This window comes from Stenotrophomonas sp. SMYL11, from assembly GCF_036320005.1.
In the GTDB taxonomy this organism is placed as follows: domain Bacteria; phylum Pseudomonadota; class Gammaproteobacteria; order Xanthomonadales; family Xanthomonadaceae; genus Stenotrophomonas; species Stenotrophomonas maltophilia_A.
In genome coordinates this window covers 127733-184207 of record NZ_JAWIRS010000003.1, presented here as the reverse complement: position 1 = coordinate 184207, position 56475 = coordinate 127733, and the positions used below count along the sequence as shown (strand labels likewise).

The 56475-nt window shown below is 67.4% G+C and carries 52 protein-coding genes, 1 tRNA gene and 1 pseudogene (1 of these 54 running past the window's edge); 29 read left to right on the top strand and 25 right to left on the bottom strand.

Annotation, left to right across the window (positions count from 1 at the left end):
- Together V3B46_RS07735 and V3B46_RS07730 are read right to left on the bottom strand one after the other, a co-directional pair.
- A protein-coding gene (locus V3B46_RS07735) for a YdcF family protein (RefSeq protein ID WP_329891709.1) crosses the window boundary here: on the bottom strand, positions 1-173 show its 5' end (the start). It extends 472 nt beyond the left edge of the window; only the first 173 of its 645 coding nucleotides appear in the window; the start codon lies at positions 171-173; its stop codon lies beyond the left edge, outside the window.
- Positions 158-1120, bottom strand: coding sequence for a pyridoxal-phosphate dependent enzyme (locus V3B46_RS07730; protein WP_329891582.1), 963 nt, complete (start codon positions 1118-1120; stop codon positions 158-160). Before V3B46_RS07730 ends, V3B46_RS07735 begins: the two co-directional genes overlap by 16 nt.
- A 159-nt stretch (positions 1121-1279) precedes the next feature.
- Between V3B46_RS07730 and V3B46_RS07725 the strand changes: the two genes are divergently transcribed.
- From V3B46_RS07725 to V3B46_RS07685, 9 genes are all read left to right on the top strand, one after another.
- Positions 1280-1765: a hypothetical protein gene (locus V3B46_RS07725; RefSeq protein ID WP_329891581.1), complete on the top strand. Its 486-nt coding sequence runs from the start codon at positions 1280-1282 to the stop codon at positions 1763-1765.
- 550 nt (positions 1766-2315) lie between these two features.
- The gene (mnmG, locus tag V3B46_RS07720) at positions 2316-4205 is read left to right on the top strand and encodes a tRNA uridine-5-carboxymethylaminomethyl(34) synthesis enzyme MnmG (RefSeq protein WP_329891580.1); all 1890 of its coding nucleotides are present in this window, start codon (positions 2316-2318) and stop codon (positions 4203-4205) included.
- A 167-nt stretch (positions 4206-4372) separates the two neighbouring features.
- Positions 4373-4903, top strand: a complete 531-nt coding sequence (locus V3B46_RS07715; RefSeq protein WP_329891579.1) for a gamma carbonic anhydrase family protein — start codon at positions 4373-4375, stop codon at positions 4901-4903.
- A gap of 123 nt (positions 4904-5026) precedes the next feature.
- Positions 5027-5716, top strand: a complete 690-nt coding sequence (locus V3B46_RS07710; RefSeq protein WP_049400866.1) for an RDD family protein — start codon at positions 5027-5029, stop codon at positions 5714-5716.
- The gene (locus V3B46_RS07705) at positions 5713-6705 is read left to right on the top strand and encodes a stage II sporulation protein M (RefSeq protein WP_329891578.1); all 993 of its coding nucleotides are present in this window, start codon (positions 5713-5715) and stop codon (positions 6703-6705) included. The genes V3B46_RS07710 and V3B46_RS07705 overlap by 4 nt, the downstream gene beginning before the upstream one ends.
- Positions 6695-8311: a DUF4129 domain-containing protein gene (locus tag V3B46_RS07700; protein ID WP_329891577.1), complete on the top strand. Its 1617-nt coding sequence runs from the start codon at positions 6695-6697 to the stop codon at positions 8309-8311. Before V3B46_RS07705 ends, V3B46_RS07700 begins: the two co-directional genes overlap by 11 nt.
- Positions 8308-9492: a DUF4350 domain-containing protein gene (locus V3B46_RS07695; protein ID WP_329891576.1), complete on the top strand. Its 1185-nt coding sequence runs from the start codon at positions 8308-8310 to the stop codon at positions 9490-9492. Before V3B46_RS07700 ends, V3B46_RS07695 begins: the two co-directional genes overlap by 4 nt.
- Positions 9489-10475 (top strand): AAA family ATPase, encoded by a 987-nt coding sequence (locus tag V3B46_RS07690; protein ID WP_329891575.1) that lies wholly within the window; start codon positions 9489-9491, stop codon positions 10473-10475. Before V3B46_RS07695 ends, V3B46_RS07690 begins: the two co-directional genes overlap by 4 nt.
- Positions 10472-11770, top strand: a complete 1299-nt coding sequence (locus tag V3B46_RS07685) for a DUF58 domain-containing protein (RefSeq protein WP_329891574.1) — start codon at positions 10472-10474, stop codon at positions 11768-11770. The genes V3B46_RS07690 and V3B46_RS07685 overlap by 4 nt, the downstream gene beginning before the upstream one ends.
- 473 nt (positions 11771-12243) lie before the next feature.
- Here V3B46_RS07685 and V3B46_RS07680 read toward each other — a convergent pair whose 3' ends face one another.
- Complete coding sequence (locus V3B46_RS07680; protein WP_329891573.1) at positions 12244-13422, bottom strand: glutathionylspermidine synthase family protein; 1179 nt, start codon at positions 13420-13422, stop codon at positions 12244-12246.
- Between the two features lie 7 nt (positions 13423-13429).
- Positions 13430-14002, bottom strand: coding sequence for a DUF1190 domain-containing protein (locus V3B46_RS07675; protein WP_329891572.1), 573 nt, complete (start codon positions 14000-14002; stop codon positions 13430-13432).
- A 311-nt stretch (positions 14003-14313) separates the two neighbouring features.
- On the opposite strand from V3B46_RS07675, the gene ilvD reads away from it, so the two are divergent.
- Positions 14314-16152, top strand: coding sequence for a dihydroxy-acid dehydratase (ilvD, locus tag V3B46_RS07670; protein ID WP_329891571.1), 1839 nt, complete (start codon positions 14314-14316; stop codon positions 16150-16152).
- A 138-nt stretch (positions 16153-16290) separates the two neighbouring features.
- On the top strand, positions 16291-16908 hold the full coding sequence (locus tag V3B46_RS07665) for a hypothetical protein (RefSeq protein ID WP_329891570.1): 618 nt from the start codon (positions 16291-16293) through the stop codon (positions 16906-16908).
- A gap of 83 nt (positions 16909-16991) precedes the next feature.
- On the opposite strand, the gene dinG is transcribed toward V3B46_RS07665, so the two are convergent.
- The 3 genes from dinG to aroE all read right to left on the bottom strand — a co-directional run bounded on the left by dinG (position 16992) and on the right by aroE (position 20465).
- A complete protein-coding gene (gene dinG / locus V3B46_RS07660; RefSeq protein WP_014038872.1) occupies positions 16992-19094 on the bottom strand; it encodes an ATP-dependent DNA helicase DinG in 2103 nt (700 codons plus the stop codon).
- 168 nt (positions 19095-19262) lie between these two features.
- Positions 19263-19616 carry a hypothetical protein gene (locus V3B46_RS07655; protein WP_329891569.1) on the bottom strand — a complete coding sequence of 118 codons (354 nt, stop codon included), beginning with the start codon at positions 19614-19616 and terminating at the stop codon, positions 19263-19265.
- A gap of 3 nt (positions 19617-19619) precedes the next feature.
- On the bottom strand, positions 19620-20465 hold the full coding sequence (aroE, locus tag V3B46_RS07650; protein WP_154264748.1) for a shikimate dehydrogenase: 846 nt from the start codon (positions 20463-20465) through the stop codon (positions 19620-19622).
- Positions 20466-20513: 48 nt separating this feature from the next.
- On the opposite strand from aroE, the gene V3B46_RS07645 reads away from it, so the two are divergent.
- Positions 20514-21386 (top strand): TolB family protein, encoded by an 873-nt coding sequence (locus V3B46_RS07645; RefSeq protein WP_329891568.1) that lies wholly within the window; start codon positions 20514-20516, stop codon positions 21384-21386.
- 122 nt (positions 21387-21508) lie between these two features.
- Here V3B46_RS07645 and V3B46_RS07640 read toward each other — a convergent pair whose 3' ends face one another.
- The 4 genes from V3B46_RS07640 to V3B46_RS07625 all read right to left on the bottom strand — a co-directional run bounded on the left by V3B46_RS07640 (position 21509) and on the right by V3B46_RS07625 (position 24108).
- The gene (locus tag V3B46_RS07640) at positions 21509-21778 is read right to left on the bottom strand and encodes an SHOCT domain-containing protein (protein WP_154264750.1); all 270 of its coding nucleotides are present in this window, start codon (positions 21776-21778) and stop codon (positions 21509-21511) included.
- A gap of 32 nt (positions 21779-21810) precedes the next feature.
- A complete protein-coding gene (gene hemB / locus V3B46_RS07635) occupies positions 21811-22800 on the bottom strand; it encodes a porphobilinogen synthase (protein WP_329891567.1) in 990 nt (329 codons plus the stop codon).
- Between the two features lie 19 nt (positions 22801-22819).
- A complete protein-coding gene (locus tag V3B46_RS07630) occupies positions 22820-23737 on the bottom strand; it encodes a bestrophin family protein (RefSeq protein WP_010482217.1) in 918 nt (305 codons plus the stop codon).
- Between the two features lie 122 nt (positions 23738-23859).
- The gene (locus tag V3B46_RS07625; RefSeq protein ID WP_006475755.1) at positions 23860-24108 is read right to left on the bottom strand and encodes a hypothetical protein; all 249 of its coding nucleotides are present in this window, start codon (positions 24106-24108) and stop codon (positions 23860-23862) included.
- Positions 24109-24294: 186 nt separating this feature from the next.
- On the opposite strand from V3B46_RS07625, the gene V3B46_RS07620 reads away from it, so the two are divergent.
- On the top strand, positions 24295-24759 hold the full coding sequence (locus V3B46_RS07620; protein ID WP_014038879.1) for a hypothetical protein: 465 nt from the start codon (positions 24295-24297) through the stop codon (positions 24757-24759).
- 339 nt (positions 24760-25098) lie between these two features.
- Here the strand turns inward: V3B46_RS07620 and V3B46_RS07615 are convergent, their stop codons facing one another.
- The 5 genes from V3B46_RS07615 to V3B46_RS07595 all read right to left on the bottom strand — a co-directional run bounded on the left by V3B46_RS07615 (position 25099) and on the right by V3B46_RS07595 (position 32339).
- On the bottom strand, positions 25099-26898 hold the full coding sequence (locus V3B46_RS07615; RefSeq protein WP_329891566.1) for a DUF885 domain-containing protein: 1800 nt from the start codon (positions 26896-26898) through the stop codon (positions 25099-25101).
- Positions 26899-27185: 287 nt separating this feature from the next.
- A complete protein-coding gene (locus tag V3B46_RS07610) occupies positions 27186-28268 on the bottom strand; it encodes a zinc-dependent metalloprotease family protein (protein ID WP_329891565.1) in 1083 nt (360 codons plus the stop codon).
- Positions 28269-28728: 460 nt separating this feature from the next.
- Positions 28729-29244: a cytochrome c oxidase assembly factor Coa1 family protein gene (locus tag V3B46_RS07605; RefSeq protein ID WP_329891564.1), complete on the bottom strand. Its 516-nt coding sequence runs from the start codon at positions 29242-29244 to the stop codon at positions 28729-28731.
- 25 nt (positions 29245-29269) lie between these two features.
- Entirely contained in the window at positions 29270-31495 is a 2226-nt protein-coding gene (locus V3B46_RS07600; RefSeq protein WP_329891563.1) for a S9 family peptidase, read from the bottom strand.
- Between the two features lie 154 nt (positions 31496-31649).
- Positions 31650-32339 carry a glutathione binding-like protein gene (locus tag V3B46_RS07595; RefSeq protein ID WP_329891562.1) on the bottom strand — a complete coding sequence of 230 codons (690 nt, stop codon included), beginning with the start codon at positions 32337-32339 and terminating at the stop codon, positions 31650-31652.
- Between the two features lie 112 nt (positions 32340-32451).
- Between V3B46_RS07595 and V3B46_RS07590 the strand changes: the two genes are divergently transcribed.
- Positions 32452-33060, top strand: a complete 609-nt coding sequence (locus tag V3B46_RS07590) for a TIGR00645 family protein (RefSeq protein WP_071228550.1) — start codon at positions 32452-32454, stop codon at positions 33058-33060.
- 201 nt (positions 33061-33261) lie between these two features.
- Positions 33262-34260, top strand: coding sequence for an energy transducer TonB (locus tag V3B46_RS07585; RefSeq protein ID WP_329891561.1), 999 nt, complete (start codon positions 33262-33264; stop codon positions 34258-34260).
- 84 nt (positions 34261-34344) lie between these two features.
- On the opposite strand, the gene V3B46_RS07580 is transcribed toward V3B46_RS07585, so the two are convergent.
- Entirely contained in the window at positions 34345-34599 is a 255-nt protein-coding gene (locus V3B46_RS07580; RefSeq protein WP_329891560.1) for a hypothetical protein, read from the bottom strand.
- A gap of 77 nt (positions 34600-34676) precedes the next feature.
- Between V3B46_RS07580 and V3B46_RS07575 the strand changes: the two genes are divergently transcribed.
- Positions 34677-35462 (top strand): helix-turn-helix domain-containing protein, encoded by a 786-nt coding sequence (locus V3B46_RS07575; RefSeq protein WP_329891559.1) that lies wholly within the window; start codon positions 34677-34679, stop codon positions 35460-35462.
- Positions 35463-35529: 67 nt separating this feature from the next.
- Positions 35530-35958: a DUF7832 domain-containing protein gene (locus V3B46_RS07570; protein WP_154264762.1), complete on the top strand. Its 429-nt coding sequence runs from the start codon at positions 35530-35532 to the stop codon at positions 35956-35958.
- 72 nt (positions 35959-36030) lie between these two features.
- Here the strand turns inward: V3B46_RS07570 and V3B46_RS07565 are convergent, their stop codons facing one another.
- Genes V3B46_RS07565 through V3B46_RS07555 form a run of 3 tightly spaced genes read right to left on the bottom strand, consistent with a single transcriptional unit; the run spans position 36031 to position 39481 of the window.
- The gene (locus tag V3B46_RS07565; RefSeq protein WP_329891558.1) at positions 36031-37215 is read right to left on the bottom strand and encodes an ABC transporter permease; all 1185 of its coding nucleotides are present in this window, start codon (positions 37213-37215) and stop codon (positions 36031-36033) included.
- Positions 37212-37958 carry an ABC transporter ATP-binding protein gene (locus V3B46_RS07560; RefSeq protein ID WP_012512433.1) on the bottom strand — a complete coding sequence of 249 codons (747 nt, stop codon included), beginning with the start codon at positions 37956-37958 and terminating at the stop codon, positions 37212-37214. The genes V3B46_RS07565 and V3B46_RS07560 overlap by 4 nt, the downstream gene beginning before the upstream one ends.
- A complete protein-coding gene (locus V3B46_RS07555) occupies positions 37955-39481 on the bottom strand; it encodes an alpha/beta hydrolase (protein WP_329891557.1) in 1527 nt (508 codons plus the stop codon). Before V3B46_RS07555 ends, V3B46_RS07560 begins: the two co-directional genes overlap by 4 nt.
- Positions 39482-39681: 200 nt before the next feature.
- On the opposite strand from V3B46_RS07555, the pseudogene V3B46_RS07550 reads away from it, so the two are divergent.
- The 3 genes and pseudogenes from V3B46_RS07550 to V3B46_RS07540 all read left to right on the top strand — a co-directional run.
- A pseudogene (locus tag V3B46_RS07550) lies at positions 39682-39801 on the top strand (DUF1203 domain-containing protein); the annotation flags it as partial.
- A gap of 233 nt (positions 39802-40034) precedes the next feature.
- On the top strand, positions 40035-41207 hold the full coding sequence (locus tag V3B46_RS07545) for a lytic polysaccharide monooxygenase (protein WP_154264766.1): 1173 nt from the start codon (positions 40035-40037) through the stop codon (positions 41205-41207).
- A 194-nt stretch (positions 41208-41401) separates the two neighbouring features.
- Positions 41402-42562: a lytic polysaccharide monooxygenase gene (locus V3B46_RS07540; RefSeq protein ID WP_154264767.1), complete on the top strand. Its 1161-nt coding sequence runs from the start codon at positions 41402-41404 to the stop codon at positions 42560-42562.
- A gap of 74 nt (positions 42563-42636) precedes the next feature.
- Here V3B46_RS07540 and V3B46_RS07535 read toward each other — a convergent pair whose 3' ends face one another.
- Positions 42637-43386: a ferredoxin--NADP reductase gene (locus tag V3B46_RS07535; protein WP_080356485.1), complete on the bottom strand. Its 750-nt coding sequence runs from the start codon at positions 43384-43386 to the stop codon at positions 42637-42639.
- A gap of 84 nt (positions 43387-43470) precedes the next feature.
- On the opposite strand from V3B46_RS07535, the gene V3B46_RS07530 reads away from it, so the two are divergent.
- From V3B46_RS07530 to V3B46_RS07510, 5 genes are all read left to right on the top strand, one after another.
- Positions 43471-44439 (top strand): ABC transporter ATP-binding protein, encoded by a 969-nt coding sequence (locus tag V3B46_RS07530; protein ID WP_164171314.1) that lies wholly within the window; start codon positions 43471-43473, stop codon positions 44437-44439.
- A complete protein-coding gene (locus V3B46_RS07525) occupies positions 44436-45227 on the top strand; it encodes an ABC transporter permease (RefSeq protein WP_010482250.1) in 792 nt (263 codons plus the stop codon). The genes V3B46_RS07530 and V3B46_RS07525 overlap by 4 nt, the downstream gene beginning before the upstream one ends.
- Positions 45228-45567: 340 nt before the next feature.
- On the top strand, positions 45568-46335 hold the full coding sequence (locus V3B46_RS07520; protein WP_329891556.1) for a hypothetical protein: 768 nt from the start codon (positions 45568-45570) through the stop codon (positions 46333-46335).
- 296 nt (positions 46336-46631) lie between these two features.
- Positions 46632-47570, top strand: a complete 939-nt coding sequence (gene panE / locus V3B46_RS07515; RefSeq protein ID WP_329891555.1) for a 2-dehydropantoate 2-reductase — start codon at positions 46632-46634, stop codon at positions 47568-47570.
- 5 nt (positions 47571-47575) lie between these two features.
- Positions 47576-48457 (top strand): Rossmann-fold NAD(P)-binding domain-containing protein, encoded by an 882-nt coding sequence (locus V3B46_RS07510; RefSeq protein ID WP_329891708.1) that lies wholly within the window; start codon positions 47576-47578, stop codon positions 48455-48457.
- 100 nt (positions 48458-48557) lie between these two features.
- Here the strand turns inward: V3B46_RS07510 and V3B46_RS07505 are convergent, their stop codons facing one another.
- A complete protein-coding gene (locus V3B46_RS07505) occupies positions 48558-49355 on the bottom strand; it encodes a TatD family hydrolase (protein WP_329891554.1) in 798 nt (265 codons plus the stop codon).
- 67 nt (positions 49356-49422) lie between these two features.
- Here V3B46_RS07505 and hrpB point away from each other — a divergent pair, with 67 nt between their 5' ends.
- Together hrpB and V3B46_RS07495 are read left to right on the top strand one after the other, a co-directional pair.
- Positions 49423-51927: an ATP-dependent helicase HrpB gene (hrpB, locus tag V3B46_RS07500; protein WP_329891553.1), complete on the top strand. Its 2505-nt coding sequence runs from the start codon at positions 49423-49425 to the stop codon at positions 51925-51927.
- A 135-nt stretch (positions 51928-52062) separates the two neighbouring features.
- Complete coding sequence (locus V3B46_RS07495; RefSeq protein WP_329891552.1) at positions 52063-52452, top strand: hypothetical protein; 390 nt, start codon at positions 52063-52065, stop codon at positions 52450-52452.
- 94 nt (positions 52453-52546) lie between these two features.
- Here V3B46_RS07495 and V3B46_RS07490 read toward each other — a convergent pair whose 3' ends face one another.
- The 3 genes from V3B46_RS07490 to V3B46_RS07480 form a co-directional block, all read right to left on the bottom strand.
- A complete protein-coding gene (locus V3B46_RS07490; protein ID WP_329891707.1) occupies positions 52547-53086 on the bottom strand; it encodes a pseudouridine synthase in 540 nt (179 codons plus the stop codon).
- Positions 53087-53204: 118 nt separating this feature from the next.
- The gene (locus V3B46_RS07485; RefSeq protein WP_329891551.1) at positions 53205-53465 is read right to left on the bottom strand and encodes a hypothetical protein; all 261 of its coding nucleotides are present in this window, start codon (positions 53463-53465) and stop codon (positions 53205-53207) included.
- A 137-nt stretch (positions 53466-53602) separates the two neighbouring features.
- Positions 53603-54460, bottom strand: coding sequence for a class I SAM-dependent methyltransferase (locus V3B46_RS07480; protein ID WP_329891550.1), 858 nt, complete (start codon positions 54458-54460; stop codon positions 53603-53605).
- A gap of 169 nt (positions 54461-54629) precedes the next feature.
- Here V3B46_RS07480 and V3B46_RS07475 point away from each other — a divergent pair, with 169 nt between their 5' ends.
- Together V3B46_RS07475 and V3B46_RS07470 are read left to right on the top strand one after the other, a co-directional pair.
- The gene (locus V3B46_RS07475) at positions 54630-55586 is read left to right on the top strand and encodes an aldo/keto reductase (RefSeq protein WP_012481579.1); all 957 of its coding nucleotides are present in this window, start codon (positions 54630-54632) and stop codon (positions 55584-55586) included.
- 642 nt (positions 55587-56228) lie between these two features.
- Positions 56229-56302, top strand: a tRNA-Arg gene (locus V3B46_RS07470).
- The last annotated feature ends 173 nt before the right edge of the window (positions 56303-56475 follow it).

Sequence of the window (56475 nt, the reverse complement as noted above, 5' to 3'; positions counted from 1 at the left end):
GCACCCAGCACGATGATGGCGTCGGCCTTGGCGGCCTGGTCACGCTCGCCGACCCAGACGATCCAGGCAGTCACGCCCAGCAGCCAGATCACCAGCAGGACAAACAGCCGCCACAGCCAGCCCAGCAGGCCGGTGCGAGGCCGGTTGCGCTCGCGGCTCAAGGCGCCCCCCAGCGAAGCGCTGGCAGGTCGACATTGCCACCGGACAGGACCAGGCCCACGCGCAGGCCGGCAAAACGCTGCGGCTGTGCCAGCACCGCGGCCAGCACGGTAGCCGAGGACGGCTCGACCACCTGCTTGAGGACCTCCCACAGCAGTCGCATCGCGGCCATCGTCGCCGCGTCATCGACCACGATCACCTCGGCACCAGCCGCACGCAGCAGTTCGAAATTGGGCGCGCCGATCAGCGTACGCAGCCCATCGCAGATCGTGTCCGGGGTGAACGCCCCCTGGCGCTCGCCTGCGGCCAGTGATCGCGCGGTGTCGTCGGCACCGGCCGGCTCGGCCAGCACCAGGCGCGTCTGCGGGCTGGCATGCTGCAGCGCCAGGGCAGTACCGCTGGCGAGGCCGCCGCCGCCCACCGGTACCACCAGCACGTCGAACGGGCCATCGCTGTGCAGCAGTTCCAGGGCGGCGGTGCCCTGCCCGGCCATCACCGCTGGATTCGTATAGGGATGCACCAGGGTCGCGCCGGTGTCGGCCTGCACCTTGGCGCAGGTGGCCTCACGGTCGGCAATGGTCGGCGGGCAGTGCCAGAGCGTGGCGCCATGGCGCGCAATATTGGCCAGCTTGGCCGCCACCGCACCTTCCGGCACCACCACGTGACAGGGAATGCCACGGGTACGTGCGGCCAGTGCCAGGGCGGCGCCGTGATTGCCGGAGGAGTGGGTGACCACACCGGCACTGGCGCGATCGGCCTCCAGCGACCACACCGCGTTGCAGGCACCACGGAACTTGAATGCGCCACCGCGCTGCAGGTGCTCGGCCTTGAACGCCAGCCGCGCGCCGGCCAGCGCATCGAGCGTGCGCGAGCGCAGCACCGGCGTCACGCTGGCGTGCGGGGCGATCCTCGCGGCAGCAAGCAGGACGTCATCGGCGCGGGGCAACAGTGAATCGCTCATGACGCAAGATTAACGTATGGCTTCGCGCTGGCGACCGGGACACAGGTCATGCCAGCATCCAGCCCTACGCCTCCATTCATCCTGGCCGGCGGAATTAAGGGCCGATTCAACGCTGGCGCCCGAAGCTGACTGCACACCCGTCCTCTGGGGGGACCCACCATGAAAACGCGCCTGATGCTTGCCGGTGGCCTGTTGCTGGCCCTGACCGGCTGCACCACCTACGACTATGTCGGCGGCGGCCGCAGCGGCAGCTACTACCACGGTGCGCCGTCGGTGGAATACCGCTACCCGGCCGGCTACCCCTACAACTACGGCCCCTACTACGGTAGCTATGGCGGCTACTACGGAGGCTACGGCAACCCGTATTACTCGCGCCCGATCTACCGCCCGCCGCACAACCACCGCCCGCCGCCGCGTCCGGGCAATGGCGGCGAGCACCGTCCGCCGCCGACGTCGCGACCGTCGTACAACGGGGGTTCGCCGTGGCGGAACATGGACTCCATGCGCCGCCCGCCGCAATCGAACGCCCAGCCATCGGCACCCCCGCCGCAGGCCCGTCCGGCACCGGCACCGAGTGCGCCGAGGATGAACGGTTCCCCCTGGCGCAACATGGATCGTGCGACGCAGCGCACAGTTGAGCGCTGAACCGTCTTGCATTTCACACGGTCTAAGCCGCAATCTACGCGGACAGTGACGGCCCGCGTCACAAAGTGACAAAAACGACACGGGCCGCCGCAAAAAGCTCTACGTCGATATCCGACAGGAACATCTGGATCCCCCCTGTTCCGGCCCTGTCGGATGTCGGCACCTCTGAAGACAGACGGCCCCGCAATGCGGGGCCGTTTGTTTTGGTGGGTCGCCAACCGGCGAGGGCCCCAGCGTCATTAGATCCACGCCATGCGTGGATGGCGCCTTCCCGGCAACCGCAAAAAAAACAGGGCCGGACAGTCCCCCGACTGCCGGCCCTCTGCTCCCCCACCGTGCGCCTGTACCGGCCCCTGTTCCAATTCCGGTCACGGGCGCCTACGGCGCCAGCCACGGTGGGTGCTATTGGGTTATCTGCAAAAATCCTGCCAACTTTAGGGCTGATTTCGGCACCGGCCGGCCGGCGCCGACGTCCCGGCCCCGAATGGCGCTAAAATCGCCACCCCGGCGCCGCCCCCCGGGCACGCCCGCCCCCAGCTGAACAGCCTCCATGAATCCGTCCTTCCATCGTTACGACGTCATCGTCATCGGCGGTGGCCACGCTGGCACCGAAGCCGCGCTGGCCGCGGCCCGCACCGGCGTGCGCACCCTGCTGCTGACCCACAACATCGAAACGGTGGGCGCGATGAGCTGCAACCCGGCCATCGGTGGCATCGGCAAGGGCCACCTGGTGAAGGAGATCGACGCCCTCGGCGGTGCCATGGCGCATGCTGCCGACCGCGCCGGCATCCAGTGGCGCACCCTCAACGCGTCCAAGGGCCCGGCCGTGCGCGCCACCCGCTGCCAGGCCGACCGCAACCTGTACCGCATGGCGATCCGCGCCATTGTTGAAGGCCAGGACAACCTGACCGTGTTCCAGGCGGCCGTCGATGACCTGGTGATCGAAGGCGACGCCGTGCGCGGGGTGATCACCCAGACCGGCCTGCGCTTCGATGCCGAGGCCGTGGTGCTGACCGCCGGCACCTTCCTGGCCGGCAAGATCCATGTCGGCCCGACCCAGTACGCGGCCGGCCGCATGGGCGACCCGCCGGCCACCATGCTGGCCGCGCGCCTGCGCGAGCGTCCATTCCAGGTGGACCGCCTGAAGACCGGCACGCCGCCGCGCATCGATGGCCGCTCGCTGGACTACAGCGTGATGGACGAGCAGCCCGGCGATTCGCCGCGGCCGGTGATGTCCTTCCTCGGCTCGGTGGACGAGCATCCGCAGCAGGTCAGCTGCTGGATCACCCACACCACCGAACAGACCCACCAGATCATCCGCGATGCGCTGCACCGCTCGCCGCTGTACAGCGGCCAGATCGAAGGCATCGGCCCGCGCTACTGCCCCTCCATCGAGGACAAGGTGGTGCGCTTTGCGGAAAAGGCCAGCCACCAGATCTTCGTCGAACCCGAAGGTCTGGGCATCGTCGAGATCTACCCCAACGGCATCTCCACCTCGCTTCCGTTCGACGTGCAGCTGGAGATGGTGCGCAGCATCCGCGGCTTCGAGAACGCGCACATTACCCGCCCCGGCTACGCGATCGAGTACGACTTCTTCGATCCGCGCGGGTTGAAGGCCTCGCTGGAAACCAAGCTGGTCAATGGCCTGTTCTTCGCCGGCCAGATCAACGGCACCACCGGTTATGAAGAAGCCGCCGCGCAGGGCCTGCTGGCCGGCCTCAACGCCGCACGCCAGGTGCGTGGGCTGGACGGCTGGTGCCCGCGTCGCGACGAAGCCTATCTGGGCGTGCTGGTGGATGACCTGATCACCCACGGCACCAACGAGCCATACCGCATGTTCACCAGCCGCGCCGAGTACCGCCTGCAGCTGCGCGAGGACAATGCCGACCAGCGCCTGACCCCGGCCGGCCGCGAGATGGGCCTGGTGGATGACCGCCGCTGGAACGCATTCGAGACCAAGCAGGCCGCCGTCGCCGCCGAGCGCGCACGCCTGGCTGCGCTGTGGGCAACCCCGGCCAATGCACTGGGCCGCGAAGTGAACGAGACGTTGGGCGTGGCGGTCAGTCGCGAGACCAACGTGCTGGACCTGATCAAGCGCCCCGAGCTGGATTACGCCAAGCTGATGCAGGTGCCCTCGCTGGGCCCGGCGGTGGCCGATGGCAAGGTCGCCGAGCAGGTGGAGATCGGCGTGAAATACGCCGGCTACCTGGACCGCCAGCGCGAGGAGATCGAGCGCCAGCAGCGGCATGAAGCCACGCCGATCGCTGAAGCCTTCGATTACGCGACGGTGCGCGGGCTGTCGGCCGAAGCGCTGCAGAAGCTGGAGCGCGTACGCCCGCAGACCATCGGCCAGGCACAGCGCATTCCGGGCATGACCCCGGCAGCGATCTCGCTGCTGCTGGTGCACCTGGAGCGCGCACGCCGGGGACGCGTGGCGTAACGCACCGCTTCGCTCGCCGGGCATGGCCCGGCGCTACCAGCTCTGGTAGGTGTCGACCTTGGTCGACACGGATGCATGAAGCATCCCAGCAGTTGCAGGTGTCGGCGGGGTCGCCATTGGCCGAGCGCGTATCATCGTCGTGAACGCCCTGATTTCCGGAGACATCGATGAACCCGCTGCGCCCCTTCCGCGACAAGATGCCCGTCCTCGGCCAGCGCGTGTACGTCGATCCGGCCTGCACCATCATCGGCGACGTGGAGCTGGCCGAGGACGTGTCGGTGTGGCCGGGCACGGTCATCCGCGGTGACGTCAACCATGTGCGCATCGGTGCACGCACCAACGTGCAGGACGGCACCATCATCCACGTCAGCCACCACAGCCCGTACAACAAGGCCGGCTACCCGACCCTGATCGGCGAAGGCGTGACCGTCGGCCACGGCTGCATCATCCATGCCTGCACGATCGGCGATTACAGCCTGATCGGCATGGGCGCCTGCATCCTCGACGGTGCCCGCGTGGAGCGCCATGGCTTCGTCGGCGCCGGTGCGGTGATCGGCCCCGGCAAGGTGGTGGGCGAAGGCGAGCTGTGGGTCGGCAACCCTGCACGACCGGCACGCACGCTCAGTGACAAGGAGATCGAGGCGCTGCATTACTCGGCCGACCACTACGTGCGGCTGAAGGACGAATACCGGAGCTGAGCCCCCGACGCTGCCATGCGGCTCTGCTAAAGTCTTGGCCCGACCAGGACCTGTCGAGACCCCCATGCCTGTGGCTGCCCGCCGGAGAGGACTCCGGCGCCCACAACGAAGGCCATCGCACTGATGGCCGCACCGATGCTCGATACCTACCGCGAGGTGGTGACGCCGGAGGGTGTGCCGCTGCAGTTGCCTGCCGCCGGCCCGGTACCGCGGGCGATGGCCTGGCTGGTCGATCTCGGCGTGCGCATCGCGGCTCTGGTGCTGGTGTCCATTCCGCTGGCGCTGCTGGACAAGTTCGGTTCCGGCCTCTACCTGGTGCTGATGTTCCTGGTCTACTGGGCCTACCCGATCGTCTGCGAAGCGTTGTGGGGGCGCACGCTGGGCAAGCGTGCGCTGGGGCTGCGCGTGCTGTCCCGCGATGGCGCGCCGGTAGGCTGGATGGCGGCGATCACCCGCAACCTGCTGCGCACGGTGGACATGCTGCCGTTCGGCTATGCGCTGGGCCTGATCAGCAGCCTGTTCGATCCGCATGGCCGTCGCCTTGGCGACCTGGTGGCGGGCACCGTGGTGGTGCATGCACCCGCGCTGTACCTGCCACCGCCGCCGACCATCGACAGCGTACTGGCCCCGCCGCAGCCGCTGCGACCAGAAGAACAGGCTGCGCTGATGGCCTTCGCCGAGCGCGCGCCACGGTTGTCGGCGGCACGCCAGCAGGAGCTGGCCGGTATTGCCGAGCCACTGACCGGCACCCATGGCCAGGTCGGCGTGCTGCGCCTGTATGCGATGGCCAACTGGCTGCTGGGGCGGCGATGAAGCAGGAACAGTTCGTCGCCCGCTACCAGCAGGAATGGCAGGATCTGGAGCAGTGGCTGCTGCTGCGTGCTGGTGCCTCACGCCGCACGCGCCGCAAGGCCAGTGGCCTGGCACTGGACGACACCACCTTCCCGCAGCGCTACCGGCGGCTGTGCCAGCAACTGGCGCTGGCCCGCGAGCGCGGCTACAGCCCGCAGCTGGTGCAGCGCCTGCAGCAGCTCATGCAGCAGGGCCACAGCGTGCTGTACCGCACGCCGCCGACGCGCTGGCGGGGTGCCCTGGAGTTCCTGGTGGCCGATTTCCCGCTGCTGGTGCGCAGCCAGGCGCGCAGCATGTGGGTGGCGCTGGCGATGTTCGCGCTGCCGGCGGTGGCCTGCTTCGTGCTGGTGCAGGTCTATCCGGACCTGATCCACATGCTGATGGACAACCGCCAGATCGCCGAGATGGAGCGCATGTACGATCCCGCCGCCGAGCGCCTGGGGCGTGACAGCGGCACCGACTGGATGATGTTCGGCCACTACATCATGAACAACATCAGCATCGCCCTGCGCACCTTCGCCAGCGGGCTGCTGGCTGGGCTGGGCACGCTGCTGGTGCTGTTGTTCAACGGCGTGATCATCGGTTCGGTGGCCGGTCACCTGCAGCACATCGGCCATAGCGACCCGTTCTGGCGCTTCGTGGTCGGCCACGGTGCCTTCGAGCTGACCGCGATCGTGATCGCCGGCGGTGCCGGCCTGCAGCTGGGCATGAAGCTGCTGGCACCGGGCCGGCGCAGCCGCCTGGATGCACTCGTCGAAGGCGGCCGCATCGGCGCACGGCTGTGCCTCGGTGTCGCCTTCATGCTGCTGGTGGCCGCCTTCATCGAAGCCTTCTGGTCCTCGCTTGCCGAAGTACCGGCGTGGGGCAAGTTCAGCGTGGCCGGTGTGTTGTGGGCCGGCGTGCTGCTGTGGCTGTGGCGCGGCGGACGTGGGGGCGGCCATGCGCATTGACCGCCTGGATGTGGCGCTGCGCGCCCGCAGTGGCTGGGAAGCGATGGAGCTGGGCACCGCCCTGTCCCGCCGTCACGCGCGTGCGCTGTGGGGCAGCTGGCTGCTGGCCAGTGCACCGCTGTTCGTGATCTTCAACGCGCTCGGCTGGTGGCTGGATGCCTTCGGCTGGGCCTGGCTGGCGATGTGGTGGTGCAAGCCGCTGTTCGAACGCGCGCCGCTGTATGTGCTGTCGCGCGGCATTTTCGGTGAGCCGGTCGGCACGCTGGCCGCGCTGCGCGCGCAGCGAAGCTGGGGCAACAGCGGCTTCTGGGGCTACCTGGGCTGGCGCCGCTTCAGCGTACTGCGCAGCCTGTGCCTGCCGGTGAACCTGCTGGAAGGCAACACACCGGGCCAGCGCGGCCCACGCCGTCGTGCGGTGGCAGCCGGCGCAGCGGGCGCGGCACTGGTACTGACTGTGACCTGCCTGGCGTTCGAAGCCGTGTTGGTATCCGGCGCGATCGGTGCGGTGTTCATGTTCATGCCACTGGAGCTGATGTCCGAATCGTGGCGTGCGGCGTGGGACATGATTGGCAAGGACACGCCGGCATGGGCACGACTGGGCTTCAACCTGGCGTGCTGGCTGGCCTCGGTGCTGATCGGTCCGTTCTATGTCGGTGCGGGCTTTGGCCTGTACCTGAACCGTCGAACGCAGATGGAAGCCTGGGACGTCGAAATCGCCCTGCGCCGCCTGCGCGAGCGGATGCTGCCGGCAGCATCGACGCTGGCGCTGCTGCTGTGGCTGGCACTGCCGCTGGTGTCCGCACCGGTGCATGCGCAGGACGCGCAGACGGCCGCGGAGCAGGCAGACGATGCCGAAGAGGACGAAGACAGTGCGGAAGAACCGGCCACCGCGGCCAACGACCCCGCCAATACGCCGGCAATGATCTTCGGTACGGCGCCGGTGGACACCGCCGGTTTCCGTCAGGCAGTCAACCGCGCCTATGAAGACCCGCTGCAGCGCCCGACCCGCCAGGTCACCCGCTGGAAGCCGATCGAGCAGGCCGAGGAAAAAAAGAAGGAAGACAAGCAGCTGCAGCGTGACACCAACAGCAAAGGTGAACGCAAAGCGCGCAAGGACGGCATCGCCTGGCTGGCACGGCTGGCCGAATGGGGCCTGTGGGGCCTGCTCGGCATCCTGCTGCTGGTGCTGCTGCTGACCGCGCGGCTGTGGCTGTCGTGGCTGCGGGGCAGTGGCCGGCGCAAGGCCGACGCTGCACCGAAGGTGCTGGAGGAGCAGGTGGAGTTGCCGGTGGCGCTGCCGCCGGACGTGGCCACCCAGGCCGGCCTGCTCTGGGACCAGGGCCGGCCGCGGCAGGCGCTGGCCCTGCTGTACCGCGCCAGCGTGCGCACGGTGGGCGAGCGCAGCGGTATCGCGCTTCCACCCGGTGCCACCGAAGCGCAATGCCTGCGCGCCTCGCGACGCATGCCCGAGGCCAGCGACCGTGACCTGTTCGCGCGCATCGTGCGCATGTGGCAGTACGCCGCCTACGGTGGCCGCCTGCCCAGCCGCGCCGATTTCGATGCATTGGCCGATACCCTGCGCCAGCAGTACGGGTGGCAGGCATGAGTCCGCGCCTGTTCTGGTCGTTGCTGCTCGGTGCATTGGTGCTGTTCGGCGTACCGCTGACCATCCTCTACCTGCGCACGCACGAACGGGTGACCGAAACGATTCGGCTGCCGCCACAGGGCGAGGCCGCCTACAACCCGCTGTATGTACTCGGCCAGGCCCTGCGCGCCGATGGCATCGACGTGCATTCGCGACTGCGGCTGGAACTGCAGCAGATGACGCTGGGGCGCCACGACACGGTGGTGCTGCTGCAGGACAGCAGCGAACTGCCGCCGCCCGTCGCCAGCGCACTGCTGGACTGGGTCGACGGTGGTGGCCACCTGCTGGTACGTACGCCGCCGCCGGCCGAGGACGATGCCGGCAGCACGCAGGGGCCCCTGCTGGACCGGCTGGGCGTGGACAGCCTGTTCCAGCGCAGCGACTGCCAGCCGTTCCATGTCGACGACGATCCGGGCCACGTCGAATTCTGTGGTGGCCGCCGCTTCACCCTGGGCTTTGCCGCCAGTGCGCAGGCCGAACGCCGCTGGGGCACTGATCGCGACCTGGTGTTCGCGCGCCTGCGCCATGGCCAGGGCAAGGTGAGCGTGCTGGCCGACATGGAGTTCATGCGCAGCGAAGTGGACTCACCGGCAGCGCGCCTGGCGTCGGCAGGTGGCGGGGCCAGCGACGGCCTGCACGACGCGTCGCATCGCGACCTGACCCGCTACCTGCTCGATCCGAACTATGGCAAGGGTGCGGTCTGGCTGGTCTATGCCAGCCGCCCGCCATCGCTGTGGTCGCGCATGTTCTATCAGGGCTGGCCGTTGTGGGTGCCGTTGCTGCTGGCCCTGCTGGGCTGGCTGTGGGGCCGTTCACAGCGCTTCGGCAGCCTGCTGCCGTCGCCGGTGCTGGAACGTCGTTCACTGCTGGAGCACGTGCGTGCCAGTGGTGAACTGCTGCTGCGCTTCGGTCACGGCATACGCCTGTACGAGGCCGTACTCGCCCTGTTCCTGCACCGCCTGCGCCTGCGCGCACCGATTGCCGCCGCACTGGATGGTGCGCCGCGCGATCAGGCCATCGCCGAGCTGCTGAAGTGGCCGCAGGGCCGCGTCGCCAGCGCGCTCACGCCCCCACCGCCGCACGATTCCTCCGCCCTGCGCGAGCGCATCCGCTTGCTGCTCCAGATGAGATCCCTGCTATGACCGAAGTCCCCGAGCTGCCGGCGGCCGCCAACGCCCGCCTGATCGAACGCGTCGATGCCATCCGCACCGCCGTCGGACACGCCTTCATCGGCCAGGCCGATGTACTGGACCAGATCCTGGTGGCCCTGCTTGCCGGTGGCCACGTGCTGATCGAGGGCGTCCCCGGGCTGGGCAAGACCCTGCTGGTGCGCGCACTGGCACAGGCCTTGGAACTGGATTACGGCCGCGTACAGTTCACCCCCGACCTGATGCCCAGCGACGTCAGTGGCCACGCGGTGTACGACCCGAAGAGCGAGAGCTTCAAGATCCGCCGCGGCCCGGTGTTCACCAACCTGCTGCTGGCCGACGAGATCAACCGTGCACCCGCCAAGACCCAGTCGGCGCTGCTGGAAGTGATGCAGGAAGGCCAGGTGACCATCGAAGGCAAGGCCTTCACCCTGGCGCCGCCGTTCATGGCGCTGGCCACGCAGAACCCGCTGGAGCAGGAAGGCACCTACCCGCTGCCGGAAGCACAGCTGGACCGCTTCCTGCTGAAGGTGCTGATCGACTACCCGCAGCTGGAGGACGAGAAGCGCATGGTGACCGCGATCACCAGTGGCCGTGCCGCCAGCGATTTCGACCTGAGCCAGGTGCCACGCGTGCTCGGTGCTGGTGAGCTGCTGGAACTGCAGCGCGCCACTGCGGCGATCACGGTCGACGACGAAGTGATCGACTACGCGGTGCGGATTGTGGCGGCCACGAGGCAGTGGCCGGGTATCGCGGTCGGAGCTGGCCCGCGTGGCAGCATCGCGCTGGTGCGTGCCTCGCGCGCGCAGGCGGTGCTGGCCGGTCGTGACTTCGTCACCCCGGATGATGTGCGCGACATCGCACGCCCGGCGCTGCGCCATCGCATCGCGCTGGCCCCGGAACTGCAGATCGAAGGCCAGGACGCCGACGACGTGCTGGGCGCGCTGCTGGCCAATGTGGAAGCGCCGCGCCGATGAGGCCGGCCCCGCTGCTGCTGGCACTGCTGCTGGCCTGGGCTGCCCTGGGCGGTCTGGTGCTGGGCGGTCTGCTGCCCCGCTGGAGCTGGGCGCTGGCGGCGCTGGCGATTGCCGTGCCGGCGCTGATGGATCTGTGGCGCCAGTCGCGGCGTCCGTCACCACAGGTGCAGCGCGAACTGCCCGAAGCGCTGGCACTGGGCGTGCGCCGCGAGGCTGCACTGCGGCTGCAGGCGGACGCACCGATGACGGTGCAGGTGTTCGATCTGGTCCCTGGCGGCTGGCCACTGGAATCGCTGCCGCAGCGCGTGCGCCTGCAGGCCGGCAGTGCTTCCACCCTGCACTATCACCTGCAGCCGCTGCAGCGTGGGCACTTCCGCTTCGAAGGCGTGCACCTGCGCATGCGCTCGCCGTGGCGGCTGTGGTGGCAGCAACGCACGCTGCCGCCCGCACTGGACGTGCGGGTCTATCCGAACTTCGTGCCGCTCACCCGCTTTGCGTTGTTCAGTGCCGACCAGGCCTCGCGGCTGGTCGGCGCGCACGTGAAGCGCCGCCGCGGTGAAGGCACCGACTTTCACCAGATGCGCGAGTACCGCATTGGCGACAGCCTGCGCCAGCTCGACTGGAAGGCCACCGCACGTGCGCGCAAGCTGATCTCACGCGAATATCAGGACGAAAAGAACCAGCAGCTGCTGCTGATGCTCGACAGTGGTCGGCGCATGCTGGCCAGCGAAGGCGGGCTCTCGCACTTCGACCATGCCTTGAACGCCTCGCTGGTGGTGGCTTACCTGGCGCTGCGCCAGGGCGACGCCGCCGGCCTGTTCGCCACCGGTGGCGAGCGCCGTTGGGTGGCGCCGCAGCGCGGCATGGGCACCGTCGAGCAGCTGCTGCGTGCCAGCTACGACCTGCAGCCACGCGCAGTGGCCACCGACTACCTGGCCGCCGCCACCGAAGTGTCGCTGCGCCAGCGCCGGCGTGCGCTGGTGATGCTGGTCAGCAACGTGCGCGACGAAGACATCGAAGACCTGCTGGCGGCGGTGCGGCTGCTGCAGCGGCGCCACCTGGTGTGTGTGGCCAGCCTGCGCGAGCGCGAGCTGGACGGCGTGCTGGACAGCGAAGTGCAGACACTGGAAGACGCCACCCAGGCAGGTGCAGCGGCGCTGTACCTGCAGCAGCGCGCGAAGGCGCACGAGGCGCTGCGCAGCGAGAAGGTGATGGTGCTGGATGTGACCGCCGATGCCCTGCCCGGCGCGCTGGTGGAACGCTATCTGGCGGTGAAGCGCGAAGGGCTGCTCTGATACCAGCGATCGCCTTGGTGGGTGCCAACACCGATTGCCGGCCAGCGGCCGGCACTACCCCTGCAACAACCGACGCATCGCTCTGGTAGGTGCCAACCTTGGTTGGCACGAAACCCACAGCGCCGACCAGGGTCGGCATCTACCAACGCCGATTGCCGGCCAGCGGCCGGCACTACCCCTGCAACAACCGACGCATCGCTCTGGTAGGTGCCAACCTTGGTTGGCACAAATCCCACAGCGCCGACCAAGGTCGGCATCTACCAACGGCGGTTGCCGGCCAGCGGCCGGCACTACCCCTGCAACAACCGACGTATCGCTCTGGTAGGTGCCAACCTTGGTTGGCACAAATCCCACAGCGCCGACCAAGGTCGGCATCTACCAACGGCGGTTGCCGGCCAGCGATCGGCACTACCCGTGTCGTTCTACGACCGGCGTCGCTCGCGCCCGCCGACCTTGGGGGCGCCGCACCGCCATCAGACGTAGATCCGCGTCGGCACCTCATCAACGATCGCATGCGGCACGAAGCGCGCACTGTCGCGGGTGATCGCGCTGTCGTCCTCGCGGATGCCGATGCCGCAGGCGTGGTCGCCCACCACCCAGCTGCCGATCAGCGGGTAGCCGCCTTCGAAGCGGGTCAGCGGATGCGCACGCTGGATAATCGCCGGGCCGTCGTAGGGACCGTCGCTGCGCTGGGTACTGCCATCGGCCAGGTGCATCTCGATGTTGGCGCCTTCGCGCGAGAACAGCGGCTTGCGCACCCAGCCCGAGGCCAGCGCGCTGCCGTCGTCGAAGTGCGCTTCCAGCAGGTTCGGATGGCCGACGTTGCGCTGCCACAGCAGTGGCAGGATGCCCTTGTTGCTCAGCACCGCCTTCCAGGCCGGTTCCAGCAGCTGCACGCCCGAGCCCGGCAGCGCGCGGCCGAATTCCTCGGCCATCAGGTCTTCCAACGGGTACAGCTTGAACAGCGTGCCGATCACCGAATCGTCCAGCGCGGTGAAGCGACCGTCCTCGGACAGGCCGATATCCTCGATGGCGATGGCCTGGCCATGCAGGCCGGCCTGCGATGCACAGTCACGCAGATAGTCGACGGTGCCGCGGTCTTCTTCCGAACTGCCCACCGCACTGAAGTACAGCGGCGGCGGCAGCTGCGTGGCCAGTTCGGCGAAGCGTTCGACCAGCGCTTCGTGGATCGCGTTGAACTGGTCGGCATGCTGCGGCAGGCGACCGGCGTTGCGCTGGTCCTCCAGCCACTGCCACTGGAAGAAGCTGGCCTCGAACAGCGAAGTCGGCGTGTCGTAGTTCAGTTCGTACAGCTTGGCCGGGCCGGTGCCGTCGTAGGCCAGGTCCAGGCGACCGTACAGATGCGGCTGGCGCTGGCGCCAGCTGTCGGCGATCCAGTCACGGTAATGCGACGGAATCGCCAGCTGGTCCATCAGGCGTTCGCTGCCGACGACATCGCCGACCAGGTCCAGCGCCATCTGGTGCAGCTCGGCGCTGGGGTCTTCGATGTCCTGCTCGATCTGGCGCAGGGTGAAGGCGTAGTACGCACTTTCATCCCAATACGGCTGGCCATCGATGGTGTGGAAGCGGAAACCCGCCTCTTCCGCGCGTGCCCGCCACTGGGCACGCTCGGCAATCCGGATACGCTGCATGGGTCGATCAGCCGCCGTAGCTGCCGCTGGTGCTGCGGCGTGCGCTGGTGTTGCCGAAGCCACCACGGCTGGCGGTGACCGCACGGTTCGGTTCGCTGGTGACCGGCGCCAGGCCCGCCTTGCCAGCGCCGATGCCGCTGGCGGTGTTCAGGCCACCGGTACCGCCCGGTGCCGGACGCGCCCAACCAGCGCTCTTGTCCTGGTAGGCCGGCGACGCCGCCGGCGCCTGCGGAGCGAGGCCGCCGCGGTTGCTCAGCATCTGCGACATGAAGAAGCCCATCATCATCGGGCCGATGAACGAGGTACCGGCCGAGGTGTGCTGCTGCACGCACTGTTCCGGCTTGTAGTCCTTCTCGCAGGCTTCCTTGCTGGCGTACTTCGGCGCCGCATCGGCGGCCTGCTTCTGCGCTTCGGCGAACGCGTTGCGGCACGCCGACGGATCGCCGGTGGCCTCGGTGCAGGCCTCCACCGAGGTGTACAGGCCTTCCTGCACCTTCACCTCCGGCTCCTTCTGGCAGGCGGTGAACAGCAGCGGCGCAGCGCTCATCAGCAACAGCGCGGTGGTGCGGGAACGTTTCATGGCCTCATGCCCTGTCGACGGATCAATGCCCCAATGATGCCAAATCCTGGCCAGCAACCGGAATCGGCAAAGTCCGAAAGATGAACGGACTTTCATTTTCGTCGGGCATTGGGGTCAGAGCCCATCGCGCCGCGATGGGATCCGACCCCGGGCGGCTCACCGCTCTGGCAAGTGCCAACCTTGGTTGGCACAGACGGCACGGCGCCGACCAAGGTCGGCATCTACAGAAAACGGGTGGTTGCAGCAGCAACCGAAAAAATTGGCCATGATCGGCTGATCCCATGTCGTACGGCCCGCCCGTTCCGCCAGCCATGCCCGAATACCGTTCCCGCACCTCCACCGCCGGCCGCAACATGGCCGGCGCCCGCGCCCTGTGGCGCGCCACCGGCATGAAGGACGGCGACTTCCACAAGCCGATCATCGCCATCGCCAACTCCTTCACCCAGTTCGTGCCCGGCCACGTGCACCTGAAGGACCTCGGCCAGCTGGTCGCGCGCGAGATCGAACAGGTCGGCGGCGTCGCCAAGGAATTCAACACCATCGCCGTGGACGACGGCATCGCGATGGGCCACGACGGCATGCTGTATTCGCTGCCCAGCCGCGAGATCATCGCCGACGCCGTGGAGTACATGGTCAACGCGCACTGTGCCGACGCGCTGGTGTGCATCAGCAACTGCGACAAGATCACCCCCGGCATGCTGATGGCCGCCCTGCGCCTCAACATCCCGGTGGTGTTCGTCTCCGGTGGGCCGATGGAAGCGGGCAAGACCAAGTTGTCCGAGCACAAGCTGGACCTGGTCGATGCGATGGTGGTGGCCGCCGATGACAGCGCTTCCGACGAGAAGGTGGCGGCCTTCGAACGCAGCGCCTGCCCTACCTGCGGCTCCTGCTCGGGCATGTTCACCGCCAATTCGATGAACTGCCTGACCGAAGCACTGGGCCTGTCGCTGCCCGGCAACGGCACCACGCTGGCCACCCATGCCGACCGCGAGGCGCTGTTCCGCCGTGCCGGCCGCCTGATCGTCGAACTCTGCCACCGCTGGTATGGCGGCGAAGACCCGAGCGCGCTGCCGCGCGGCATCGCCACCCAGGCCGCCTTCGCCAATGCGATGACCCTGGACATCGCGATGGGTGGTTCCACCAACACGATCCTGCATCTGCTGGCTGCCGCGCAGGAAGCGGAGGTCGACTTCGACCTGACCCACATCGATGCGCTGTCGCGGCGCGTCCCGCAGCTGTGCAAGGTGGCGCCGAACACGCCCAAGTACCACATCGAGGACGTGCATCGCGCCGGCGGCGTGTTCGGCATCCTCGGTGAACTGGACCGCGCCGGCCTGCTCGAAACCACGGTGCCAACCGTACACAGCGCCAGCCTGGCCGAAGCACTGGAACGCTGGGACGTGGTGCGCAGTGACAACGACACCCTGCATACCTTCTTCAAGGCTGGCCCGGCCGGCATCCCCACCCAGGAGGCCTTCAGCCAGGCCACGCGCTGGCCGGAGCTGGACGTGGACCGCGCCGAGGGCTGCATCCGCTCGCTGCAGCACGCGTATTCGCTGGAAGGCGGCCTCGCCGTGCTGCGCGGCAACCTGGCCGTCGATGGCTGCGTCGTGAAGACCGCCGGCGTGGACGAGTCGATCCATGTGTTCGAAGGCCCCGCGCGCGTCTACGAAAGCCAGGACGCCGCCGTCGCCGGCATCCTTGCCGACGAGGTGCTGCCGGGCGAGGTGGTGGTGATCCGCTACGAAGGCCCGAAAGGCGGCCCCGGCATGCAGGAGATGCTGTACCCGACCAGCTATCTGAAATCGAAGGGGCTGGGCAAGCAATGTGCGCTGCTCACCGATGGCCGCTTCTCCGGCGGAACCTCGGGCCTGTCGATCGGCCACGTCTCGCCGGAGGCCGCCAGCGGCGGTGTCATCGGCCTAGTGGAAAACGGCGACCGCATTCGCATCGATATCCCGGCTCGTCGCATCGACCTGCTGCTGGATGAAGCCACGCTGGCCCAGCGCCGCGCCGACAACGATGCCCGCGGCTGGAAGCCGCGTGCACCGCGCCCGCGCAAGGTCACCAGTGCACTGAAGGCTTACGCGCTGCTGGCCACCAGCGCCGACAAAGGCGCCGTACGCAACACCGCCCTGCTGGGCGATTGATCCCCGTGCGGTAGTGCCGGCCGCTGGCCGGCATCTGTACTGCGACGCCCCACTTCAATGAGGTTGCCGGCCAGCGGCCGGCGCTACCCCTCCTGATCCGTTATGGTGGTCCAGGAAGTCACCAACACGGAGGTTGAGATGATGTTGCTTTCCTTTGCGCTGGCCGCTGCCATGGGCACGTCGGCAGAACCGCCCAAAGGCCCCGACTGCAGCTACGACCGTGCAGCGATGCTGGCGATGGAACCTGGCCGATTCGATCAGGACATGGCAGGTGGCTGGCGCCCGCTGGCCGACCGTGGCTGTACCCGCGAAGCGGCCGACCTGCTGTCCGCCTACGGCGCTCTGCCCAAGGCAGAAGGCAACGTCATCGTCACCTGGCACGAGGGCCAGCTGCGCGCGGAGCTGGGGCAGACCGCGCAGGCGATCACGCTGATGGAACGCAGCCACAAACCCGTGAACGCGGGCGACCCGGGTTACTGGAATGCCTACGTGGACGGCATGGTCGCGTTCCTGCGCCAGGACCGCAGCGCCCTGGAGAAGGCTCGTGCGAGGCTGGTCGCGATACCGACGCCCACCGCGATGGCGGAGAACATCAAGGACGGTCGCTACCACTTCACCACCGAAGGCGGGCAGCAGGTGCAGATGCCGTGGCCACCGAACCTGGATGTGCTTGATGGGCTACTGCGCTGCTTCGGCAAACCCTACACGGAGGCTTATGGGCCAGGCTGCCGGACGCCTGAAACAGCCACCCGGTAACCACCAATCGCCGCTGTCCGATCGTCAGCCCGTGCGGTAGTGCCGGCCGCTGGCCGGCATCTGTACAGTGCTCGCAAAACCGGTCAGCCGATCACGCGCTTGAACGGTGGGAGTGCGTCGATGATGCGCTTGCCGTAACGGCGGGTCAGCAGCCGCGAATCAAGAATGACCACCCGGCCGGTGTCGGTGGAAGTGCGGATCAGGCGACCGGCGAACTGGGTCAGCGTGCGCAGCGCATGCGGAATGGCGATCAGGTTGAACGCGTTGAGCCCGCGCCCCTCGAACCACTCACTGAGCGTGGCGGTCTGCGGATCGGTCGGCACCGCGAACGGCACCTGGGTGATCACCACCGTGGTGCAGGCTTCGCCGGGCAGGTCGAGGCCTTCGCCGAACGAATTCAGGCCGAACAGCACCGAGCCTTCGCCTGCCGCCACGCGCCGCAGGTGCTCGTCGATCAGGCGGGTCTTGGACATCTCGCCCTGCACCAGCACCTGCTTGCGGCGCGCAGCCGACATCAGCCCGGCCACCTTCTCCATCTTCCAGCGCGAGGTGAACAGCACCATCGAGCCCTTGGCCCAGTCCAGCTCGGTGTCGAGATAGCGTGCCACTTCGCGCGGGTGACCTTCGCGGTCGTCCGGGGTAACCGGGAACTTCGGCACGATCAGCTCGGCCTGGTTGGGCAGGTCGAACGGCGACGACAGCGAGACCATCTCGGCCTCTTCGGGAATGCCGTTGTCGATCGCCAGCGACTGGAAATCACCACCGCCGGTCAGCGTCGCCGAGGTCATCACCACCGAGTCCACTTCATCCCACAGCAGCTTGCGCAGCACGTGCGCGGCCGACACCGGCGAACCGTGCAGTACCAGGTCGCCGTCGCGGGTGGCGGTGACCCAGCGCGCCATCGGCGGCGCGCCGTCCTTGTCCTCGCGGCGCCACGCCTGCCACAGGTTGTACTGCTGCTCGATCATTTCCAGCGCCATGCCCAGGTTGCGCTGCAGGCGCTCGCGCGCGGCATCGTCCGGCTTGCCCTTGGCGACCTGCGCGGTGGCGGCATGCGCCCAGTTGTAGAGGCTGCGGGTGTCGTCGGCCAGCGCTTCGATCGGCTCGCGCCAGGCCTCGGGCAGGCGGCCGTTGGCGGCGCGCCACATCGGCTCTTCGTCCGCCGGCGCCGGCATCCACACCCGTTCGATGTGGTCACGGAACGCACGCAGCTGCTTGGCCACGTTGCTGGCGACTTCGATCGCTTCGTTCGGCAGCAGGTTGCCCAGCCGATCCTTGTCGACCGCGCGGTAGGCACCGGCGATCAGGATCTGCAGGCGACCGGTGCGCTTGGCCATCTCATCCAGCGCGAGGCTGGCCGCGCCCTGGTCGATTGCCACATTGCCGATGTGATGGCCTTCGTCCAGCACCAGCAGCATGTCCGACGGCGGCGCGATCAACGGCTGGCCGTTGTCGCTGTCACCGATCGACAGCGCCGACAGCAGCAGCGCGTGGTTGGTCACCACGATCTGCGCATCGCGCACCGTATTGCGCGAACGCAGCACCGCGCACTGCGCCGAATAGGCACAGCGGCGCCCGGCGCAGCCCGAAGCCGGCGTGGTGATGCGGCTGCGCAGGCCGGGGCTGATGGTCTCCGGCGCGTTGTCGATGTCGCCATCCCAGCTGCCGCCGGTGAAGGCATCGGTCAGGCGCTTGGCGATGTCCATCTCGATCGGCGCCAGCGGCCGGTCGAACAGCGGCGCGTCATCCTCGAACATGCCACCCTGCGAGCCCTCGCCCTGCGCCTCGGCGGCATTGCGCGTGCACAGGTAACGGGTGCGGCCCTTGGCCAGCGCCACGGTCGCTTCCAGGCCGGTGGCCTTGAGGAAATTCGGGATATCGCGCTCGACCAGCTGCGACTGCAGCGCCACGGTGCCGGTGCTGATCACCAGCTTCTTCTTGCTGGCCAGCGCGATCGGCACGCCTGCGGTGAGGTAGCCCAGGCTCTTGCCGACGCCGGTGGGCGCTTCGACCACGCCGACGCCGCCACTTTTCGACAGCGCACGCGACACCACGCCGATCATCTGGCTCTGCGAGCGACGGGTGGAGAAGCCGGGGGTATTGGCCTGCAGCGTCGTGTACGCCTTGCGGATCGCGTCCTTCAAGGTGTCATCGAGCGTGCGCGGAGCGGCGACGGTTTCGGTCACGCCGGGAAGTACCGTGGCTGGATCAGGCCGGTCATTGTCGCATGGCCGGCCGCGTTCACCGTCGCTGGCACCCTGAACGGGCCAGCGACGACGCCCGGCGGCGGTCACGGTCCGGTGGCCGGGCCGGCCCAGGGCCAGATACGCCGGGCATGGCCCGGCGCCGCCAGGTCAGGCCGCCGGGATCGTACGGCTACGCAGCAGGCGCACCAGTGCCCACACCAGCAGCACCACACCGATGGCCTCGACCATCGCCAGCGCGAAATGCAGCACGCCGAGGATGGCGCCCATGCCCGAGATGGCGCTGAAGTTGCCACTGCTGACCAGCCACATCGGCAGGATGCCCGCCGCCAGACCGCCCAGGCTGGACAGCAGCAACAGCACCAGGCCGACCAGGGCACCGGTGCGGGTGGCATCGCGTGGTGCGCCGACCACCCAGACCAGGCCAATGCACAGCGCGATCAGCACCGGCAGGCGCACGCCGACCATGCTCAGCACAGTCACCATCAACGTTGTGCTGTCCATCGATCAGTCCTCGCCGGCCAGCACGGCCGAGCCCTGCCGCAGCGACTGGTAGATCTCCTCGGTCTGCGGGCGCACGCCATGCCACTGCAGGAAGCTCTCGGCCGCTTGTTCGACCAGCATGCCCAGGCCATCCACGGTATTGCGGCAGTTCGCCGCGCGCGCCCAGGCCAGGAAGGCGATGGCGGCCTCGCCGTAATTCAGGTCGACGGCGGTGGTCATGGAATTGACCAGCGACAGCGGCAGCTTGAACTCGACGTCGCGGTCGCGGCCGGCCGAGGTGGCATTGACGATCAGCTCGAAGTCGCCCAGGTCACGCAGGTCTTCCCAGTAGCGGGTGATCGCGCGGCCCGGTTCGCCCATCGCGTCGATCAGTTCATCGGCACGCTCCGGCGTGCGGTTGACCACCACCAGCTCGGTGATGCCGGCATCGAGGAAGGCCGGGGCGACGCTGCGCGCGGAGCCACCGGCACCGATCAGCAGCATGCGGCGGCCACGCAGGTCCAGGCCGTGGCGGTCGGTCAGGTCACGCACCAGGCCGATGCCGTCGGTGGTGTCGCCATGCCAGCGGTCGCCCTTGCGCAGCAGCGTGTTGACCGAGCCGGCGCGGCGCGCACGTGCAGTCAGCGTGGTGCACACCGAGAACGCGGCTTCCTTGTGCGGCGAGGTGACGTTGGCACCGACACCGCCGTCGGCGGCGAAGGCTTCCAGGCCGGCCAGGAACGCATCCGGGGCCAGGTCGATCGCGCGGTAATCCACCGCGATGCCTTCCTGGCGACCGAACGTCGCGTGGATCTGCGGCGACTTCGAGTGGGCAACGGGGTGTCCGAAGACGGCGTAACGGTCGGTCATGGAATCCTCAAGCTGGCTAGACTGATGCTCTTTCGTGCACGGACCCGGATGATGCGCATCACCCCGCCCCTGCTGGTGCTTGCCGCCAGTCTACTCTCTGCCCCCGTGGCGATGGCGTTGAACGAGTACGGCATCGAAGGCATGGGCGTGGTCTCGACCCGTGCCGACGAGGGCCGCGCCACGATCAGCACCGATGGCCAGCGCATCGTCTTCGCCCGCCGTGGCGAGGCCGGTTGGGGCCTGTGGGAGGCGCGCTTGGTGGACGGCCGCTGGCAGCAGGCGCAGGCCTTGCCGGTAGGCGTGGCCGGTGAGGCCCGTGATCCCTACTTCAGCCGCGACGGCCACTGGCTGCTGTTCGCGGCCGGCCGCGACGGCAAGCTGGCGCTGTATCGGGCCGCGCTGGCCACCGATGGCCAGCTGGGTACCGCGCAGCCGCTGGCGGGCGACGCGGGCCGCCGGGACGAGCGCGGGCCGGCCCTGAGCACGGATGGCAGGCAGCTGTTGTTTGCCCGCCAGCAGGGCCGTGGCGCCGGCTGGGACCTGTTCGTGGCGACGCTGGATGCGCAGGGACTGCGTGGCCCGGCCAGCGCACTGAGCGCGTTGAACAGCGCCGACGACGAGACCGACGGCGACTGGCTGGGGCATGACGGCGCCGTGGTGTTCAGCCGCGGCAGCGGCAGTACCGCGCAGGTCTGGAGCAGCGGCTGTGCGTGGAGCGGCGTGGCGCTGCAGCCGCTGGGGCTGTCGTTCAACCAGGCCGGCGGCTGGACCGGTGCGCCGGTGATCGACAATGCCAAGCCGGGCGAGATGATGGTTGCCAGCAGTGCAGCGAAGGCACCGCGTGCCGGGGGCGTGGACGTGTACCGGTTGGCCGTGCCGAAGGTGGCGGCGGTTGCGGGGTGCGTGCCTGCCGCACGGTGACGGCAAACGCCAACCAAGGTTGGCGACTACCAGGGCGATGGATGCGCCAGATGCGTGCGGTAAATCCACGCCGTGCGTGGATGGCCGTTTGGTAGATGCCAACCTTGGTTGGCACCCACCCGTCAGCGCGACAACACCTTGGCGCGCAACTGCTCGTACTCCACCTCGCTCAGCTGGCCGTTGTCCTTGCGCTGGTTAAGCGCGGCCAGTTCGGCCTGCACGCTGTCCGGCAGGGCCTGCTCACGGGCCACATGGCGGGCGGCCGAGAGCTGCTCCGGCGGGCGCTTGCCGGCCCGCCAGGCGGCGATGAAGACACCGACGATGATGGCGCCGAACACCAGTACGCCGGTGCCCCAGATCAGCCATTGCATCCATCCCAGTTCGGGTCCCATCGCGTAATCCTCCGTCTATCGTGGCGCTATTGTCAGCGCTCGCGCAGCCATCGCGCCACCTGCGGCGCGAAATAGGTCAGCACGCCATCGGCGCCGGCCCGCTTGAAGCCCAGCAGCGACTCCAGCACGCAGGCGCGCTCGTCCAGCCAGCCGTTAGCGAAAGCGGCCTTCATCATCGCGTACTCGCCACTCACCTGGTAGGCGAAGGTCGGCACGCCGAAGGTCTCCTTCACCCGGCGCACCAGGTCCAGGTACGGCATGCCCGGCTTGACCATCACCATGTCGGCGCCCTCTTCCAGGTCCAGCGCGATCTCGCGCAGCGCCTCGTCGCCGTTGGCCGGGTCCATCTGGTAGGTCTTCTTGTCGGCCTTGCCGAGGCTGGCGGCGCTGCCCACCGCATCACGGAACGGACCGTAGAACGCCGAGGCGTACTTGGCCGAGTAGGCCATGATGCGCACGTTGATGTGGTTGTCGGCATCCAGCGCACGACGGATCGCGCCGATGCGGCCGTCCATCATGTCCGACGGCGAGACGATGTCGACGCCGGCCTCGGCGTGCGATACCGACTGCTTGACCAGCGCCTCGACGGTGATGTCGTTCAGCACATAGCCCTTGTCATCGATGATGCCGTCCTGGCCGTGGGTGGTGTACGGGTCCAGCGCCACGTCGGTCATCACCCCCAGCTCCGGGAAGCGCGACTTCAGCGCGCGGATCGCACGCTGCGCCAGGCCATCCTCGGCCCACGCCGCCGATGCATCCAGCGACTTCAGCGACGGGTCGATCACCGGGAACAGGTCGATCACCGGAATGCCCAGCTCCAGCGCTTCTTCGGCCACCTTCAGGAGTTCTTCGATCGACAGCCGCTCCACGCCCGGCATCGACGGCACTGGGGTGCGGCCGGCCAGTTCGTGCACGAACACCGGATAGATCAGGTCGTCGGTGGTCAGCGTGTTCTCGCGCATCAGGCGGCGTGAGAACTCGTCATGGCGCATGCGGCGCGGGCGGTAAAGCGGGTGGGACATGGCAGGCTCCGAGGAGTGGCTATTGCAACAGGTAACCCTGCGGCAGCAGGGGTTCGGGCAATGGGCGTTCGCCGAGCGCGTCGAGCTGGTCGATCTCGATCGTGCGCACCAGCGCGTCCAGCGGCAGGTCGTTCGGCTCCAGGCCGAACGGGTCTTCCATTTCTTCACCCAGCTGGTCCAGGCCGAAGAAGGCATAGGCCAGCACCGCCGACAGCACCGGCGTGCCCCAGCCCAGGGAACTGGCCAGGCCGAACGGCAGCAGCACGCAGAACATCCACGCGCAGCGGTGCAGCAGCAGGGTGTAGGCGAACGGCAGCGGGGTGGTGAGGATGCGCTCGCAGCCGGCCTGGATCGACGACATTGCGTGCAGGCGCTCTTCCAGCTGGGTGTAGAGGATCGGGTCGAGGTCACCGGCGCGCAGGGCCTGCGCCAGTTCGGCGGCGATCATCGAGAGCAGCGCGTCGGGCACGTTCTCGCGCTGCCCGAGTTGTTCGCGCTGGCGCTTGTCCAGCCACGGCAGGGCCATCAACGCCACGATGCGCCCGCGCAGGCGACCGGCCAGTGCATGGGCGAAGGCGGTGGTGAGGTAGGCGATGCGACGACGGCGGCCGGTGTCATCGGCCAGCAGCAGGTTCACCTGGCGGGCCAGCGAACGCGATTCGTAGACCAGCTGGCCCCACAGCTTGCGGCCTTCCCACCAGCGCTCGTAGCAGGCGCTGTTGCGGAAGCTCAGGAAGATCGACAGCACCAGGCCGAGCAGGGTGAACGGCGTGACCGACACGCGTTCGATGCCGGTGGGCGGCGCCAGTTCCACCACCGCGGCCACCGCGATGGACAGGATCAGGATGGCCAGCACCTTGGGCGCGATCGCTTTGACGATCGAACCGCGCAGGATGTAAAGCAGTTGCCAGCCGTGGGGACGGGGTCGGATGATCATGGGGCAGCCGCGCCGGGCGCGGGTTCACAGGCACGCGGGGGGCTCGCGCAGCCGTTCATTGTACGCCCCTGCCCGGCCATGGGCCGTGCGCCTGCGACGCCCTGTCGCACCCGGCTGTGGGCTCAGATCACGCCGCCACCCAGGCCGAGGCGGAGGATGCCCACCACCACCACGATGCCGTTCAGGACCAGACCGGCCCAGGCCCGGCCACGCTTGCTCGGGTGGGTGAACAGGATGCCCAGCGCGGCGATCACCGCGCCCACGGCGGCGAACGGGATCAGGAACCAGTTGCCCCAGCCCAACAGCGGAATCAGCGCCAGGATCATCCACAACAGCGCCAGTACGCCCCACAACAGACTGATCACACCCATTCCGCTCTCTCCCGCAGTTGGTTCCTGGCCCAACCATAGACGTTCCCGCTGCCGCCGCCTACTGCCATTGGCGGGGCTGTCACCCGCACCGTGCTAGCGTGCTGCCGTGCGTGCCCTGGCCCGGGTGTTGGCGCCGATTCAGAGTGGCCCGCCGATGATCGCAACCAGTCCTACAGGGGTCGTGCCATGAACATCCGTTGGGCCGCGTTGGCGGCCATCCTGCTGGTCGCCGCTGGCTGTGCCAGTACCTCCAAGGTGATGCTGGGCCGCGCCCGCGCACCGATCGATCCGGCGCTGGTGCAGATCTATTCGACGCCACCGGCCGGTTCCCAGGAAATCGCCCAGCTGGAATCGGCGTCCGCCGTCGGCTTCGGCACCCAGGGCCAGACCGATGCCGCCGTGGCACGCCTGAAGCGTGAGGCCGCCGCGCTCGGCGCCAATGGCGTGGTGTTGATGGGCGTGGGCAGCAGTGGCTCGCCGGTGGGCATGTCGGTCGGCGCCGGCACGTTCGGTTCGCACGTGGGTGGCGGCGTCGGCATCGGTATTCCGACCACGCAGAAGCGCGCCGCCGGCGTCGCGATCTGGGTACCGAACCCGGCACCGCCGGCACGGCTGCCGACGCAGGTGATCACGCCGCAGCCGCAGCGTTGACGCGGCAGCGTCACCGCGGGTAGTGCCGGCCGCTGGCCGGCAACCTCAGGAATCCTCTCTGCCCAAGGGAAATGCCGGCCAGCGGCCGGCACTACCCCTGCAACAACCGACGCATCGCTCTGGTAGGTGCCAACCTTGGTTGGCACAAACCCACAGCGCCGACCAAGGCCGGCATCTATCAACGGCGATTGCCGGCCAGCGGCCGGCACTACCCCTGTAACAACCGACGCTTCGCTCTGGTAGGTGCCAACCTTGGTTGGCACAAACCCACAGCGCCGACAAAGGTCGGCATCTACCAACTGCGATTGCCGGCCAGCGGCCGGCACTACCCGGTGATGCTCAGCGCTTGTATTTCGGCACGAACACCTTGTTCACCGCGTCGGCCAGCTGGTCCGGCGGAAGCAGGCCCTGGTCGAGCAGGAAGTTGTTGAACGCCAGGCGGTCGAACTTCGCGCCCAGTGCCAGCTCGGTCTGCATGCGCAGTTCCAGGATACGAGTGTAGCCGTAGAAGTAGCTGCCGGCCTGGCCCGGCATGCGCACCATGTAGCGGTCCAGTTCCTGGGTGGCCATCGCCTTGGACAGGCCAACCTGCTCCATCAGTACGCGCTCGCCGTTGGCACGGTCGGTCAGGCCGAGGTTGAGCATCGGGTCGAGCATCGCGCGTGCGGCGCGCAGCAGGCGGAACTGCAGGGCGATCATCTGACCGTCCAGCGGCTCGTACGGCACCATCTCGGCTTCGGCGTACAGCGCCCAGCCCTCCACGTTCACCGAATTGAACGCGAACATGGTGCGTGCCAGCGACACGCCGCGCTCGACCATGGCGGTGAACTGCAGCTCGTGGCCGGGGCGGCCTTCATGCGCGCTCAGCGTCCACGCCGCCGCACCGAAGTTGAAGTCGTCGTACTGCGCACCCGGGCCCGCGGCCGGGTTGCCCAGCGGCAGCACGAAGGTGCCCTGCTGCCCGGTGTTGTTGACCAGCGGCGCCGGCAGGAAATGCGGTGCCGGGCTGGCCGCGCTCTCGGCGGCCGAGCCCAAGCGCATCTGCATGGCGCGCTTGGGCACGTCGACGATGGCGTGCTCGCGGATCAGCGGGTCGATCGCATCGATCACCTTGCGGTAGTGGCCTTCCAGGTGATCGTCGGCGATCTTGTCAGCCTTCAGTGCACGGATCACCGCCACGGGGTCGCTGGGGTCGGCCACCTTCAGGCCCTTCTCCTTCACCACCAGCGGCGCCAGCTGCTGCATCGCCGAACGGGTTTCCATGAACTCCAGCTGCGCACGCTGCATCAGCAGCTTCGGGTCGATGTCGATGCCGACCTGCTTGAGCTGGTACGCATACAACGGTGCCGGCAGGCGTGCATCGGTGCGAGCCTTCGGCAGCACAGTGGTGCGCGTCCAGCTGGCGTAGTCCTTCATCTGCCCGGCCAGCGCCTTCATTGCTTCATCGGCACCGACGATCTGGTACTTCTTCAGCAGCGACTCGATACCGGTGATGTAGGTCTCGACATTGTCCAGCGACTGCTGCACTTCGATCTTCGTCGGCTGCAGCAGGCTGCTGTCCTTCAGCCGTTCCTCGTAGCGCTGGCGGGCCAGCATGGTGAAGGCGGTGCCGCCCGGCTGCAGGCCGGCATACGCCTTGAGGCGGTCGAGCGCCTTGGCCCGGTGCTCGGCCGGCACCTGGTCGGACAGCAGCAGGTTGAGGCCGCTGAACACCGTCTGCGGCGCATCGCTCCACGGCAGCAGGTACTTCTCGTTGAGCTCGCTGCCTTCGATGTTCTGGTTGGCCGCGTGGATCATGATCTCCAGGTCCTGGCGGACGTTGGGATCCTTTTCGGCGGCCAACTTTGCCTTCAGTTCGTCGCGGGCCTTGGCCATCGCGGCGCGGTAGCGCTTGCCGTTGTCCGGGCCAAGGTCGGCCACCTTGTCGTCGTAGCCTGGAACGCCGAAGAAGCCGGTTTCCTCCGGCTGGAACGGGCCCTGTGCATCAAGCAGGATCTGCGCCAGTGCATTGCTGCGGGTGACCCAGGCAGGGCTGGCGGGAGTCGCGGCCTTGGCGGCCGGCGCGGCCAGGGCCGGCGGTACGGACAGCAACGGGGCGGCAGTCAGGGCCAGGGCAACAGCGAGCGCAATCGGCTTCATGGGACACTCCAGCAAAGGGTTGCCCGCAACTTACGCGCTCACAGCGATGGCGACAATCGGCTGAAGGTCACGGGGATTGGCGAGCGCAGGATGCATGTGCTCCGTCGGTGATCTGAACATCTGCAGGATTCACAGTCTCTCCAACGGGGTAACAGCCTGCCTGGCATCCCGATCTCCCGCTTTATGGCCAAGGATAGAAGTCTGCAATCATCTGGCGGGTTTCGTTCAAGACCCTGACATTGTGGTGGGTCTTTTCCGTGCCGGCAGGCAATCCGTTGTGACTGAGGTCAGGTGAAGACCACAGGTTCACTCGGTGACATGGCACGCCAGAGCACTCGTAGGACATCACAGTCCTCCTCGGCGCCGAACAGGTGCCCAATTTCGTGGGCGAGACTGCTGGTACTGGCCCCCAGGCAGTTCCGCTCTACAACCGCGAATGCCGTTTCCTTCGTGGCAAGCAGCCGTTGGGCCTGTCCGCAGAACGACAGTGACGAACCTGTGTCGATAATCATCAGCACGATGTCTGCCTTGGCAACATCGCGGACCTGGTGCATGAAGCCCAGCGCCCCCCTTCTTCCGGCCATGAGATCATCCAGCGTCTGGGTTACACCGGTTTCCCGGTAGCCGGGTAGTGCGTTCCCTGCACGCTCGAGTTCGATCTGGATTCCGCTGTCAGAAAAGCCCTTGTTGGCCAAGCACACGGCCCTCCGCATTTCCGCAAAGACCTCTTCCCGATCAGTCCCAATCGCGGCGGTTCCATAGCCAAAGAGGACACGAACCGTTGATTTTCCGGCGGGTAGATATTCGGCTGAAGCGGCTGCACCAGGCACCGCGGGGCTGACATCCCGCACCGGTGCCTCTCGTGGAAGCCTGCGCAGATCCTTGCGGATCAGCACGCTGCCTTGAAGTTCATACCGGAGGCTGCCGATGTCGAAGATGGCCTGCAGTCGCCCGTCAGAAGCCTCGGAAACACGCACCATCCCTTCCACATCTGTACATGGCGAGGAGGACGATGCGGTTACGCCAGCCCAACGGAGCCGGCTGGGCATGGTTCCGGATGATGTTCCGCCATTCTGGACGGCCAGAACGTGGACCGGATCCGGCGCGTCACCTGCCGGGTAGCCTGCAACGCGTTCCAGCCGTACTGTCATGTCGAAAAGGTCGACTTCGATCGAATCGCCGGAAAGTGCCTCTGGATGAACGTCAACGCGGCGAACCCAGTCTACGATGCTGCCCTCGTACTGCCTGCGCAGCTCTGGTCCGGGATCCCATCCCCCAGCAGGTATCTGGACGAACCGGCTATCCGTCTTCGCAACTGACGGAAAGATGCCGAGCAGAACCAGCACCAAGCAGAAAAGAGCACGTTCCATGATCCACCCGCAATGTCGCCGCCACATGGCACGATGAAAGCTACGTGTTGACTCCACATCAGCGGGAGACCGCCATCACATGGACGGAGGGCGGCGTGGGATCTGGGCTGTACACGACAGATTTTCGCCACAATTCTCCAGAGATGGTGCGCTTTCCGGCCCTGAGTTTCCGCCTGGATACCTCAGCAATCTCCAGCCAGATGGCAATCCCGACACCTATCAGGTTCGCACGCACCTGCATTCCTTGTGCGGCATCAGAACGGGCCTTACAGTCGCCGATTCTTCACTACCCCTCATGGCGGTGGCGACAATCGGCAGGAAGTCACGGCGCGGCTGATGGGTAGAGTCGACTGTCAGTCGACTATCGCGCGCAGCGCGGGGTTTTCAGGCGTCTTGTGGAGAGCAGTCGACTAACAGTCGACTCTACATGGCCGCCTTTACCTGGCCGCGCGACCTGCGGTCACAACGCCGCGGTCAACGGGCATTCGCCACGTTCGCGGCAGGCCTGCAGTTCGCACTCCTGCGCGGCCTCGTCGTCATCCAGTGCAGTCAGGTCGAAGGTCTGCTTGTCTTCGGCCAGTACATACATCACCGGGTAATCCCAGACTTCATCGCGTCGGCTGCCCTGCACGAACAGCCGGCCGTGCGCATGCGGTCCTTCCAGCGCAACGGTCAGGCCGACGTCGCGCTGGCCGTTCATCGCCGTCTGCATGCTGCCCAGCGGCATCGATTCAATATGCAGCGGCTCGCCGAAGGCTTCCACCAGTTCGATGCTGCAGCCCGCGCGGCGCAACGCTTCGCGCATCGGCGGGCTCTCGCGTGCCGCCTCGCTCCAGCGCAACACGCTCCAGGCCACTGTGCCACCGGCGCCGGCCAGCACCAGCAGCACGGCCAGCGGCATCGCCCAGCGCCAGTGGCGGCACCACCAGCCGGCGGGCTTGGGGCTATGGGTGGGAATCGGCGGTGGCAGGGTCATCGGCGGGCTCCTTCCCGGCTGCGGATCAGGGCTTCAGGCAACGTCCCAGGAAGGCTTCGGCCACGCGGTAGCGATGCAGGGCATCGGCACCGGACAGGCCATGCTTGGCACCCGGGTAGGTCATCAGCTCGAACGGCTGTGCACGCTTCTGCAACGCGCTCATCAGGCTGGTCGAATTGGTGAACAGCACGTTGTCATCGGCCATGCCGTGGATCAGCAGCAGCGGCGAACGCAGGCCGTCGATATGGGTCAGCACGCGCGCCTCGCGGTAACCCGCTTCATTGCGCGCCGGCAGATCCATGTAGCGTTCGGTGTAGTGGCTGTCGTACAGGCCCCAATCGGTCACCGGTGCACCGGCCACGCCACAGGCGTACTGGTTCGAGGCCTTGGCCAGCAGCATCAAGGTCATGTAGCCACCGTTGGACCAGCCCTGCACGCCGATGCGCGCCGGGTCCACCCACGGTTGCTGCTTCAGCCAGGTCACGCCACGCAGCTGGTCGGTCACTTCCACCGTGCCCTGCTTGCCATACAACGCGCCACCGAAGTCACGGCCACGGCGCGGGGTGCCGCGGTTGTCCAGCGAGAACACCACGTAGCCCTGCTGCGCCAGGTACTGGTTGAACAGGTGATCGCCACGGCCGGGCCAGCTGTCGGTGACGGTCTGGCTGGCCGGGCCACCGTAGACGTACACCGCCACGGGGTAGCGCTTGGATGGATCGAAGCCAGCCGGCTTGATCAGGCTGTAGTTGAGCGGGGTCTTGCCGTCGGCAGCCATCAACGTGCCGAACTCGATCGGGCGCTGTGCATCGCGGTAACGCGCATACGGATGCTTCGGGTCGGCCAGGTCGTTCTCGAGCAGCGTGGCGATCTTCTCGCCATTGGCGCGGAACAGTTCGATCTGCGGCGGCGTGGTGCTGTTGGACCAGCTGTCGACGTAGACGCTGGCGTTGCGGGCGAAGCTGGCGCTGTGCATGCCCGGTGCCTTCGACAGGCGCTGCGGCTCGCCACCGTGCAGCGACACGGCGTAGATCTGGCTTTCGCGCGAGGTCTCGATGCCGGCGCGGAAGTAGGCCTTGCCAGCCTTCTCATCAACCGCCAGCAGTTCGTCCACCGGCCAGTTGCCGTGGGTCAACGCGGTGGCCTTGCCCTTGCTGTCGATGCGGTACAGATGCTGGAAACCGGTGCGCTCGGACGACCACAGCACGCTGCCGTCATCGAGGAAACGCAGGCTGTTGTGCAGCGGCACCCAGGTCGGGCTGGTCTCGTGGGCGAGCACGCGCTGGCGGTTGGAATCGAGCGCCACTTCCACCAGGTCCAGCTGCTTCTGGTCGCGCGACTGGCGCTGGAAGCTCAGGTGCTGCGCATCGCGCCAATCGACACGAGCCAGATAGATGTCCTGTTCCTTGCCGAGGTCGACCCAGCGCGGCTGCGCACCGGCGGCCGGTGCGATCACGCCCAGCTGCACGCGCACGTTGGCGTCGCCCGCGGCCGGGTAACGCTGCTCGATCACGTCGGTGCGGTCGGCGTAGACCTCGTAGCGCTTCTGCACCGGCACCGGTGCTTCATCGATGCGGGCGAAGGCGATGGCCGAATCGTCCGGCGCCCACCAGTAGCCGGTGTGGCGGTCCATTTCCTCGTCGGCAACGAACTCGGCCACGCCATTGCCGATGGTGGTGCTGCCGTCGCGGGTGAGCTGCAGCTGCTTGCCGCTGGCCAGGTCGATCACCCACAGGTTGCGGCCGCGGATGAAGCTGACGAAACCGCCCTTGGGCGACAGCTTCGCGTCGGTGGCGAATCCTTCACCGTGGGTCAGCTGGCGTACTGCGGCCTGGCCCTGCTGCTTGAGGTCATACAGGTACAGCTCGCCGCCCAACGGGAACAGCAGGCGCTGCGCGTCCGGCGACCACTGGTAATCGACGATGCCGGTCATCGCGGCGATGCGCTGGCGCTCGCGGCGGGCCTTTTCCTCATCGCTGAGGGTCTCGGTGCCGGGCAGCACCACCTTGGAATCCACCAGCAGGCGGGTCTGGCCGCTGCCGATGTCGTAGGTCCACAGGTCCAGCTGGTTGCGGTCGCTGTCCTTGCCGCGCAGGAAGCTGACCTGCGAACCATCGGGGGCGACCTTCGGCTTCATCAGGGTCGGGCCGGAAAGCGGCAGCGGGCCGGTGATGGCTTCCAGGGTCAGCTTTTCAGCGTGGGCGGCGGTACTGGTGGCGAGCATGAGGGCGAGCGAAGCGAACAGGTGGCGCATGGAGGATCCCGGCAAACGGCAGGTCCGCCACCGCGATGGACGCGGGGCGGTCAGCCTCCATCCTAACCAAGCCGGTGCGGGAAGGCAGCATGACCTTCTGCCCATGAGGCGTGCCGACGAGTGCCGACCCATGGTCGGCACTCGCCGTACTGGGTCAGCGCTGGCCGAACAGGTGCTTGCGCTCTTCGTCGCTGAGCGGCTTGCCGGCGTTGGGGTTCACTTGCTGGCGCAGGGCATAGGCGCGCTGGGTGGCCGGGCGTGCAGCAATCGCTTCGTGCCAGCGCTTGATGTTCGGGAAGGCGGCGAAATCCACCGGCAGCTTGTCGTAGGCGCCGATCCACGGGTAGCTGGCCATGTCGGCGATGGTGTAGTCGTCCCCGGCCAGGAAGGCGTGCTGGGCCAGGCGCTTGTCCATCACCCCGTGCAGCCGGCGCACTTCGTTGTCGTAGCGCTCGATCGCGTAGGGGATCTTTTCCGGCGCATACACGTTGAAGTGGCCCATCTGGCCGCTCATCGGGCCCAGGCCGGCCATCTGCCAGAACAGCCATTCCAGGGTGGTGACGCGGCCGCGCGGGTCGCTGGGCAGGAACTGACCGGTCTTTTCGGCCAGGTACAGCAGGATCGCGCCGGACTCGAACACGCTCTGCGGGGCGCCGCCATCGGCCGGGGCGTGGTCGACAATCGCAGGCATCTTGTTGTTCGGCGAAATGGCGAGGAATTCCGGCTTGAACTGGTCGCCCGAGCCGATGTTGACCGGATGGATGCGGTACTCCAGGCCAGCTTCTTCCAGCAGCAGGGTCACTTTGTGGCCGTTCGGGGTGGGCCAGTAATACAGGTCGATCATGGCGGCGGCTCGGGGTGCGGAAAGGAACCTGAAGTCTAGTGCGTGAGTTGGGTTGGCACCGTCACGACGGGCCGGTAACCTCGCCTCTCCCCCGCAACGCAGCATCCTCCGCATGAGTGCAAACCGCCCGCCGCTCTCCCCGCTGTCCACGCTGATCTTCGCCTCGCGCTGGCTGCAGCTGCCGCTGTACCTGGGCCTGATCGTGGCGCAGTGCGTCTATGTGTTCCTGTTCGGCAAGGAACTGTGGCACCTGATCTCGCATTCGGCCTCGATGGGCGAACAGCAGATCATGCTGATCGTGCTGGGCCTGATCGACGTGGTGATGATCTCCAACCTGCTGGTGATGGTGATCGTCGGTGGCTACGAGACCTTCGTCTCGCGCCTGCGCTTGGAAGGCCATCCGGACCAGCCGGAATGGCTGAGCCACGTCAATGCCAGCGTGCTGAAGGTGAAGCTGGCAATGGCGATCATCGGCATCTCCTCGATCCACCTGCTGAAGACCTTCATCGCCAGTGGCGCGCTGGGTGGCATCCCACTGTGCACGCCGGAGCAGATGAGCGTGGCCGCCGCCAACATCGGTGTCGCACGCTGCTCGATGCTGACCCAGGACGGCGTGCTGTGGCAGACCATCATCCACTGCGTGTTCATCCTGTCGGCGATCGGTATTGCCTGGACCGACAAGCTGATGTCCAACAGCCACAGCAAGTCGCACGACCACTGATGCGGCAACCGGCAGCGGTCCTTCGCCGCTGCCCCATCCCGGCCACTGCCCCTTGTACGCGGCGGTGGCCGGGATGCTAGATTGCACCCTCGCCGTTGCCGGCGGTGGCGTCGGGAAACGTCATCGTTCCGCGCCCGGACCACGGGTCCCGGCCATGCGTATCAATGATTTACGTCACGTCGTCTTCTAGAGGGGAGCAGGATGTCGCACGTCTCAACGATCACCGCCGCGCGCCGGTGGCTGCCGGTTGCTTTGGCACTGGCGCTGGCCGCCTGCTCGGGCAAGGAAGAAACCCCGGCACCCGCACCTGCCAGTGCACCCGCCGCCGCACCGGCCGCACCGGTGGTTGCCGCCAAGGTGCAGTCCATGGGCACCGAACAGCTGCGTGAATCGGCCAGCCAGGCACTGCGCGAGAACCGCATGTACGCGCCGGCCGGCGACAACGCCATCGAGTACTACCTCGCCCTGCGCGACAAGACACCGGACGACGCGTCGGTGAAGAGCGCGCTGACCGACCTGCTGCCCTACACCCTGATCGCCGCCGAGCAGCACATGGGCCGCGAGGACTACACCGAGGCGCAGCGCCTGGTGGCACTGATCGAGAAGGTGGACGCCTCCGCTCCCGCCCTGCCGCGCCTGAAGGAAGGCCTGGCCAAGGGCGTGGAAAATGCGGCCAAGCGCACCGAGACCGAAGCCGAGAAGGCCAAGAAGGACGCCGAGGACCGCAGCAAGCAGCAGATCGAACAGCAGCGCCTGGCCGAACAACGCACCAAGGAAGCCGACGCGGCCAAGCAGATTGCCGCGCAGCAGGATGCCGCACGCCGCGACAACGAGCGCCAGGAGGCGGAGCGCCAGGCCGCGGCCCGTCGCGATGCCGAACAGAAACAGCAGCAGGCCGCCGCCCAACAGGCCAGCGCCGCACGCCAGGCAGCCGCCGCCGCAGCGCCCACCCTGCGCCCGGTCAGCACGCCGGCGCCGCGCTATCCGGCCGAGGCACTGCGTTCGGGAACGTCGGGCGAAGTGCTGGTGGAGATCACCGTCGGTACCGACGGCTCAGTGGTCAGCGCGCGCGTGCTGCGCGCAACGTCGGGACGGACCTTCGACCGCGAAGCCCTGAACGCGGTCAAGCGCTGGCGCTTCGAGCCGGTCAACGCGCCGGTCACCACCCGCCGCACCCTGGTGTTCGCGCCGGGCGGCTGACCGCAAAAAAGGGGACGGAGGGGATTAGGTCGTTTCTGCCACCTCCATGACGCCAAGGCCCGGTCCGTCCGGGCCTTGTCCGTTTCAGGCCACGCCATCAATAAGGCGCTGCAACGCCGGATCGCTCGCGGCCAGCACCTGGAACAGGCCCAGCGCATGCAGGCCGGGCAGCAACGCACGCAGGTCGGCTTCGGCAGTGGCGCGTGTGGCGGGATCGCTGGACGGATCCTGCCAGTCGCGGACGCTGGCCAGGAAAGCACCCACGCTGCCCTTGCGCACGGTGATGCCGTTCACCTGCACGTCGTTCTGGTGGTCGGGAAGAATGTCCTGTGGCTGCATGGGGAAGCGCTCGGTTGAAGTGGGCTCCAGTGTCGGGGCCCGGCCGCGACGTTTCTGCCGTATAACTGCCAATCGATATGGCAGATCAGACAACCACCGCATTGATTGGCCCGGCGCTGGCCAATGCCACCGACGGACCGGTGGTGCTGGCGGCCCGGCTGCGCCAGCGCGGTGTGCGCCGCACGGCCCGCCACCGGCATGCCCGCGGGCAGCTGCTGGGTGCGCACCAGGGGCTGCTGCGGATCGCCGCCGACGACCTGCACTGGCTGCTGCCCGCAGGTCACGTCGCCTGGATACCACCCTTGCTACCCCACGCGCTGTTGAGCGCAGACGGGTTCGATGGCTGGAGCCTGTACTTCAACGCCGAGGCCTGCCTGGGTCTGCCCACCACACCGCGCATTTTCCAGCCCAATGCACTGCTGCAGGCGGCGACAACACGTGCGCTGCAATGGCCCCATCGGCCACTGGATGCTGCGCAGGCACGACTGGCCGGTGTGATCGCCGATGAGATTGCCGCCAGCATGCCCCTGCCGCTTGCCCTGCCACAACCGCGTGACCGGCGACTGCAGAAGGTCGCCGCCGCACTGGCGCGCGCACCTGAAGACGGCTGCAGCATCGAGGAGTGGGCCGCAAGCAGCGGGCTTTCCGGCCGCAGCCTTGCCCGCCATTGGCTGGCCGAGACCGGCATGACCTTGAGCCAGTGGCGGCAACGCCTGCGCGTGCTGCTATCGCTGCCACGCCTGCTGTCCGGCGAGCCGGTGATCAGCGTCGCACTGTCGATGGGCTACGACACGCCCAGTGCCTTCATCGCCGTGTTCAAGCGCGAGATGGGCGTGACACCTGCGCGGTATGGAAAAGGCTGACGTATTCGACGCTCCCGCTGTCTACCCTCGCGACCTAAGCTATTTTCTGGAATCAGGAGGAGAACAGATGAAGTACGACGACGCCAGCTGGCATTCCGGGGGTGACTTCCCTTCGGATCTTCCGGCTGAGGCCGGTGCCACTCACATCGGCATGTACCTCGCATGGCTGCTGTTACAGGGCATGGCAAGCGAAGAGCTCGCCGACGACACCGAAGAAGACCTGCAGGCGCTGCGGGAGCGTAGTACGACGCCGGGCCTGTTCCTGCTTCAATGCAGCGACGGAAAATTCGTCGATGACCTGATCAGTGATGAAGCCAACACGTTCACTGCTGTGTACTACGACCTCGAGAATGGCCAGTATCTGGAAGACTATGAGGAACAGCTGGGGGCCGAGGTCCCTTCGCTGTACCACGTCGCCGATACCTGGGAGAACTTCGACCGACTGGCACCGGTGATCACCCAGCGCTTCGCCACTTGGCAGGCAACGCGATCCTGAAAGCAACGGGGCCCGGACTGACCGGGCCTCGTTTCATATCCGCCGTGTACGGTCCGGCGCTACCAGCGGCGGTCAGCCGGAGATCGCCAGGCGCTCGTTGTGGTAGCGGCGCACGGCGGCGAACCACAGCACGGCGGCCAGGCCGAGGCTGGCGCTGAGATAGATGGCCCAGACCGACGGCGTGATGGTCTCGTGGCGGATCACCTTCAACAGCATCTGGTTCTGCGACAGGAACGGCACGGCGTACTGCCACAGCTCGCTCTTCAGCGGATAGGCCACCAGCGCGTAGCCGGGCATCATCGGCAACAGCATCAGCCAGGTCATGTGGCTCTGCGCTTCCTTCATGCTCTTGGCCGCGGCCGACAGGAAGGTAAGCAGCGAGGTGCCGATCATCAGCATCGGCAACATCACCAGCAGCATCTGCAGCATCGAACCGACGTTCATGTTGAACTGGCGGCCGATGTTGCCGGGCGCGATCTGTGCGCTCACCTTGAACGCCACCAGGGTCAGCAGCAGCGATACGAACCCGACCACGCAGGCGGCGGCGATCTTGCCGCTGACAATGGCGCTGCGCGAGCCCGGCGTGGCCAGCAGCGGTTCCAGTGACTGCCGCTCACGCTCGCCGGCGGTGGCGTCCATCACCAGGTAGGCACCGCCGATGAACGAGGTCAGCGTGAGCAGTACCGGCAGCAGCATCGACAGGATCATGCCGCGCTTGGCCTCGGCACTGGCCAGGTCCTGGCGCGCCACGTCCAGCGGCCGCGCCACCTGAGCATCGATCCCACGTGCCATCAGACGCAGCGCACCGACCTGGCCGTTGTAGGTGGCCAGTGCCGCCTCCAGGCGTGCGCTGGGCACTTCTGCGGCGCGGCGGGTACTGTCCTTGATCACCTCCACCAGCGCCGGCTTGCCATCGGCCCAGTCCTTGCCGAAGTCATCGCTGATGCGCAGCGCCACGTCGATCTCCTGGCTGCGGATGGCCTCGGCCAGGTCCTTCGGTGCAGGTGCGGTGTTCAGCCCCTGCGCGGCGAGGAAACGCACCAGATTGGGGGCGTTGTCCGCACCGATGGTGGGAATCTGCAGCGGTTGCTCGATCTGGGTGCGTACCCGGCTCTCGGCCAGCTTGCCCATGCCCAGCAGCAGCACCGGGTACAGCAACGGCCCGAACAGCAGGGTCAGCAGCAGCGTGCGGCGATCACGGGAAAGGTCGCGCAGTTCCTTGCGCATCACCGTCATCAGGGTCGACATCATGCTCATGCGTGCAGGCCCTCTTCGCTGCCGATCAGTTTCACGAACGCGTCTTCCAGGTTGGATTCGCCGGCTTGCGCACGCAGTTCATCAGCGCTGCCAGCGGCCATCACCGTGCCCTTGGCGATGATCACGATGTGATCGCACAGCGCGGCGACCTCCTGCATGATGTGGCTGGACAGGATCACGCAGCGGCCCTCTTCGCGCAGGCCCAGCAGGAAACGGCGCAGCGCGCGCGTGGTCATCACGTCCAGGCCGTTGGTCGGCTCATCGAGAATGACGTTGCGCGGGTCGTGCACCAGCGCGCGGGCGATCGCGGTCTTGGTGCGCTGGCCCTGCGAGAAGCCATCGGTCTGGCGGTCGAGGATGTCACCCATGTCCAGGGCATGCGACAGCACCTCGATGCGCTCGCGGATGCGCTCGGCCGACAGGCCATGCAGCTCGCCGAAGTAGGCGATGTTCTCGCGCGCGGTCAGGCGCTTGTAAACGCCGCGCGCATCGGGCAGCACGCCAAGGTGGCGGCGTACTTCCACCGGATTGCGTGCGGCATCGACACCATCGACGCTGATGCTGCCCTGGTCCGGGGTCATCAGCGTGTACAGCATGCGCATGGTGGTGGTCTTGCCGGCACCATTGGGGCCCAGCAGGCCGGTGATACGGCCATCCTCGGCGCGGAAGCCGACATTGGAGACCGCCTGGATGCGGCCGGTGCGGGTGTCGAAGGCCTTGTGCAGGTTGTCGGCGACGATCATGGTTCCCATCCGTTGAACGAGGTGAACGCCGGCACGTAGCTCAGCGTGTCCAGGCAGCCGGCATCCAGCGCCTTGGCGTCGGTCTTGTCGATGAACTGGCCGAGCAGGCGCGGCATGCAGCCGGCACTCAGCGTGCCGTGGCCCTGGCCGCGGGCGACCAGCGCGCGGCCATTGGGGAGGCCCTTGAGGACCTGCTCGGCATAGCGCGGGGGTGTCACCGGGTCGAGTTCACCGGACAGCAGCAGCGCCGGTACGTCACTGCGAAGCGGCGCGGCATTGGCGGCTGGCGCCGGCTGGTGCGGCCATACCGGGCAGGCCGCGAAAAATGCACTGGCCACGTCGTTGCCGAACAGTCGCTCCGGGTCCTCGGCAGGCGCCTTGTAACGCGGCGCATCCTCGCTGCAGATCACCGACCACTGCATGCCTCGGTTGATCTGGAAATCCATGCTGCGGTTCGCACCGCGTGCCAGCGACGCCAGTGGTGCATAGCGGCCATGCGCGGCTTCATCGAGCACCAGCGGCAGCAGCGAGGAGTACTGCGGCACATAGGAGAAGGCGAACGCCAGGCCGATCACGCTGTCCGGACTCAGCACCTCCTGCCGGGTCTGGTTGGTGCCGGGGTCGCGATACTCCACCGAGACCGGCGCACGGCGCAGGGTCTCGACCACGCTGCGCAGCTGCGCGCGGGTGTCGGTCGGGAAGCGTTTGCTGCAGGCGGCATCCTTGCGGCACTGCGCCGACTGCAGGGCAATCGCATCCTCGAACGTCGTGGCGAAGTCGCCGCCCACCACCAGTTCATTGGGCACTACGCCATCGATGACGATGCTGCGGGTGTGCTGCGGATAGGCACCGGCATAGCGCTGGGCCACGCGGGTACCGTAGGAGCCGCCGACCAGGTTGATGCGCTCGACGCCCAGCGCTTGGCGCACGGCATCCAGATCAGCAATCGCCTCGGTGGTGGTGTAGAAGCGCGCATCGGCGCGCCCCTGCAGCGAGGCCGCGCAGCGCTCGGCATAGTCGCGCAGCGACGCTTCAGTGGGTGCGGCATCCTCGTCCATGGCCAGTTCCTTGCCATCCGCGCCAAGGCAGCTGAGCGGGTTGGAGCCGCCGGTACCTCGCTGGTCGACAAGGAAGATGTCGCGCTGCTTGCGCACCTGGCGCAGCGCGGTATCGACGATGACCGCCACTTCGCTGGCCGCCTGGCCGGGGCCACCGGCCAGGAAGAACACCGGGTCGGGCTGGCTGGAGCCGCTGCTGCCCGATTCCAGCCAGGCAATGCGCAGGCCAATGCGTCGGCCATCGGGCTGGGCCCGGTCCTCCGGCACCTGCAGGGTGGCGCACTGCGCTTCCACGTTGGCGCTGGCGCCTTCGGTGGATAGCGTGCAGGGCTGGAAGTCGATCGTGCCGAAACGGCGGCTGGGTGCATCGCTGGCGCTTTCGGCGCCGGGTGACGGTGACTGGCTGCAACCGGCAAGCATCAGGCTGGCCAACGCTGCGGCCAACGCGAGGTGGTGTCTTTGCATCGTGCTCGTTTCCCCTGGAGGACGTTCCTGGCAACCACGACGGGCTGCCGCGGAAGATGTGACTCAACTTACACGGGCACGGCGTCGTCGGCGATGGGCAGACGCGAAATCTCCGCCGGCGTGGCGCAGGCCAGGCGGTCGCGGCCTGCGGCCTTGGCCCGGTACAGCGCCGCATCCGCCGCTGCCAGCAGCGTGGACAGGTCGCCGCCCGGCTGGACGCGCTGTTTGCCGACCCTGCCGTGGCCTTCGTGCAGCTGCACAACGCGGCCCACGGCTGCTTCTCGTGCCAGGTAGATCGAGTGGGTATGGCGGCGACGTAGCAGGATCTCCACGACGTGATCGATGCCACGCCGAAGACGTGACCGCCAACCCATCCGTTCAGTCCCGCGTGAAGCCTGCGGGAAGGGCTTCACACCCCCAGTCACGGATCGGCGCTTCGGTGGTTCCGCACCCTGCATCGCGACTCGATACTCGCCATGGTGCCGCCGAAAGTCCGCCGCGCAGCGCAGCTCCTGCGGTCACCGCTCTCTTTCGACGACCACAAGGAAGCGCCATGTCATTCCGATCCACACCGCTGTTGCTGGCCACCTCGTTCGCCGCTGCGGGCCTGTGCCTGGCCGGCAACGCATTCGCCCACGGCACCATGACCACGCCGGTCAGCCGCGTCTATGCCTGTTTCCAGGGCAATCCGGAGAACCCGACCAACCCGGCCTGCGCCGCCGCGAAAGCGGTGGGCGGTTCGCAGGCGTTCTACGACTGGAATGGCATCAACCAGGCCAATGCCAACGGCAACCACCAGGCCGTAGTGCCCGACGGCAAGCTGTGCAGCGGCAACAACCCGACCTTCCGCGGGCTGGATGTAAACCGCAGTGACTGGCAGACCACGCCGATCCAGCCAGACGCCAACGGCAAGTTCACCTTCGTGTTCAAGGCGACCGCGCCGCACGCCACGCGTGACTGGCGCTTCTTCGTCACCCGCGACGGCTGGCAACCGGGCAGCCCGCTGCGTTGGGCCGATCTGCAGGAGTTCTGCACGCTGGGCAACACGCCGCTGTCGGCCGATGGCACCTACAAGCTGCAGTGCACGCTGCCGCAGCGCAGCGGCCAGCATGTGATCTACAACACCTGGCAGCGCTCGGATTCGACCGAAGCGTTCTACACCTGCATGGACGTGCGCTTTGAAGGAAGCGGCGGCAGCACCCCGCCCGCAGCGCAGTGGCAGGATGCCGGCCCGGTCACCGCGCGCGGCGAGCTGCCGGTAGGCACCACCCTGGCGTTGCGCGTGTTCAACGCCAACGGCAATGATGTCGAACGCGTGGAAGCGACCCTGGCCAGTGGCCAGACTGCGGCCGCGCAGTGGCCGTTGGCGCTGGCCCGCAAGGTCAATGCCAGCGCCCGGCACGCACGCGTGGGCGTGCTCAGCAATGGCGTGATCACACCGACGGCCTCGGCCACCGCCAACCGCGTGTACGTGAAGGACGGCAACCGCTTCCAGCTCGACACCAAGGTGCCGGACCCGGGGACGCCATCGCCGGGCGGTGATTTCGACCACGTGTACCCGGCGGGCATCGGCAGTTACGTGCCGGGCCAGACCGTGGTGAAGGGCAGCGACGGCAAGCTGTACGCCTGCCGCCCATTCCCGGAAGGTGCATGGTGCAACGTCAATGCCGAAGCCTACCGGCCGGGCGTGGGTTCGGCTTGGCGCGATGCGTGGATCGCGTACTGAGGCAGCGTACTGAGATCGCGTACGGGGAACGGTGGCAGAGCGCCGTTCCCTGCATAACGTGAGACGCGCCAGCGCGTGAGTGTGAAGCCGGTCCCATACGAAACCACGCGATGCTCTTTTCAAACTAATCCGATGGATGCGCGCGAGCAGGATGCCGAGAATCCGCGGGGTTTCACCACCCACAGGAGATCTCCATGCATCGGTCACATCGGACTGTCATCGCGCTATCCGTGATCGCAGGCATTGCCACCTCTGGCAGCGCTTTGGCCCACGGCACCATGTCCAAACCCTCCAGCCGCGTCTATTCCTGTTACCAGGGCAATCCCGAAAATCCGACCAACCCGGCCTGCGCTGCCGCCAAGGCCATCGGTGGTGCGCAACCGTTCTATGACTGGGCCGGGATCAACCAGGCCGAGGCAAATGGCAACCACCAGGCCGTCGTGCCGGATGGCGAGTTGTGCAGCGGCGGCAACAGCAAGTATCGCGGCCTGGATCTGAACCGCAGTGACTGGCCGACCTCGCCGATCCGCGCCGATTCGCGCGGGCGTTACACCTTCGAGTTCAAGGCGCCAGCGCCGCACGCCACCCGGGATTGGAAGTTCTACGTCACCCGTGAAGGCTGGCAGCCGGGCAGCCCGCTGCGCTGGGCCGACCTGCAGGAGTTCTGCACGCTGGGCAACGTGCCGCTTTCCGGTGATGTCTACAAGCTGGACTGCCCACTGCCCAAGCGCAGCGGCCAGCACGTGATCTACAACACCTGGCAACGCTCCGATTCGAAGGAAGCGTTCTACACCTGCGTGGACGTACGCTTCGAAGGCGGTGGTGGCGTCGAGCCGCCGCCGCAGTGGCAGGACGCCGGCCCGGTCACCGCCCGGGGTGCGTTGGAAGAAGGCACCACTCTGACGCTGCGCGTGTTCAACGCCCAGGGCAACGATCTGGAGCGCCCCGAAGTCACCCTGGCTGCGAACCAGACCGCTGCGAACCAATGGCCGCTGGCGTTGGGCCGCAAGGTCAACGCCAGTGCACAGCAGGCGCGCGTGGGCGTGATGAAGAACGGCGTGATCACGCCGGTCGCCTCGGCCACCGAGAACCGCGTCTACCTGAAGCCGGGCAACCTGTTCCAGATCGATACCCGCCTGCCGGATCCGGTCGATCCGCCGCCGGGTGACGACTACGACTTCGTGTATCCGGCCGGTATCGGCAGCTACAAGCCGGGCGAAACCGTGGTCAAGGGCACCGACGGCAAGCTCTACGCCTGCCGGCCGTTCCCGGAAGGTGCGTGGTGCAACATCAACGCCGATGCCTATCGTCCAGGCACGGGCTTTGCCTGGCGTGATGCCTGGATCGCGTACTGAGCAGGCCACCGGGGGCGGCGTGATGCCGCCTCCGGTTCATGAGGCTGCCGGCCGGCGGCCGGCACTACGCAGGCTTACTTGCTGCTGACGTACTTCTCGCGGCGGATCTGCGGGTTGCCCAGCCCCGCGCCCTTCAGCAGTTCGGCACAGGCATCGACCATGTCCGGGTTGCCGCACAGGTAGGCGATGTCGGTGGCCGGATCCGGGGTGAAGCCGGCCAGCGCCTGCTGGACGTAGCCGTGCTGCACGTCCGGGTGCGGATCAGCCGGCAGTTCGCGCGACAGGCATGGAACATAGCGGAAGTTCGGGTGTTTTTCGGCGAAGCTGTAGAAATCTTCGCTGTACAGCAGCTCGCCCGGGCTGCGCGCGCCCTGCAGCAGCACGATCTGCACACCACGTTCGGCCATGGCCTTTTCCAGCAGCGGCAGCATCGAGCGATACGGGGTAACACCGGTACCGGTGGCGATTAGCAGGTAACGGGCATTGTGATCACCGGGATTCAGGCAGAACCGGCCATAGGGGCCCGACGCACTGATCTGGCCGCCCTGCTCCAGCGCCTCGAACAGGGCCGTGGCAGCACCGCCGGGCACGAAGCTGACCGCGATATCCACCGCCTCGCCCGGGCCCAGCGCGTGGTCGTGGATGGTCGCCAGCGAGTAGCTGCGCTTGGTTTCGGTGCCGTCGGCGTAGCTGAAATGGACCTGGATGAACTGGCCGGGCTGGAAATCCAGCGGCTGTCCATCGTCACGCACGAACTGGTAGTGGCCGACGGTCGGGGCCAGCATGCGGCAGCCGACCAGCTTGAGGGGGAATTGAACAGGCACGACTTTTCGGGACAGTGTGTAGCCGGGGCAAGCCCTCGGGGTCTTCTATAATAGCCCCTCCCCGCCCCTCTCCAGCGCCAGCCCATGGGCGCGAAGGCTTCGAGCTTGGCATCCCAGAACGATACGGCGCCCGCCCTGCGCGTGCGCGACCTGCGCAAGACCTATGACAACGGCACCCAGGCCCTGAAGGGGGTTTCCCTGGAAGTGGCCCCGGGCGACTTCTTCGCCCTGCTCGGCCCCAACGGTGCCGGCAAGTCCACCCTGATCGGCATCATCAGCTCCCTGGTCAACCTCAGCGGGGGCAAGGTGGAGGTGTTCGGCAGCGACCTGGTGCGCAACCGCAGCGCCACCATGCGCCTGATCGGGCTGGTGCCGCAGGAAATCAACTTCAACCTGTTCGAAAAGCCCTTCGACATCCTGGTGAACTACGCCGGCTTCTACGGCGTGCCGCGCGAGGAAGCCGAGCAGCGCGCCGAAGAGGAACTGAAGCGGGCCCACCTGTGGGAAAAGGCGCAGGTGATGAGCCGTACGCTGTCCGGCGGCATGAAGCGCCGGCTGATGATCGCCCGCGCGATGATGACCCGCCCGCGCCTGCTGATCCTGGACGAGCCGACCGCCGGCGTGGACATCGAGATCCGCCGCGACATGTGGCGCGTGCTGAAGGAGATCAACGCCGCCGGCACCACGATCATCCTCACCACGCACTATCTGGAGGAAGCCGAGTACCTGTGCCGCCACCTGGCGATCATCAACCATGGCCAGATCGTCGAGCAGGGGCCGATGCGCACCCTGCTGGCCAAGCTGGACGTGGAAGGCTTCCTGCTGGACATCGACGGTGACCTGCCGGCGCAGCTGCCGGTGATCGAGGGCGCGACGCTGACCGCACCGGACCCGCACACGCTGGACATCGACATGCCGCGCGCAATGGACCTCAACCGCGTGTTTGCCACGCTCAACGAGTCCGGTATCCGCGTGCGTTCGATGCGTACCAAGAGCAACCGCCTGGAGGAGCTGTTCGTGCGCCTCACCGGCAACCTGGAGAAGCCTGCATGAGCACCACCGAGCTGACCGACGGCCAGCGCAACCGCGTCGCACTGATGACCATCGTGCGCCGCGAAGTCGCCCGCATCATGCGCATCTGGGGCCAGACCCTGGTGCCGCCGGCGATCACCATGACCCTGTACTTCCTGATTTTCGGCAACCTGATCGGGTCGCGCGTGGGTGACATGGGCGGCTACACCTACATGCAGTTCATCGTGCCGGGCCTGGTGATGATGAGCGTGATCCAGAACAGTTACGGCAACATCAGCTCCTCGTTCTTCGGCGCCAAGTTCGGCCGCCACGTGGAAGAGCTACTGGTCAGCCCGATGCCGAACTGGGTGATCCTGTGGGGCTACGTGGCCGGTGCGGTGCTGCGCGGGCTGATGGTGGGCGTGATCGTGCTGATCATCGCGATGTTCTTCACCCCGGTGCGCATCCCGCACCCGCTGGTGATGCTGACCACGGTGATCCTGGGTGCGACGATCTTCTCGCTGGCCGGTTTCATCAACGCGGTGTACGCGAAGAAGTTCGATGACGTGGCGATCGTGCCGACCTTCATCCTGACCCCGCTGACCTACCTGGGTGGCGTGTTCTATTCGGTGAAGCTGCTGCCGGGCTGGGCCGAGGCCGCCACGCACGCGAACCCGATCTTCTACATGGTCAATGCATTCCGCTATGGCCTGCTGGGCAGCAGCGATGTGCCGCTGCCGGTGGCCTACGGGTTGATGATCGGATTCGTGGTGGTGCTGACGGCGCTGGCGCTGTGGCTGCTGCGCCGTGGCGTGGGCATGCGCAGCTGAGGGTTGCCTGCAGGGCCTGCGGCCCTGCACCCGCAGTGGTAGTGCCGGCCGATGGCCGGCAACAGCAACAGCCAAGGCGGGAGCATCACGAGTTGGGCGGGGCGGTGTGGGGGTGCAGGACACGCCGTAAACCCGTCCGTGGGGGCTCGATGGCGCCATCCATGGCGCCAACGGTCCTGCACCCCCACACCGCCCCGCCCCTGACAGTTTCCGGTTGCTGTTGGTGGGTGCCGACCTTGGTCGACACGGTAGATCCAAGCCATGCGTGGATGAAGCGTTCCCTGTAGAGCCAAGCCGATGCTTGGCTCTTTTCGTTTCGGATTACGGCTAGGCTGTGGCGATGAAGATCACTTCCATTGCGTTGGACAAGGCCGTGTCGGATGGCCCGATCGATGCCTTCAGCCATGTCCTGCTGAGCGATTCGCCTACGCTGGATGAGGTGCTGGGTTGCCTGGCCTCGCTGCAGACGGCTGATCCCCTTCATCGTTATCTGTGCACGCTCGACGATGTCGGCCAGTGCCGCTACACCAGCATGCACGCGTCCGATGACGAACGCATCGCGCTGTACGAGGACGAAGACCCAGCGACGCCGGAAGATGCGTTGGCGGCACGCGAGCGGTTGCTGGCGCACGTCGTCGCGCAGCTCGAGCATTCCACGCATCGGCTGCAGTGGACAGCGCTGGCGGGCACGTTGATGTGCAGCGACGAGGACATCGAGGCGCTGGTCGCCGCCAATGCGAAGCCGGATCTCATCATCGATGACGTGGTCTGCGTGCAGCAGGTACCCGTAGCCAGTGACGATCTGCTGATTGCCGCCCTGCCCAACGGCTACTTCAGCGCGGACTGGGACCTCTTCCAGAACCACGCCCTGATCCGGCATCTGCAGGAGCGCCATGACTACCGCCTGTTCGGACTCGGTGCGTCGTGGCTCGGTTTCCAGCGCGACCGCGCACCGTCGCCTGCAGAGGCGAGCGCGTTGGTCGCGGACCTGCAGCGCGTCTACGCGGCCGGAACGCACGACACGTGGTCACAACTGGCTGCAACGCTGGCCAACCGCACCACGCTGCTATTGGGCTACACCGAAGACTTCAGCGAACAACTGCCCTGAGCACCGCTCCACACGAGCGAGCGCAGCGAGCGACCCGCTTTCGCTCCTGATCTGTCTTCCGTGGTGGCCGCACCCGGAAACTGTCAGGGGTCGTGTGTGCTGGGTTCGCGGGGGTATCCGCGCCATGGATGGCGCGGCTAAGCCCCCATGGCGGGTTCACGGCGTCCCCCGCGAACCCAGCGCACACGGCCCAGCTCATGAAACCAACTGCGCGAACCACCACGAGGGGCTCCGCCGTTGGCCGCAATCTCCGGCACAATCGCACTCCTGATTCCCCAGAAAACGGTGAACGTGCAATGCGCATCCTGATCCTCGGCGCCGGCGGTACTGGCGGTTACTTCGGCGGTCGCCTGGCTCAGGCTGGCGTGGACGTGACCTTCCTCGTCCGCCCCGCACGCGGCGCCCAGCTGGACCGCGATGGCCTGGTCATCCGCAGCCCGCTCGGCGACGCCAGCTTCCCGGTGCAGCACGTCACCGCCGACGCCCTGCCCGCGCTTGCCGCACAGAAGCCGTTCGATCTGGTCATCCTCAGCTGCAAGGCCTACGACCTCGACAGCTCGATCGACGCCATCGCTCCGGCCGTGGGCGCGAACACCACCGTGCTGCCGATCCTCAACGGCCTGCATCACTACAACGCGCTCGACCTGCGCTTCGGTCGCGACGCCGTGCTCGGCGGCCTGTGCTTCATCAGTGCCACCAAGGCCCCCGACGGCGCCGTGCTGCACTTGGGCAAGCCGGCCAAGCTCACCTTCGGCGAGCGCGACGGCGGTGCCATCTCCGAACGCGTGCGTGCCTTCGCCGCCGCCTGCGCGCAGGCCAACCTCGATCACCTGGCCAGCGAGCACATTGGCCAGGAACAGTGGATCAAGTACACCTTCCTGACCGCGCTGGCCGCCGCGACCTGCCTGCTGCGCGCGGATATCGGCACCATCGTCGCCACCGATGATGGCGAGGCGCTCGTGCGTGGCCTGTACGACGAGTGCCTGGCCGTGGCCGAGGCTGCCGGTGAACCGATTCCTGATGCCGCGCAGGACACCGCACGCGGCACCCTGACCCAGGCCGGCTCGGCACTGAAGGCTTCGATGCTGCGCGATCTGGAAGCCGGCCAGCAGGTGGAAGCCGCGCAGATCGTAGGCGACATGCTGGCGCGTGCGCGCAAGGCCGACCAGGAAGCCCTGCTGCTGCAGGTCGCCTACAGCAGCCTGCAGGCCTACCAGGCACTGCGCGGCGCGTGAGCGATATGACGCAGGCCAACGCCCTGCCCGCGCGGGTGTTGATCCTCGGTATGGGCTGGAGCGGGTGTGTGCTGGCCACACATCTGCGGGCGTTGGGCGTACACGTGGTCGGCACGATGCGCGACCCAGCGTCGGCACCGCACGATGGGCTGCCGCGCCATCAGCTGCGAGCTGACACGCCACCTTCCCACGCCCTGCTCGATGAGATCGCGCAGGCCGAGGCCGTACTGTGCAGCGTTCCACCCGATGCCGAGGGTGACCCGGCACTGCGTCTGCTGCTGCCGGCACTGCAGGAAAGTCCGGCACTTCGCTGGCTGGGCTATCTGTCATCCACGTCGGTCTATGCCGATCGGGCCGGCGGCTGGATCAACGAAACCAGCGTGGCCGATGCCACTGAAGCGACCGGCATGCAACGCAGACGCGCCGAGGACCAGTGGCGTGCGCTGGCGGAGCAGCGCGGTATCGCCTCGGCGGTATTCCGCCTGCCCGGACTGTACGGACCGGGGCGCAATGCGCTGCTGCAGCTGGCGCAGGGACGTGCGCGCCACGTGGTGCGTCCTGGACTGGTATTCAACCGACTGCACGTGGATGACCTGGCATCGGTCGTTATCGCATCGATGCAGCGGCCGTGCGTGGATGGGCTGTATCTGCCGGCCGACGACGAGCCGGCACCGCCGCAGGAGGTACTGGCCTTCGCCGCGCAGTTGGGCGGGTTTGCGATGCCGCCGGCCGTAGCCTGGGACGACCCGGCACTGAGCCCGACGCTGCGGCGCTTCTACGAGAGCAGCAAGCGCATCGACAGCACCGGTACGCGCGAGGCGCTGGGCTGGGAGCCGAGCTTCCCGACGTATCGGGAAGGGCTGCGCGGGCTGCTGGAAGCACTCTGACCCGCTTGTAGAGTCGAGCTTGCTCGACTGCTTCTGCACGGCCGTCGAGCAAGCTCGACTCTACGACACACGGTCGCCGCGTTCGACGCGACGAAGGGAATCAACCCGCGTCCGGCAGGCGGAAGAACGCACGCGTCGCGGCAGTTGCATTCGCGGCGGTCACCGCCACGTCCTCGCCACGGTCACGCGCCAGTTCTTCCACGATGTGCGAGAGGAACATCGGTTCGTTGCGGCGGTCCTTCGGCATCGGCTTCAGCGTGCGCGGCAGCAGGTACGGTGCGTCGGTCTCGATCATCAGGCGGTTGGCCGGAATGTTCTTCACCAGCTCGCGCAGGTGCGCGCCACGGCGTTCGTCGCACAGCCAACCGGTGATGCCGATGTACCAGTCCTGGTCCAGGTAGTCGAACAGCTCGTCACGCTCACCGGTGAAGCAATGCACCACTGCCGGGCCGATGCGACCTTCGAAGTTCTTCATCTGTGCCATGAAATCGGCATGCGCGTCGCGCTGGTGCAGGAACAGCGGCTTGCCATTGTCTGCGGCGAGCTGCAGCTGGCGTTCGAACGCGCGGTGCTGGGCCGGGCGCGGCGAGAAATCACGGAAGTAGTCCAGCCCGCACTCGCCCACCGCCACCACTTCCGGGTGGGCATGCAGCGCGCGCATCTCGGCCTCGCATTCCTCGGTGTATTCCACCGCATGATGGGGGTGTACGCCGGCGGTCGCGTACAGGAAGCCCGGGTGTTGCTGCGCCAGCTGCAGAGCCAGTGGCGAGTGCTCGCGGCTGGCACCGGTGATGACCATCTGCACCACGCCGGCCTGGCGCGCGCGCTCCAGCACGGCATCGCGGTCGCGGTCGAAGGAGTCGTGGGTCAGGTTGGCGCCGATATCGATCAGGTGCATGGTCATCGCGGGGGAAAAGTGCCCGCGCATTGTACCTGCGCCCGCCGTGGCCCCTTATCCTTTGCACATGAACGCCCCGCTCTTCCCGATCTCCCCACTACTGCCACAGATCCAGCAGCACCTGGCCGCACAGTCGCGGCTGGTGCTGGAAGCCCCGCCGGGCGCCGGCAAGACCACCCAGGTGCCGCTGGCGCTGCTCGACGCACCGTGGCTGCAGGGCCGGAAGATCATCCTGCTGGAACCGCGGCGGGTGGCCGCACGCAGCGCGGCGCTGTTCATGGCGCGGCAGCTGGGCGAAGAGGTGGGCGGCACGGTCGGCTACCGCATCCGCTTCGAGAACAAGGTCTCGGCACGCACCCGCATCGAGGTCGTCACCGAAGGCATCCTGACCCGCATGCTGCAGGACGACCCGATGCTGGAACAGGTCGGTGCGATCCTGTTCGACGAATTCCACGAACGCCACCTCAGTGGTGACCTTGGCCTGGCACTGGCGCTGGACGTGCAGGCGCAGCTGCGCGACGACCTGCGCCTGGTGGTGATGTCGGCAACGCTGGATGGCGAGCGGCTGGCACGCTTCCTCGATGCGCCGCGGCTGAGCAGCGAAGGCCGCAGCTACCCGGTGACGGTCAGCCATTTCCCGGCGCGCCGCGATGAGGCGCTGGAACTGCAGGTGCGCCGCGCGGTGCAGCAGGCGCTGGCAGAACACCCCGGTGACCTGCTGGTGTTCCTGCCCGGCCAGCGCGAGATCGCGCGGGTGCAGGCCGGCCTGCAGGAATCGCTGGATGTCGGCGTCGAAGTACTGGCCCTGCACGGCGAACTGCCGGTGGAGCAGCAGGCGCGGGTCCTGCAGGCGGCCAGTGATGGCTGCCGGCGCGTGGTGCTGGCCACCAACGTGGCCGAATCGTCGGTGACCCTGCCTGGCGTGCGCGTGGTGATCGACAGTGGCCAGGCGCGCGAGCCGCGCTACGACCCCAACAGCGGCTTCACCCGGCTGGACGTGGTGGCCATCGCCCAGGCCTCGGCCGACCAGCGTGCCGGCCGCGCTGGGCGCGTGGCCGAGGGCGTGGCCTGGCGGCTGTGGCCGCAATCGCAGCGGCTGGAACCGCAGCGGCGCGCCGAGATCGACCAGGTGGAACTGGCCGGACTGGCGCTGGAACTGGCCGCCTGGGGCAGCAGCGACCTGCGTTTCCTCGATCCGCCACCGGCCGGCCCGATGGGTGCCGCCCGCGAACTGCTGCAGCGGCTCGGCGCCCTGTCCAGCAGCGGCGCGATCACCGCGCTTGGCCGCCGCGTGCTGGCGCTGGGTACGCATCCGCGGATGGCGGCGATGCTGCTGGCGGCGCCCGATGCACGTGCGCAAGCCCTGGCCGCTGACCTGGCCGCGCTGCTGGAGGCACGCGATCCGCTGCGCCAGGGCGGTGACGCGTTGGCGGCACGCTGGCGGGCGCTGGCGGCGTTCCGCAATGGCCGTGCGCCGGGCGATGCCAACCGCAGCGGGCTGGCCGCCATCGATGCGGCCGCCAAGCAGTGGCGCCGACGCCTGCGCTGCGAGGCCACCCCGCCCACCAGCATCGAGGCGCACGAACTGGGTGACCTGCTCGCGCATGCCTTCCCCGACCGCATTGCCGTCCAGCACCCCAGCGATCCGCTGCGCTACCTGCTGGCCAATGGTCGCAGTGCACGCCTGCACGAACTGAGCGACCTGCGTGGCGAGCCGTGGCTGGTGGCCAGCGAACTGCGCTTCGAGGCGCGCGACGCGCTGCTGCTGCGTGCCGCACCGGTGGACGAGGGCCAGCTGCGCAAGGCGTGGCCGGAGCGCTTCGTGACCGAAGATGTGGTGCGCTGGGACAGCGAGCGTCGCGCCCTGGTGGCACTGCGCGAGACCCGTTTCGACCGCATCGTGCTGGACAGCCGCTCGGCCGGCCGTGTCGATCCGCAGCAGGCTGCGCAGGCGCTGACCGACGCGGTGGCCGAGCTCGGCCTGCAGGCGCTGCCGTGGACCGAAGGCCTGCGCCAATGGCAGGCACGGGTGGAATCGCTGCGGCGCTGGATGCCGGAGCTGGAACTGCCCGATTGCAGCGACGCCGCCCTGCTGGCCAACCGCGCGCAGTGGCTTCAGCCCGCGTTCGCCGGAAAGAGCCGTCTGGATGCGCTGGACGAGGCCAGTTTCGGCGAGGCGCTGAAGTCGCCCTTGGAGTGGTCACAACGGCAACTGGTTGATCGTCATGCGCCGACCCGCATCACCGTGCCTTCCGGGCTGGAGCGGCCGATCACCTATGCGTTGGACAGCGAGAACGGCCAACCGCTGCCGCCGGTGCTGGCGGTGAAGCTGCAGGAACTGTTCGGCCTGGCCGACACCCCACGCATCGCCGATGGCCGCGTACCGTTGACCCTGCACCTGCTCTCGCCCGGTGGCCGTCCGCTGCAGGTCACCCAGGATCTTCGCAATTTCTGGGAAAGCACCTACGCCGAGGTGAAAAAGGAAATGAAGGGCCGCTACCCGCGCCATCCGTGGCCTGATGACCCGTGGACGGCGACGGCCACCCATCGGGCCAAGCCGCGCGGGACCTGACCAGTGGGGCCGGCTGCGGACCCTGCCTGATCCTGAATGGCTGCGCTAAAGTCACGCCACGTGCTGCCTCGACTGACATACCGTTTACGGGCAACACGCGACACTGGACTTCGACCCGAGGCAAAGGACCCCCGCATGAGCAAGCTGACCGTAATCACCGACCGCGCTCTGGAGCGCGCCCTGGACCTGGCCCACACCGCCGGCGACGGCCTGAAGAGTGCCGGTGGCAGCCTGCGCCACCTCGGGCCGCAGGCCAGTGACTGGATCAAGACCGGTGCGGCGCTGGGCGCTGTCAAGACCGGTGGCAAGGTGGCGACCAAGTTCGCCCGGCGCAACCCGGCGGTAACCATTGCCGCCGCAGCCGTTGGCGTCGGCCTGCTTGGCTATGCGCTGTACCGCAAGCAGCAGAAGAAGAAGGCCGCCAATGGCCACGTGGTGAATGGGCAGGCGCAGCGCATCAACGCACGTGACCGCCGCAACGACACCATGGTGGACGAGCACAGCGATATCGGCAGCGACGCCTGAGCCTGCCGGGGTCGGATCCTTTCCACAGGAAGCGCGCTGACCCCAAGGCACTACCTGAGGGCCGGACACCGCAAGGTATCCGGCCCTTTCTGCATCAACCGATCTGCCGCCACTGCCCCGGCTGCAGGTCGTCCAGCCGGTAAGGCCCCATCGACACGCGGACCAGCCGCAGCGTCGGCAGGTTCACCGCCGCGGTCATCCGCCGCACCTGCCGGTTGCGGCCCTCCCGGATCGTGATCGCCAACCAGCTGTCAGGCACGGTCTTGCGGAAGCGCACCGGCGGATCGCGTGTCCACAGCGACGGCGCCGGATCGACGCGCTCGATCTTCGCCGGCAGGGTCGGCCCGTCATTGAGCACCACGCCGTCGCGCAGCTGTTGCAGCTGCTCATCGCTGGGCGTGCCTTCCACCTGCACCCAGTAGGTCTTGTCGGCCTTGTGCTTCGGGTCGGTCAGCTTGTGCGCCAGCGTACCGTTGTCGGTCAGCAGCAGCAGGCCTTCGCTGTCATGGTCCAGGCGACCGGCGGCATACACGCGCGGCGGCAGGCCGAACCCGGCCAGGGTCGGCCGCGGCGGCACGCTGCGGTCGGTGAACTGGCAGAGCACGTTGAAGGGCTTGTTGAAGGCGATCAGCATTGCGGGCACGGCAGGCGGTGGGTACGGCATTCTCCCATGCCGCGAAGTACAGGCCCCCGGTGTTGTAGAGCCGAGCCCATGCTCGGCTGCTCTTCCTGCCACCGCGGCCAGGTCCGGCTCAGCCGAAAACCTTCCATTCCAGCAGGAACGAACCCAGCACCAGTGCAATGCCGCACGCGGCGATGACATTGGCCCGGCGCCGCAGGCCTGCGGCCGGCGGGTCGGCCTTGCGCGAACGTTCCTCCAGAAGGGCACCCGCGAACAGCACGGCAAACCCTACCGTCGCCATCAGGTCGTGGGCATGACCACCGTAGAACACAAGATCGATCAACCGCCCCAGCACCAGCACCGCGATAGCGATGTAAAAGATCTTCTTCAACTATCCATGTCCTTGCATACGATCGAATTCCGGCGCACGGCCGGTCTTGGGACCAGCCATACGCCGCGCCACGCGCGATGAGCCGAGCATGGGCTCTGCGCTACAGAGCCAACATGCACCAGCCCGGCGCTACCGCCTTACGGCTTGATGAAGCGCAGGGTCATGCGGTCGCTTTCGCCGATCGCCTGGTACTTCGCATCATCGGCCTTGTCGTGCTGGTTGGTCGGCGGCAGCGTCCACACGCCGTTCGGGTGGTCCTTGGTGTCACGCGGGTTGGCATTGACCTCGCTGCGCGCATCCAGCTTGAAGCCGGCGGCCTCGGCCATCGCGATCACCTGCTGCTGGCCGACGTAGCCGGTGTCATCGTCCTCGGCCACATCGGCCCTGGCGCGATGCTCGACCACGCCGAGCACGCCACCCGGCTTGAGCACGTTGAAGAAGCCCTGGAACATGCCCTGCGCCTGGCCGGCCTTGCGCCAGTTGTGCACGTTGCGGAAGGTCAGCACCACGTCGGCTGAACCGGCCGGGCCGAACACCGGCTTGGCCGGATCGTAGGCGACCACGGCGGTCTTGCCGAACTGTGCCGGTGCAGCGGCATACTTCTTTTCCAGGCTGTCGCGGCTGCGCTGCTGATAGTCACGGCCGCGGCCTTCGGGCACGGCCATCGGATCAACCAAGGCAGCAACGTAGTGGCCCTTGTCGTGCAACAGCGGCGCCAGGATCTCCGAGTACCAGCCGTTGCCGGGGGTGATCTCGATGACGGTCTTTTCCGGCGTCACCTTGAAGAACGACAGCGTCTGCCCCGGATGACGGAAGCCATCGCGCTTGACGTTGTTGGCATCACGGGTCGACGCCTTCACCGCCGCATCGATGGCCGGTGAGACCTGGATCTTCGCCGGCGTCACCGTGGCCGGTGCGGCGAACGCGGGAACAGCGGCAAGCAGGGCCGAAGCAAGCAGCAGGCGGCAACCACGCAGGGAAGAGGCAGCAATCATCAGGGCGACTCCAGCGGAAGATGCGGCGAGACTAGCAGCCGCGGCGTGCCAGGTGTTCACAAAACGTTAGCTGCGTGCGCATCGCGGAACACTGTTTTGTGGTCGCCGCCGCAGCACGGTCACACAACGCGTTTTATTCTGGAGCACTTCCCCCAAGGAGTCCGTGCCCATGACGGCAACCCGCGAACTGGGCCGTTCCGGCCTGCATGTACGTCCGCTCGCCTTCGGTGGCAACGTGTTCGGCTGGAGCGCCGATGAGAAGGCCAGCTTCGCCCTGCTCGATGCCTTCGTCGACGCCGGCTTCAACCTGGTCGACACCGCCGATGTGTATTCGGCCTGGGTGCCGGGCAATGCCGGCGGCGAATCGGAAACGCTGATCGGCAAGTGGTTTGCCCGCAGCGGCAAGCGTGACAAGGTGGTGCTGGCGACCAAGGTGGCCAAGTGGGCCGAACGCCCCGGCCTGACCCCGGACAACATCAATGCCGCGGTCGAGGATTCGCTGCGCCGCCTGCAGACCGACGTGATCGATCTGTACCAGGCCCACGAGGATGACGAGTCGACGCCGCTGGAAGCGACCCTGGCCGCGTTCGGCCGCCTGATCGAAGCCGGTAAGGTGCGCGCGATCGGTGCGTCCAACTACAGCGCCACGCGCCTGGCCGATGCGCTGAAGGTGTCCACCGACTACAAGCTGCCGCGCTACGAAACCCTGCAGCCGGAGTACAACCTGTACGACCGCGCCGGCTACGAAAAGGAACTGGAACCGCTGGTGCAGCGCGAACAGATCGGCGTGATCGGCTACTACGCCCTGGCCAGCGGCTTCCTCAGCGGCAAATACCGCACGCCCGCCGATGCGGCCAAGAGCCCGGCGCGTGGCGAGAACGTGGTGAAGCGCTATCTGAATCCGCGTGGCCTGCGCATCCTGCAGGCACTGGATGACGTGGCCAGCAAGCACAACGCCAGCGCTGCACAGATCGCACTGGCGTGGCAGATCGCGCGGCCGTCGATCACCGCACCGATCGTCAGCGCCACCAGCGTCGAGCAGCTGCACGATCTGCTGGCCGCAGCCAACGTGTCGCTGAGCGTGCAGGATGTCGCGCAGCTGGATGCCGCCAGCGCCGAAGCCTGAGTTGTAGTGCCGGCCGCTGGCCGGCATTGCGCGGCAAAGAAAAAATAATTGAACAAAATGGTTGCGCACGAGTAAATCGTGGTTTATCGTGCGCACCTCGTTTCAACAACCACTGGAAACTTCCCTTGAACGCGCATTCCGTCGCCACCGCCAAACTGCTGCCATGCCTGCGCATGGACGTGCTGGCGCGCGCGTTCGGCAAGGAAGACCAGCTGACAACGGCCTGATACCCGCCCTGCGGAGATCGGCCACCCCGATCTCCGAGGCCTGACGACGCCCTCGGAACGCAAGTCCCGGGGGCGTTTTCGTTTGCGTCGGCACAAGGACCCGCGATGCCAGAACTGCACCCCGCGCGGCAACCCGCCGCTCACTGACCCAGGTTTTTCAGCCCCGCCGAAGGATTTACTTCGCGCGACCGGCGGCGCCTGGACATTATCTGCATCGCACCCAAACATTATCGCTCGCGATAATGTCGGTGGCCTGCACCCTCGATTTTCCAACGGTCCCGTTTCCACCACGGGCTGGTGCGCGCGGCGTTGCCGTGGCGTATGCCGGAGGTCGCGGACATGCCATCGCCTGGATCGCCTGCTGGAAGCAGGCGCCGGTTCGCCGGCACGCGGTTCGATTCCGCGCGGTCCCCAACTGGATAGCTCAGCTTGGTCAGAGCAACGGATCCCTAATCCGTCTGTCGTGGGTTCGATTCCCACTCCAAACCACATGACCTGTCACGTCATGACTTGAAGCAACACCCGGGGCGCAAGCCCCAGCGGCCATCGTCGCCGTCCACGGACAACGCCTTCGGGCAGGAACGTGGAAGGCAACGGACCGCACGCCGGGCCCCGGCCCGCCGCCACTGCCAGCCACGTTCCGCACCGGTGCTGCCTGCCGG

Coding starts and splice junctions, on each gene's coding strand:
- V3B46_RS07565 (WP_329891558.1), bottom strand. CDS start 37,215: ATGAGCATGATGTCGACCCTGATGACGGTGATGCGCAAGGAACTGCGC.
- ilvD (WP_329891571.1), top strand. CDS start 14,314: ATGCCCGAATACCGTTCCCGCACCTCCACCGCCGGCCGCAACATGGCC.
- V3B46_RS07630 (WP_010482217.1), bottom strand. CDS start 23,737: ATGATCATCCGACCCCGTCCCCACGGCTGGCAACTGCTTTACATCCTG.
- V3B46_RS07490 (WP_329891707.1), bottom strand. CDS start 53,086: ATGCTGATCGCCTTCAACAAGCCCTTCAACGTGCTCTGCCAGTTCACC.
- V3B46_RS07575 (WP_329891559.1), top strand. CDS start 34,677: ATGGCAGATCAGACAACCACCGCATTGATTGGCCCGGCGCTGGCCAAT.
- V3B46_RS07640 (WP_154264750.1), bottom strand. CDS start 21,778: ATGGGACCCGAACTGGGATGGATGCAATGGCTGATCTGGGGCACCGGC.
- V3B46_RS07505 (WP_329891554.1), bottom strand. CDS start 49,355: ATGCACCTGATCGATATCGGCGCCAACCTGACCCACGACTCCTTCGAC.
- V3B46_RS07685 (WP_329891574.1), top strand. CDS start 10,472: ATGAGGCCGGCCCCGCTGCTGCTGGCACTGCTGCTGGCCTGGGCTGCC.
- V3B46_RS07645 (WP_329891568.1), top strand. CDS start 20,514: ATGATGCGCATCACCCCGCCCCTGCTGGTGCTTGCCGCCAGTCTACTC.
- V3B46_RS07625 (WP_006475755.1), bottom strand. CDS start 24,108: ATGGGTGTGATCAGTCTGTTGTGGGGCGTACTGGCGCTGTTGTGGATG.
- V3B46_RS07530 (WP_164171314.1), top strand. CDS start 43,471: ATGGGCGCGAAGGCTTCGAGCTTGGCATCCCAGAACGATACGGCGCCC.
- V3B46_RS07595 (WP_329891562.1), bottom strand. CDS start 32,339: ATGATCGACCTGTATTACTGGCCCACCCCGAACGGCCACAAAGTGACC.
- V3B46_RS07585 (WP_329891561.1), top strand. CDS start 33,262: ATGTCGCACGTCTCAACGATCACCGCCGCGCGCCGGTGGCTGCCGGTT.
- V3B46_RS07705 (WP_329891578.1), top strand. CDS start 5,713: ATGAAGCAGGAACAGTTCGTCGCCCGCTACCAGCAGGAATGGCAGGAT.
- V3B46_RS07615 (WP_329891566.1), bottom strand. CDS start 26,898: ATGAAGCCGATTGCGCTCGCTGTTGCCCTGGCCCTGACTGCCGCCCCG.
- V3B46_RS07730 (WP_329891582.1), bottom strand. CDS start 1,120: ATGAGCGATTCACTGTTGCCCCGCGCCGATGACGTCCTGCTTGCTGCC.
- V3B46_RS07545 (WP_154264766.1), top strand. CDS start 40,035: ATGTCATTCCGATCCACACCGCTGTTGCTGGCCACCTCGTTCGCCGCT.
- V3B46_RS07710 (WP_049400866.1), top strand. CDS start 5,027: ATGGCCGCACCGATGCTCGATACCTACCGCGAGGTGGTGACGCCGGAG.
- V3B46_RS07570 (WP_154264762.1), top strand. CDS start 35,530: ATGAAGTACGACGACGCCAGCTGGCATTCCGGGGGTGACTTCCCTTCG.
- V3B46_RS07590 (WP_071228550.1), top strand. CDS start 32,452: ATGAGTGCAAACCGCCCGCCGCTCTCCCCGCTGTCCACGCTGATCTTC.
- panE (WP_329891555.1), top strand. CDS start 46,632: ATGCGCATCCTGATCCTCGGCGCCGGCGGTACTGGCGGTTACTTCGGC.
- mnmG (WP_329891580.1), top strand. CDS start 2,316: ATGAATCCGTCCTTCCATCGTTACGACGTCATCGTCATCGGCGGTGGC.
- aroE (WP_154264748.1), bottom strand. CDS start 20,465: ATGACCGACCGTTACGCCGTCTTCGGACACCCCGTTGCCCACTCGAAG.
- V3B46_RS07715 (WP_329891579.1), top strand. CDS start 4,373: ATGAACCCGCTGCGCCCCTTCCGCGACAAGATGCCCGTCCTCGGCCAG.
- V3B46_RS07475 (WP_012481579.1), top strand. CDS start 54,630: ATGACGGCAACCCGCGAACTGGGCCGTTCCGGCCTGCATGTACGTCCG.
- V3B46_RS07495 (WP_329891552.1), top strand. CDS start 52,063: ATGAGCAAGCTGACCGTAATCACCGACCGCGCTCTGGAGCGCGCCCTG.
- V3B46_RS07665 (WP_329891570.1), top strand. CDS start 16,291: ATGATGTTGCTTTCCTTTGCGCTGGCCGCTGCCATGGGCACGTCGGCA.
- V3B46_RS07605 (WP_329891564.1), bottom strand. CDS start 29,244: ATGACCCTGCCACCGCCGATTCCCACCCATAGCCCCAAGCCCGCCGGC.
- V3B46_RS07580 (WP_329891560.1), bottom strand. CDS start 34,599: ATGCAGCCACAGGACATTCTTCCCGACCACCAGAACGACGTGCAGGTG.
- V3B46_RS07655 (WP_329891569.1), bottom strand. CDS start 19,616: ATGGACAGCACAACGTTGATGGTGACTGTGCTGAGCATGGTCGGCGTG.
- V3B46_RS07540 (WP_154264767.1), top strand. CDS start 41,402: ATGCATCGGTCACATCGGACTGTCATCGCGCTATCCGTGATCGCAGGC.
- V3B46_RS07525 (WP_010482250.1), top strand. CDS start 44,436: ATGAGCACCACCGAGCTGACCGACGGCCAGCGCAACCGCGTCGCACTG.
- V3B46_RS07690 (WP_329891575.1), top strand. CDS start 9,489: ATGACCGAAGTCCCCGAGCTGCCGGCGGCCGCCAACGCCCGCCTGATC.
- V3B46_RS07560 (WP_012512433.1), bottom strand. CDS start 37,958: ATGATCGTCGCCGACAACCTGCACAAGGCCTTCGACACCCGCACCGGC.
- V3B46_RS07520 (WP_329891556.1), top strand. CDS start 45,568: ATGAAGATCACTTCCATTGCGTTGGACAAGGCCGTGTCGGATGGCCCG.
- V3B46_RS07700 (WP_329891577.1), top strand. CDS start 6,695: ATGCGCATTGACCGCCTGGATGTGGCGCTGCGCGCCCGCAGTGGCTGG.
- V3B46_RS07600 (WP_329891563.1), bottom strand. CDS start 31,495: ATGCGCCACCTGTTCGCTTCGCTCGCCCTCATGCTCGCCACCAGTACC.
- V3B46_RS07510 (WP_329891708.1), top strand. CDS start 47,576: ATGACGCAGGCCAACGCCCTGCCCGCGCGGGTGTTGATCCTCGGTATG.
- V3B46_RS07675 (WP_329891572.1), bottom strand. CDS start 14,002: ATGAAACGTTCCCGCACCACCGCGCTGTTGCTGATGAGCGCTGCGCCG.
- V3B46_RS07555 (WP_329891557.1), bottom strand. CDS start 39,481: ATGCAAAGACACCACCTCGCGTTGGCCGCAGCGTTGGCCAGCCTGATG.
- V3B46_RS07695 (WP_329891576.1), top strand. CDS start 8,308: ATGAGTCCGCGCCTGTTCTGGTCGTTGCTGCTCGGTGCATTGGTGCTG.
- V3B46_RS07620 (WP_014038879.1), top strand. CDS start 24,295: ATGAACATCCGTTGGGCCGCGTTGGCGGCCATCCTGCTGGTCGCCGCT.
- V3B46_RS07480 (WP_329891550.1), bottom strand. CDS start 54,460: ATGATTGCTGCCTCTTCCCTGCGTGGTTGCCGCCTGCTGCTTGCTTCG.
- hrpB (WP_329891553.1), top strand. CDS start 49,423: ATGAACGCCCCGCTCTTCCCGATCTCCCCACTACTGCCACAGATCCAG.
- V3B46_RS07610 (WP_329891565.1), bottom strand. CDS start 28,268: ATGGAACGTGCTCTTTTCTGCTTGGTGCTGGTTCTGCTCGGCATCTTT.
- V3B46_RS07680 (WP_329891573.1), bottom strand. CDS start 13,422: ATGCAGCGTATCCGGATTGCCGAGCGTGCCCAGTGGCGGGCACGCGCG.
- hemB (WP_329891567.1), bottom strand. CDS start 22,800: ATGTCCCACCCGCTTTACCGCCCGCGCCGCATGCGCCATGACGAGTTC.
- V3B46_RS07725 (WP_329891581.1), top strand. CDS start 1,280: ATGAAAACGCGCCTGATGCTTGCCGGTGGCCTGTTGCTGGCCCTGACC.